The 46,947-nt window shown below is 64.0% G+C and carries 41 protein-coding genes; 38 read left to right on the top strand and 3 right to left on the bottom strand.

What is annotated here, in order from left to right; genetic code table 11:
* The 17 genes from VFA60_15320 to VFA60_15240 all read left to right on the top strand — a co-directional run.
* The coding region (locus VFA60_15320; protein HZQ93161.1) for a capsule assembly Wzi family protein at positions 1 to 1,750 on the top strand (1,750 nt) is incomplete at its 5' end.
* On the top strand, positions 1,723 to 2,172 hold the full coding sequence (locus VFA60_15315; protein HZQ93160.1) for a glycosyltransferase family 4 protein: 450 nt from the start codon (positions 1,723 to 1,725) through the stop codon (positions 2,170 to 2,172). The genes VFA60_15320 and VFA60_15315, both read left to right, overlap by 28 nt.
* A gap of 67 nt (positions 2,173 to 2,239) precedes the next feature.
* A complete protein-coding gene (locus tag VFA60_15310; protein HZQ93159.1) occupies positions 2,240 to 3,739 on the top strand; it encodes a sugar transferase in 1,500 nt (499 codons plus the stop codon).
* Between the two features lie 124 nt (positions 3,740 to 3,863).
* Positions 3,864 to 5,225, top strand: coding sequence for a GNVR domain-containing protein (locus VFA60_15305; GenBank protein ID HZQ93158.1), 1,362 nt, complete (start codon positions 3,864 to 3,866; stop codon positions 5,223 to 5,225).
* A gap of 20 nt (positions 5,226 to 5,245) precedes the next feature.
* The gene (locus VFA60_15300; protein ID HZQ93157.1) at positions 5,246 to 6,757 is read left to right on the top strand and encodes an O-antigen ligase family protein; all 1,512 of its coding nucleotides are present in this window, start codon (positions 5,246 to 5,248) and stop codon (positions 6,755 to 6,757) included.
* A 306-nt stretch (positions 6,758 to 7,063) separates the two neighbouring features.
* The gene (locus VFA60_15295) at positions 7,064 to 8,317 is read left to right on the top strand and encodes a hypothetical protein (GenBank protein ID HZQ93156.1); all 1,254 of its coding nucleotides are present in this window, start codon (positions 7,064 to 7,066) and stop codon (positions 8,315 to 8,317) included.
* A 62-nt stretch (positions 8,318 to 8,379) separates the two neighbouring features.
* The gene (locus VFA60_15290; GenBank protein HZQ93155.1) at positions 8,380 to 9,234 is read left to right on the top strand and encodes a class I SAM-dependent methyltransferase; all 855 of its coding nucleotides are present in this window, start codon (positions 8,380 to 8,382) and stop codon (positions 9,232 to 9,234) included.
* A gap of 5 nt (positions 9,235 to 9,239) precedes the next feature.
* Positions 9,240 to 10,088: a class I SAM-dependent methyltransferase gene (locus VFA60_15285; GenBank protein ID HZQ93154.1), complete on the top strand. Its 849-nt coding sequence runs from the start codon at positions 9,240 to 9,242 to the stop codon at positions 10,086 to 10,088.
* A gap of 30 nt (positions 10,089 to 10,118) precedes the next feature.
* Positions 10,119 to 11,291, top strand: coding sequence for a glycosyltransferase (locus VFA60_15280; protein HZQ93153.1), 1,173 nt, complete (start codon positions 10,119 to 10,121; stop codon positions 11,289 to 11,291).
* A complete protein-coding gene (locus VFA60_15275) occupies positions 11,269 to 12,795 on the top strand; it encodes a flippase (protein HZQ93152.1) in 1,527 nt (508 codons plus the stop codon). The genes VFA60_15280 and VFA60_15275 overlap by 23 nt, the downstream gene beginning before the upstream one ends.
* 64 nt (positions 12,796 to 12,859) lie before the next feature.
* Positions 12,860 to 13,801, top strand: a complete 942-nt coding sequence (locus VFA60_15270; protein HZQ93151.1) for an NAD-dependent epimerase/dehydratase family protein — start codon at positions 12,860 to 12,862, stop codon at positions 13,799 to 13,801.
* The gene (locus VFA60_15265; GenBank protein ID HZQ93150.1) at positions 13,779 to 15,020 is read left to right on the top strand and encodes a glycosyltransferase family 4 protein; all 1,242 of its coding nucleotides are present in this window, start codon (positions 13,779 to 13,781) and stop codon (positions 15,018 to 15,020) included. The genes VFA60_15270 and VFA60_15265 overlap by 23 nt, the downstream gene beginning before the upstream one ends.
* A complete protein-coding gene (locus VFA60_15260) occupies positions 15,017 to 16,504 on the top strand; it encodes a flippase (protein HZQ93149.1) in 1,488 nt (495 codons plus the stop codon). The genes VFA60_15265 and VFA60_15260 overlap by 4 nt, the downstream gene beginning before the upstream one ends.
* A gap of 47 nt (positions 16,505 to 16,551) precedes the next feature.
* Entirely contained in the window at positions 16,552 to 17,355 is an 804-nt protein-coding gene (locus VFA60_15255) for a class I SAM-dependent methyltransferase (GenBank protein ID HZQ93148.1), read from the top strand.
* A 203-nt stretch (positions 17,356 to 17,558) separates the two neighbouring features.
* Complete coding sequence (locus tag VFA60_15250) at positions 17,559 to 18,932, top strand: nucleotide sugar dehydrogenase (protein HZQ93147.1); 1,374 nt, start codon at positions 17,559 to 17,561, stop codon at positions 18,930 to 18,932.
* A 9-nt stretch (positions 18,933 to 18,941) separates the two neighbouring features.
* Positions 18,942 to 19,757 carry a WecB/TagA/CpsF family glycosyltransferase gene (locus VFA60_15245; GenBank protein ID HZQ93146.1) on the top strand — a complete coding sequence of 272 codons (816 nt, stop codon included), beginning with the start codon at positions 18,942 to 18,944 and terminating at the stop codon, positions 19,755 to 19,757.
* A 74-nt stretch (positions 19,758 to 19,831) separates the two neighbouring features.
* Positions 19,832 to 21,223: a glycosyltransferase family 39 protein gene (locus tag VFA60_15240; GenBank protein HZQ93145.1), complete on the top strand. Its 1,392-nt coding sequence runs from the start codon at positions 19,832 to 19,834 to the stop codon at positions 21,221 to 21,223.
* Between the two features lie 18 nt (positions 21,224 to 21,241).
* Here VFA60_15240 and VFA60_15235 read toward each other — a convergent pair whose 3' ends face one another.
* Positions 21,242 to 22,393 carry an acyltransferase gene (locus tag VFA60_15235; GenBank protein HZQ93144.1) on the bottom strand — a complete coding sequence of 384 codons (1,152 nt, stop codon included), beginning with the start codon at positions 22,391 to 22,393 and terminating at the stop codon, positions 21,242 to 21,244.
* Between the two features lie 253 nt (positions 22,394 to 22,646).
* Between VFA60_15235 and VFA60_15230 the strand changes: the two genes are divergently transcribed.
* From VFA60_15230 to VFA60_15155, 16 genes are all read left to right on the top strand, one after another.
* Positions 22,647 to 23,390, top strand: a complete 744-nt coding sequence (locus tag VFA60_15230; protein HZQ93143.1) for a class I SAM-dependent methyltransferase — start codon at positions 22,647 to 22,649, stop codon at positions 23,388 to 23,390.
* A 157-nt stretch (positions 23,391 to 23,547) separates the two neighbouring features.
* Positions 23,548 to 24,111 (top strand): sigma-70 family RNA polymerase sigma factor, encoded by a 564-nt coding sequence (locus VFA60_15225; GenBank protein HZQ93142.1) that lies wholly within the window; start codon positions 23,548 to 23,550, stop codon positions 24,109 to 24,111.
* A gap of 67 nt (positions 24,112 to 24,178) precedes the next feature.
* Complete coding sequence (locus VFA60_15220; protein HZQ93141.1) at positions 24,179 to 24,817, top strand: hypothetical protein; 639 nt, start codon at positions 24,179 to 24,181, stop codon at positions 24,815 to 24,817.
* 110 nt (positions 24,818 to 24,927) lie between these two features.
* Positions 24,928 to 25,500, top strand: a complete 573-nt coding sequence (locus VFA60_15215) for a hypothetical protein (GenBank protein ID HZQ93140.1) — start codon at positions 24,928 to 24,930, stop codon at positions 25,498 to 25,500.
* Positions 25,500 to 27,251: a type II secretion system ATPase GspE gene (gene gspE / locus VFA60_15210; GenBank protein ID HZQ93139.1), complete on the top strand. Its 1,752-nt coding sequence runs from the start codon at positions 25,500 to 25,502 to the stop codon at positions 27,249 to 27,251. The genes VFA60_15215 and gspE overlap by 1 nt, the downstream gene beginning before the upstream one ends.
* Positions 27,251 to 28,471 carry a type II secretion system F family protein gene (locus VFA60_15205; protein HZQ93138.1) on the top strand — a complete coding sequence of 407 codons (1,221 nt, stop codon included), beginning with the start codon at positions 27,251 to 27,253 and terminating at the stop codon, positions 28,469 to 28,471. The genes gspE and VFA60_15205 overlap by 1 nt, the downstream gene beginning before the upstream one ends.
* Positions 28,472 to 28,479: 8 nt before the next feature.
* Positions 28,480 to 28,908: a type II secretion system major pseudopilin GspG gene (gene gspG, locus VFA60_15200; protein ID HZQ93137.1), complete on the top strand. Its 429-nt coding sequence runs from the start codon at positions 28,480 to 28,482 to the stop codon at positions 28,906 to 28,908.
* Positions 28,905 to 29,408, top strand: coding sequence for a prepilin-type N-terminal cleavage/methylation domain-containing protein (locus tag VFA60_15195; protein ID HZQ93136.1), 504 nt, complete (start codon positions 28,905 to 28,907; stop codon positions 29,406 to 29,408). Before gspG ends, VFA60_15195 begins: the two co-directional genes overlap by 4 nt.
* 59 nt (positions 29,409 to 29,467) lie before the next feature.
* Positions 29,468 to 29,872 (top strand): prepilin-type N-terminal cleavage/methylation domain-containing protein, encoded by a 405-nt coding sequence (locus VFA60_15190; protein ID HZQ93135.1) that lies wholly within the window; start codon positions 29,468 to 29,470, stop codon positions 29,870 to 29,872.
* Positions 29,869 to 30,567 carry a prepilin-type N-terminal cleavage/methylation domain-containing protein gene (locus VFA60_15185; protein HZQ93134.1) on the top strand — a complete coding sequence of 233 codons (699 nt, stop codon included), beginning with the start codon at positions 29,869 to 29,871 and terminating at the stop codon, positions 30,565 to 30,567. The genes VFA60_15190 and VFA60_15185 overlap by 4 nt, the downstream gene beginning before the upstream one ends.
* Complete coding sequence (locus VFA60_15180) at positions 30,564 to 31,607, top strand: type II secretion system protein GspK (GenBank protein HZQ93133.1); 1,044 nt, start codon at positions 30,564 to 30,566, stop codon at positions 31,605 to 31,607. Before VFA60_15185 ends, VFA60_15180 begins: the two co-directional genes overlap by 4 nt.
* Positions 31,597 to 33,084 (top strand): PilN domain-containing protein, encoded by a 1,488-nt coding sequence (locus tag VFA60_15175; protein HZQ93132.1) that lies wholly within the window; start codon positions 31,597 to 31,599, stop codon positions 33,082 to 33,084. Before VFA60_15180 ends, VFA60_15175 begins: the two co-directional genes overlap by 11 nt.
* The gene (gene gspM, locus VFA60_15170) at positions 33,081 to 33,638 is read left to right on the top strand and encodes a type II secretion system protein GspM (GenBank protein ID HZQ93131.1); all 558 of its coding nucleotides are present in this window, start codon (positions 33,081 to 33,083) and stop codon (positions 33,636 to 33,638) included. Before VFA60_15175 ends, gspM begins: the two co-directional genes overlap by 4 nt.
* A 6-nt stretch (positions 33,639 to 33,644) precedes the next feature.
* Positions 33,645 to 34,331 carry a hypothetical protein gene (locus tag VFA60_15165; GenBank protein ID HZQ93130.1) on the top strand — a complete coding sequence of 229 codons (687 nt, stop codon included), beginning with the start codon at positions 33,645 to 33,647 and terminating at the stop codon, positions 34,329 to 34,331.
* A gap of 69 nt (positions 34,332 to 34,400) precedes the next feature.
* Complete coding sequence (gene gspD, locus VFA60_15160; GenBank protein ID HZQ93129.1) at positions 34,401 to 36,638, top strand: type II secretion system secretin GspD; 2,238 nt, start codon at positions 34,401 to 34,403, stop codon at positions 36,636 to 36,638.
* A gap of 49 nt (positions 36,639 to 36,687) precedes the next feature.
* The gene (locus VFA60_15155; GenBank protein HZQ93128.1) at positions 36,688 to 38,253 is read left to right on the top strand and encodes an amidohydrolase family protein; all 1,566 of its coding nucleotides are present in this window, start codon (positions 36,688 to 36,690) and stop codon (positions 38,251 to 38,253) included.
* Positions 38,254 to 38,391: 138 nt separating this feature from the next.
* On the opposite strand, the gene lysS is transcribed toward VFA60_15155, so the two are convergent.
* The gene (gene lysS, locus VFA60_15150; GenBank protein ID HZQ93127.1) at positions 38,392 to 39,954 is read right to left on the bottom strand and encodes a lysine--tRNA ligase; all 1,563 of its coding nucleotides are present in this window, start codon (positions 39,952 to 39,954) and stop codon (positions 38,392 to 38,394) included.
* A gap of 670 nt (positions 39,955 to 40,624) precedes the next feature.
* Between lysS and VFA60_15145 the strand changes: the two genes are divergently transcribed.
* Positions 40,625 to 41,752: a DUF4234 domain-containing protein gene (locus VFA60_15145; protein HZQ93126.1), complete on the top strand. Its 1,128-nt coding sequence runs from the start codon at positions 40,625 to 40,627 to the stop codon at positions 41,750 to 41,752.
* A 268-nt stretch (positions 41,753 to 42,020) separates the two neighbouring features.
* Here VFA60_15145 and VFA60_15140 read toward each other — a convergent pair whose 3' ends face one another.
* Positions 42,021 to 43,193: a multicopper oxidase domain-containing protein gene (locus VFA60_15140; protein HZQ93125.1), complete on the bottom strand. Its 1,173-nt coding sequence runs from the start codon at positions 43,191 to 43,193 to the stop codon at positions 42,021 to 42,023.
* A 272-nt stretch (positions 43,194 to 43,465) separates the two neighbouring features.
* Here VFA60_15140 and ndhC point away from each other — a divergent pair, with 272 nt between their 5' ends.
* The 4 genes from ndhC to VFA60_15120 form a co-directional block, all read left to right on the top strand.
* Positions 43,466 to 43,822, top strand: coding sequence for an NADH-quinone oxidoreductase subunit A (gene ndhC / locus VFA60_15135; GenBank protein HZQ93124.1), 357 nt, complete (start codon positions 43,466 to 43,468; stop codon positions 43,820 to 43,822).
* A gap of 283 nt (positions 43,823 to 44,105) precedes the next feature.
* Positions 44,106 to 44,687 (top strand): NADH-quinone oxidoreductase subunit C, encoded by a 582-nt coding sequence (locus VFA60_15130; protein ID HZQ93123.1) that lies wholly within the window; start codon positions 44,106 to 44,108, stop codon positions 44,685 to 44,687.
* 34 nt (positions 44,688 to 44,721) lie between these two features.
* Positions 44,722 to 45,921 (top strand): NADH-quinone oxidoreductase subunit D, encoded by a 1,200-nt coding sequence (locus tag VFA60_15125; protein ID HZQ93122.1) that lies wholly within the window; start codon positions 44,722 to 44,724, stop codon positions 45,919 to 45,921.
* Between the two features lie 89 nt (positions 45,922 to 46,010).
* On the top strand, positions 46,011 to 46,947 hold a 937-nt coding region (locus VFA60_15120), incomplete at its 3' end, for a complex I subunit 1 family protein (protein ID HZQ93121.1).

Genomic DNA, 46,947 nt, shown 5'->3' with positions numbered 1-46,947 from the left:
CAGTGACGTCGTGGTGGGCAGCGCTTTGGGCTGGTACGTGGGCCGGCAGGTGGTGCGCGCGCATCGCGAGGAGGAGTCGGGCGACGGCGCGCAGTATGGGCAGTTCATCCGCGACGAGCGCGAGCGCTCGCCGCTGGAGATGGCATCGCCCTATGTCCCGCTCGACAGCTGGGTGTACGACGCCTTCGACCGGCTTGCCGCGATGGGTCATCTACGCACGGCATTTGCCGGCCTGAAGCCGTGGACGCGCATGGAGTGCGCGCGCCTGGCCGCCGAAGCCGGCGACCAGCTCGGGCCTGACGACGACGGCGGCGCCGTCCAGGCACGCGCTCTGCAACACGCGCTTGCCGACGAGTTCGCTCCCGAAGTCGCCCGGCTGGCCGGCGGCGACAACTTCGGCGCGCAGGTCGATAGCGTTTACGTGCGCTTTACCGGAATCTCAGGAACGCCGCTGCGCGACAGCTACCACTTTGGCCAGACGATCGTGAACGATTACGGCCGGCCGTATGGAGAAGGCTTCAACTCCGTGACCGGCTTCAGCAGTCACGCGGTCGCCGGGCCGCTGGCCATCTACCTGAGCGGGGAATACCAGTATTCGCCCGGTCCAAAGCCGTATTCGGACGCGGTCAAAAACGCGATTGGGGCGTTCCACGCCGACGACACATTTTCTCCGCTGGGAATCAGCCAGCCGGGCGGCCCGGCAAATCGGTTTGAGACCCTCGACGCGTACGCGGTGCTGAATGTCCGCGGCTACCAGCTCTCGTTCGGCAAGCAGAGCGGATGGTGGAGTCCCGACCACAGCGGCTCGTTCCTGCTGAGCACGAACGCCGAGCCGATGTACATGCTGCGCCTGAATCGCACCACGCCGGCGCGGCTGCCGTGGATCTTCTCGGCGCTCGGGCCCATGCGCACCGAGTTCTTCCTGGCGCGCCAGAGCGGCGTGCATCGCGGGAACTCGGAGACGGGAGTGATCATCAGTCCCGACGCTTCCTTCGATCCGCAGCCATTCATCCACGGGCAGAAAATCAGCTTCAAGCCCACGCCAAACTTCGAGTTCAGCATTTCGCGCACCACGCTGATGGGCGGGCCAAAGTTTCCCTTCACCACCCGCCGCTTCATTAACAGCCTGTTCTCGACGGCGAACTCCTTCGGTCCGGACGATCCCGGCGACCGGCGATCCGCCGTGGACTTCACCTGGCGCGTCCCGAAGCTGCGCAAGTGGCTGGTCTTCTATAACGACGCGTTCGCTGAAGATGAAATCTCGCCCATCGCGTACCCGCGCCGCTCGGCGATGAACCCTGGCATCTACATGCCACAAATCCCGAAGCTGCCCAAGCTCGACTTCCGCGCCGAAGGCGTGTTCACCGACTTGCCGGCGGGCCTGCTGGCGCCAGGTTTCAGCTACAAGAGCGCCCGCTATCCTGACGGCTACACCAATGCGGGCCAGCTGCTGGGACACTGGGTCGGACGCCAGGGCTCGGGCATGCAGTTCTGGAGCACTTATTGGCTGGCGCCGCGCAACAAAGTTCAGATCGGATACCGTCAGCAGTGGGTGGACAAAGACTTCCTGCAAGGCGGGTCGCTGCAGGACTTCTCCGCGCGTGGGGAGTTCATGCTTCGCCCCGATCTCGGCCTCACCACGAATGTACAGTATGAGAACTGGAAGTTCCCGCTGCTGGCTCCGGGGAAGCAGTCGAACTTCAGTACCTCGGTGCAGTTCACGTGGTTTCCGAAGTGGGGAAAGAAATAAGCGCTCAACGTTTTCTCGGGCATGTCGCGTGGCAGCGCATGTTCGAGCTTTATCGGCAGAGCGACATCTTTCTTTTCACCAGCCTGCGCGACTCCTTCGGCATGCAGGTGCTGGAAGCGTGCTCGCAGGCCCTGCCGGTAGTCACGCTCGACCACCAGGGCGTGGGAACGTTCGTTCCGGCTGGCGCCAGCATCAAGGTGCCCATTACGACCGTGGCGGGCACGATTCAGGGGCTTGCCAGCGCGATGGACCTGCTGGCCGCCTCTCCCGATTTGCGTTGTCGCATGGGCACGGTGGGGTGGAATTTCGCCCGCACGGAAACGTGGGACGCACGCGCCCAGCGCATGCCTGCTCTCTACGAACAGTTGCACGGTTGCGGAAGCGAGAGGTTACAAGACAGCGCGCCGCGTTTTTCCGCTTGAAATTTCCGCTCTGAAGCCGCAATCTCAACCGCAACGTTTTTGCGCCACTCCGTTCCAAGGGACAAACGTGAGCGCGACTGCACAGGAACCCGCCCGTATCCCCTCACCGGAAAGCTCCATTGACCTGCTCCCGCACCTGATTGGGCAGGACGTGGCGCGCCAGCGCGACGAGTTTTTCGTACGCACGCCGCGCGTAGCACGGCTGCTGGCTTTCCTGCTCGACCTGGTCATCATCGGCGGGGCTGCGGCGGGCACGCTCGCATGGTTCAGCCTCGCGCCGGGCGGCCTTCACACCCATGAATTGCCGGCGCCGCAGACGGCGGCTGTGCTGCTGCTGTTCTCGGCGCTGCTGGTGCTTTCCTTGCGCGGGCTGCACCTGTACATCCGGCCGCGGCGCTCGGGAATGTTCGGCGATCTGGCGGCCATCTTCTATGCGACCGCGATTGCGATGGGCGTGGTCCTGCTCTTCTTCTATCTGAGTCAGCAGACCTTCCTGTTGGCGCCGGTGTTCACCGCGGCCGGAATCGATCTGGGATCGCTGATGGGGTGGCGCGCCATTCGCATGAAGATCGGCCAGCGCCGGGTCGCCTCCGGACGCGGCACGCGCAACGTGATCATCGTCGGCGCAGGGCGCGTCGGGATGTCTCTGGCCGCGCACCTGGAGCAGAACAAGCCGCTCGGATACGTCGTGAAGGGCTTCCTCGACCAGGACCACCATCAGGACCCGCGCCTGCTGGGCAAGATTGAAGACTTTTCAAAGATCGTGCGCGCGCACTTTGTCGACGAAGTGCTGGTGACGATTCCCTCCGAGCGCCAGATCGTCCGCAACCTGGTGAATGAAGCGCAGGAGCACGGCGTAGCCGTGAAGGTGATTCCGGAGTTGTTCGACGGCCTGGGGCTGCAGGCGCCCATCGACTACATCGGGAAGTTTCCCACGATGGAGCTGCACCGCGAGCCCATCCCGCGGGCGGGGCTGGCAGCCAAGCGCGCCATGGACATCGCGGTCGCTGCCTTCGGCCTGGTTGTGACCGCGCCGCTGATGGCGCTCATTGCTTTGCTCATCAAACTCGATTCACGCGGGCCGGTGCTGTATTGCTCCGAGCGCGTGGGCAAGAAGGGCCGCCGCTTCGTCTGCTACAAGTTCCGCTCCATGGTGAACAACGCCGACGCCCTGAAGGCCGAGCTTCGCCAGAACAACAACTACCGCCGCGGACCGACGTTCAAGGTCGTGGATGACCCGCGCGTCACGCGCCTCGGCGGGTTCCTGCGCCGATACAGCCTGGACGAGCTGCCGCAGCTGTGGAACATTTTGCTGGGCGACATGAGCCTGGTGGGGCCGCGGCCGCATCCGCTTGATGACTTCGAGCATTACGACCTGGAGCACATGGTCCGCCTGCACGTGAAGCCCGGCCTGACCGGCTTGTGGCAGGTGATGGCGCGCAGCGATCCCTCGTTCGAAAAAAACATGGCGCTGGACCTGGAATACATCGAGAACTGGACACTGGCCCTCGACATGAAGATCCTTCTGCGCACGCTGCCCGCGGTGTTGCACGGCAACGGGCAGTAGCGATGGCCTGCAGTCCAACGCAAATTGGCCTATAGTATTGATGCTCACCTGAGCTGCCGGCCGGACCTGGATTCGCGCCTGTCTGCCTCGCGGTGAGGCCCCGCAACAAGGAGAAACACACCGAGTGGAAAGTCCCAGTCAGCGCTATGGCTCGGCGGTGGAGACGCCGCCAGAACGGCGGTTGCGCCACGCCGACCCGACCGACGAGCTGGTAGGAATTCAGCTCGATGACGCCGTTTATCGAAGCCTGCGGCTGCTGTGGCGCGAGCGTCAAATCGTAAAGAAGGCGCTGGCGGTTGGCGTCGTCGTGAGCATCATTCTGGCGTTCGTCATTCCCAAGCGCTACCAGGCGGTCACGCGCCTGATGCCGCCTGACAATTCCAGCATGCTGAACACGCTGATCGGATTTGGCGGCGGGGGCAACAGCGCCGGTGCTTCGGCTGGACTCGGTCTTGCGGCCAGTCTGTTGGGGATGAAGACCACGGGTGCGTTGTTCATCGCGGCGCTCCAAAGCCGCGTTCTGGAAGATCGCATGGTGGACCGCTTCGACCTGAAGAAGGTCTACGGCCGCACCTTTTACGAGGACGCGCGCCGCGACCTGGAAAACGCAACCGATATCGGGGAAGATCGGAAGACCGGCGTCATCACCATCAAGTACGTCGACCGCGACCCCGGTCGCGCCCGCGATATCACGAACGCCTATGCGGAGGAGCTCGGCAAGCTCATGGCCGAGGTTTCTACTTCTTCGGCGCGCCGTGAGCGCATCTTCCTGGAAGAACGCTTGAAGGTCGTGAAGAAAGAACTCGACCAATCCGCTGTCGAGTTCAGCAAGTTCGCCTCGGCCAATACGGCGCTCAACATTCCCGAACAGGCGAAGGCCGCGTTCACGGCCGCCGCACGCGTGCAGGGCGAGCTGGCCGCCGCCGAGTCGCAACTCCAGGGAATGGAGCAGATCTACACCGACAGCAACGTGCGCGTGAAGTCATTGCGGGCGCGCATCGAGGAACTCCGCCGCCAGGTGCAGTCGTCGGGCGCCGCCGACAGCACCACGAACCCCTCGAACCAGTCGCTCGGGCAAATCATCCGCGAGCTGCCGCGCCTGGGTGTGACCTACGCCGATCTCTACCGCAAGACGATGATCAACGAGGCCGTCTTCGAGGCGCTGACGAAGCAGTACGAGCTGGCGCGCGTGCAGGAGGCCAAGGAAGTGCCGCCGGTGAACGTGCTCGATCCCGCCGTCTATCCTGAGCGCAAGTACAGCCCGAAACGCTGGCTGGTCGTCCTGATCGGGACCATGTTCTCGTTCCTTCTGTCCGCCTCCTGGATCCTCGGGCGCGATTACTGGGAACGGATCGATCCGGCCGATGAGAGGAAGCGGATCGTTCAGGAAATCTGGGCGCGTTCGGCAGGGCGGATGAAATTCGTGCGCAACGGCCGCGTTCGCGCCGCTACGGCCGGCTCGCAGGACGGCGATTCCTCCAGCTAGTTCATCCCGCTGCCGACGAAATGGACCACGCCCACAGCTTCGGCTTTTCTCCATCGGTTCCGTTTCCGCGAGAGGGAGCACGTTCCTTCTTCGGTGACGGCCGGCTGATCAACTTCTGGCTGCTGGTCGTCCTGACTGCCGGCTTGCTGATCGTCACCGCGGATGGTCTGACCAAGCCGTTCGACAATGACTGGGAGTTCACCGCGGAAGTGGTCCTGAGCCACAAGGTGACCCCGGCGGCGGGCGCGTTCGCCGCCATTATGCTGCCTCTGGTCCTGCTGTACGCACGCCGAGCGCGGGCGTCTACACAGGAGGGAGTCCTGCTCTGGTTTCTGCTGTGCACCATGACCTACAGCAAGGACTTCGCTTACCTCCAGATTCCCGGCTTGCCGCTTTACATCTCCGATTACGTGCTCGGCTGGCTGCTGCTGCGCCAGTTCGTGTGGCCGCGACTGCGATGGTTTCGCCTGCGCTCCACCCCGGTTTTTTCCATCCTGGTGCTGATCGGTATTGGCTGCGTAGCGGCTCTGCGCGGGCTGGCGGGCGGAGCCCAGGTAGTTCTGGTGTTTCGCGACCTGGCCATGGTGGTGTACGGCCTTTTCCTGATCGTTGGGATCGTCATGATCCGCGACTGGAAGAGCATCGGGCGCGTGCTGTGCGTGCTGGTGACAGGTGCGATCTTCATGAGCGTGAATGCGCTGGCTTGGCTGCTCAATACGCCTGGCCAACGGCGCTACATCGTGCAAAACGGCGCCGGCCAGTTGGTGCTGATGTGCCTGGTGCTCGTGCTCGTCGCCACGCTGAACCGGCTCGTACCTCGCCTTGTGGGATGGTCGGCGTGTCTCGCCTTGACGCTCGGAGTGCTGCTCGCAAACTCGCGGGCCCTCGATGTCTCGCTGGCGGGAATCATCGCTATCCTCGTCTTGTTCGGCCCTTCTACCGGTCACACCACGCTGCGGGCGCGTTTCAAGGCCGTCGCTGCTTCGGTTGTGACCGGCGTGCTGGTCCTGGCCGCCCTGGTGCAGACCGCACCCGGGGCCGCCCTGGTGGGCCGCGCCGCCGAAGAGCTGGTGAGCGGCGTCGTGTATTCGCAAGACGACCCACAGGCGCAATTTCGCCTGCTCGCGTGGGCCGAAGCGATGGCACGCTTTGCCAAGAATCCGATCATAGGGGAGGGCTACGGGCTCCCATTCACGTTCGAGAACTTCGAGGAAGATCCACGACCGCACAATACCTACCTGACGTTTCTTTACAAGACTGGAGTCACAGGTTTTGTGGCCTTGATTGTCGTGCTGGCGCGCTTTTTCCTGCGGGGCTGGACCGCAGTGCGCACCTTCCGCGACATGCGGGAGGCGGGATTGCTTTATGCGCTTTTGCTCGGATTGCTCGCGGTCTTCATCGCGGGGAACTTCAGCTTTGTCTTCGAGAGCCCGTACCTGGCGAGTGTAGTATGGCTGACGATGGCGATTGGCTATCGCATGGGCTGGCTGTTGGCGGTCCCAGGCAGGCTGATCGTTAGCGGCCAAGTGTGAAGCATCGCAGAGAGCTATTTTGTAAACCAACAAAACCCGGCGTATCGTTCTCTGGCCTGATCTACTGCAAAAGCCCTGGAGGGCGATATGTCACGCTGGTTTCTAGTTGCCGCTGTCGTCGCACTGTGTTCACTTCCAGCTGTCGGTCAGATTTCAGACTGCTCCACTGGGACTTCAAGTGCAAACTGTACCGTAAGTATTTCGTCCGGGGCTACAATATCTCAGTCGATCACGATCGAGCATTCCTATGTAACATTGCAGTGTACGGACCAGTCGGTCATCCTCACTAGGTCGAGCAATTTCACGATGGTTGTCGCCCATGGTGAGAGTCCTGGGAACAGTTTGAAGGGAATCAAGATTGCGAATTGCACGTTCGACGGAAACGCCTTCGAGAGCCCCGTGATAGACATGCAAAACGTCACCAATCCAATAGTCCAGGACAACGTCATCGTTCGAGTCAGCGATACGACTCAGGGTCAAAATGATAGAGGAGCAGTCGTATTTCGCGGCGCCTCAGGTGCGCAGGTCACCAGCAACTACATCGGCGCCGTCCCGAGTTGGGTCCCCTTGACAGGGGACCTCGTCATCCACAGCAATGGCATACTTGCGAGGGCCACGCCCGACAATGACTTTGTGAGCGCACACTTCTCCGGGAATGCCATTTCCGTGACGCGGACTCAGCAATGCGCGCAGAATCCCTCCAGTGCATGTAATGACGGAATCTCAGTTGCACCCGGCGTGGCCGGCAGGGCCATCAGCGATATCTGGGTGACTAACAACTCCTACATCTACAACGCAGGAGCAGGAGCTTGCGTTGAAGCGGGTGCCATCGGGCAGATTGGTTCTGCGGACGGGATCCATGTTGACGGAAACTTCTGCGGCCTGCTTCCAAGCGACACGCTGGCCTTTGGTGGTTATTCAATCGTGTTGGCTAATAATGTAGACGTGTCGAACAACGTATTTCAGGCATGCTATCCCGGGCCATGTGCGGCGGTTTCATATAGCGGAATTGAGGTAACGTTGAGTTCCACTGGAAGTATCAATGGCAACCAGGTAGTGCTGGCTCCAGATTCGACGCATGGTCAAATTGGCATTGCATGCTCATGGTGTAACCACATCAACGTGAGCGGTAATCGAGTTGACGGATTTGGGCTATCGCCGTCCAGTGTTGGGTACCTTCTGTACCTTGGTAATGGGGAATTGGCGGAATCGACGATAACGACAGCCTCGAACAATGTGTTTGATAGCAATATCTCTAACAATCACTCCGGGGCGACCGGTATCAATTTTTGGCTGCAATGCAATCAGTCCAATGGCGGTGGTGGTACGTGCGCCGACAACACATTTACAAACAACACGGTCTGGGCTTATCCGCCTCCTGGTCAAAATGCGATAGGAATCAAGATCGAGGGTGACTATGGCTCGACGACAGGAACTACGATTCAGCAGTATGGCCTCCAGAGTGCCAACCCGTGTATTTACCTTAGTGGCCATGTTTCTGGCACCAACATTGCGCCCAATCCGAATTGCGTAATCCTTACGGATGGAGGCGCAAACTAGGTTGGTCGGTGAGACTTAAGGGCCCGCCACAAGACGAGCACGCCGCCGGGACCGAGGTTGCCGTGGCCCCGGCGGCGATTTGCCTTCCGCCGCAAAAGGACAGGTCCGGCTTTCTCAGGGTCCTGCGCGCGCACATTCGCTCAGGCAAGCTTGCAACGGTTGGCAATGTCCTTGCCGTTGGCGCCAGTAATGAGGACGCAGCGGTACTTCGCGCGGCCGGCTTCGACCATATCACGCTGTCGAACTTTGGTGGCGGCATCGAATGGGAGCGCATGGCCGTCGTGGCGGCTGAGTACCCGACACTTCGCCTCGACGCGGAGCAGATGGAGCTGCCGGATGGCTCGTTTGACGTCGTCTTCGCGCATGAGATGATCCACCACTGCCGTTCGCCGCATCGGGCGGTGTGCGAGATGCTGCGGGTGAGCCGACGGTATGTGGTTTTCATGGAACCGAACGACTGCTTGCTCATGCGACTCCTGACGCGACTCAAGCTTTCGTACCCGTTCGAGATTGCCGTGGTTATTGACCAAGGTTACGCTACCGGTGGCGTGCGCAATTCGAACATCCCCAACTTCATCTTCCGATGGGACGCCCATGAGGTCTGGAAAACAGTGTCGGCGTTTCTCCCGGAAGAAAGCGTACGTGTGCACGCTTATCCATATTGGGAGCTGAATGCCAGCGAGCGTGACTTGGACTTACGCAAGGGAACACGGCTGAAGCTGGTGGCGGCCTGCCTAGGTGGCATGCGTAACTTCGTGCGCCTGTTGCACCTGGGTCCTGCGCTGCTGAACACACTTCCATTCGTTCGCCGGCAAGGGAACAAATTCTTCTGCGTGCTGGAAAAGACGGGCGAGCTGCGCGAGTGGCTATTGCGCGAGCCCGATACCGGCAACATCGTCTTCAACCGCCAGTATTGATGGCCATGAGTAAGCACGTCGCGGCCGTTTTATCACTGGATCAGAGACCGCCATGTCCGCTGTGTTTTGCCGCGAGTCGCCCGCGCTTTCGGCTCGCTCATGGCCAGACGTTCAAGTGCGCCTCAGACGGATGTGGACTCGAATTCGTCTGGCCCCAAATGAGCGACGCTGAGCTGAGCGCCGCGTACACCGATCTTTACTACCCGCAAAGCGGGCACTCTCCCCATCTGGAAAACACGCCCGACGAGGATGCGGTGATTTTTGTAGAACACATTGCGAGACACTGTCGCACGCTCAAGGGGACGCACGTCCTCGATTACGGCTGCGGACGCGGTACGCTGCTCAAAGCGTGCCACGGACAGGGCGCCAGCGTGGCGGGCATTGAGATGGACGACGTGGCCCGTCAGCAGGCACAGCAGCTCGGTGCGCCAGTGTTTTCGAACCTTGCCGAGCTGCGCGAAGCCCAGGTGCCGTTGTTCGATTGCGTCATCCTCAGTACCGTGGTGGAGCACCTGCGACAGCCTTGGGAGGAGCTGGCAGACATCCGAACAGTCATGAAGATGGACGGCGTGATCGTGGTGACAGCGCCGAACACCGACTGCCTCAAGTCGCGCTTGCGTCGGGCGCGATGGGACCAGCGCACAAACCCGACGCACTTGTTTCACTTCAACGATCGCTCGCTGACTGCCGTGCTCGTGCGGGCCGGTTTTCATTCGGTGTGTCCCCTCCCACCAATCCTCACCTACAGCACTCATGGGTTCTGGCGACGCAGCCTGCAGCGCGCGCTGGGCGCGTTCGGTTTGCAGGGAGGGCTGCTGCACGCGGCCTCCCCAATCCCGATTCCGCCAAAATAGACGCCGCCCGGCGGCTGCGATCGACTCCTCGTGCACATTCTCCTCGTCCACAACACCTATATTTATCCCGGCGGCGAAGACGACGTCTTTGCCGGCGAGAAGGCGCTGCTCGAAAAGCACGGCCACACCACCAGCACGTTCGTCCGCGACAATCGCGAGATCGAAACCTACTCTCCGCTGCAGCGGGCGGTCCTGGGCCTGCGCGCGACCTGGTCGCCGGCCGCGGGGCGCAGCATTGCTCAGCTCCTGCGCGACAATCGTGCCGACGTGGCGCACTTCCACAACACCTTTCCCCTGATCTCGCCTTCCGCTTACTACGCCTGCCGCGACGCCGGCGTGCGTGTGGTCCAGTCTCTGCACAACCCGCGGCTCTTGTGCCCGGGTAACACGATGTTCAGAGAAGGAAAGCTCTGCCTGGATTGCTTCGGGAAATCGGCGCCGTGGCCGAGCGTGGTCCACGGTTGCTATCACAAGTCGCGCGCACAGAGCGCGGCCATCAGCCTGATGATCGCGGCCCACCACGCGATCGGCACGTGGAACGACGCGATCGACGCTTACATTGTCTCGACCGCGTTCTATCGCGGCCAGTTCATCGCCGCGGGTCTGCCGGAGGAGAAGATTCACGTCAAACCGCACTTCGTCTTCGAAGATCCTGGAGTAGGGACCGGCACGGGCACGTACGCCTTGTTCGCCGGCAGGCTTGCCGAAGAGAAGGGGATTGCTACGCTCGCCAGCGCCTGGAAGCAACTGCGCAACATCCCGCTGAAGGTCCGTGGTGAAGGGCCGTTGAGCGACGAGATGGAGCGCGCCGCAGCCGAGAATTCCTGTATCGAGATGTTGCCGCGCCTCGGGCGCGCCGACTACTACAACCTGGTGCGCGGCGCGCGTTTCTTGGTGTGGCCGTCCATCGGCTACTATGAAACCTTCGGTCGCGTTGTCATCGAAGCGTTCGCGTGCGGTGTGCCGGTGATTGCTTCCGATCTGGGCGCTTGCGCCGAACTGGTTACCGACGGCGAAACCGGACTGCACGTCAAGGCCGGCGATGCGGCCGATCTGGCGAAGAAAGTCCAGTGGGCCTGGGAGCATCCCCGCGAAATGCAAGCCATGGGAAAGCAGGCACGCGAGCGCTACCAGCAGCGATACACGCCTGAACAGAACTACCGCGAACTGATCGCCATCTATGAGCACACACAGCGTGGCTGAGGGGGTGAGCGTCGCGCCAGCGTCTGCCGCGGCTTCCTCGGCAACGGCCACGCGAAGGGCGCTGGGCAACTCCGTTTTTCTCGCCGCCTACTACATCGGCGACGCGGCCATGCTGTTCGGGATCAACGTGCTGCTGGCCCGGCACCTCGGCGTGATCGAGTACGGACGCGTCGCTCTTGCTCTCAGCTATGGGCTGCTGATTTCGGCCCTCGACCCGGGCTTCGGTTTTGCCGTTACGAAGTTTGTCGCCCGCGATCCGCGCGGCGAAAACCCGTGGGTCCGCCAGAGCATCTCTCTGCGACTTACCTTGACGGCTGGGTTGCTGCTGCTTGGGTTGGTGCCGCTGCCGTTCAGCGCCTACCTGCGGCAGAACGCGTTCTTCATCATGATCGTGGGCGGCTCGGAGGTGCTGCGCAGCATCACCACGGCCTGTTGCGCGGTGTTCCGCGGTTTTCAATCGATGGGCTGGGAAGCCCTGGTCGTCGCGACAGAACGAACCACATTGCTCGGCGGAGCGGCATGGCTGCTTCACACCGGCCATGGCACGAGGGCGATCGGGTTCATGTTTCTGGCGGCGCGTCTGGTCTCGCTCCTGCTTGCGCTGGCGATCGTCGGCTGGAAGAGTGGCTCCTCCATCCGGTTCGAGCCCTGGCCTCCGCTGGCCGGCACGCTTCTGTGGGAAGCCTATCCGCTCTCGCTGATGTCGCTCAGCGCGCGCATCAATCTCTACTTACCGCCATTCCTGCTGGGGCTGCTGTCCGGCGAGGCGGCTGCGGGAACGTTCCAGGCTGCCGGCAAGATCATCATGCTGCCGTACCTGATCTGCGACGTCATAGGGGGCGGCATGTTTCCCGCCATGAGCGCGGCGTATCGTGATTCGGCGCAGATCCGCAAGCTATATCGTTACGGCGTCCGGCTGTTGTGGCACTGCCTGCTGCCGTGTTCGCTGATGACGTTGCTGTTCCCGCAAGCCATCGTCCGTGTTGTTTTCGGCGAGCAGTACATGGGCGCGGCCAGGCTGCTGCAACTGATGACGCCGTTCTATGTTTTCCAGGCAGTCGTCACCATGAGCTACAACCTGCTCACCGCGATCAATCACCAGAAAACAGCCATGCGGCTTTGGATGACCAGTGTGCTGCTGAATGCCACTCTGGCGCCGCTCTTGGTGAAATTGTACGGCGTAGACGGCGCGGCGCTCAGCCTCAGCGTCACCAACGCGGTGATCGCCGCCGGCTACTGGTGGTCCACAGCGAAGCGCGATTTGCTGTTCTTCACGAGCCGGCGCGACTTGTGGCAGTGGCCCGGATTTCTGGTCACGCTCGTGCCGCTGTACTGGATCAGCCTGCGCTGGCCGGTCCATGGATGGATGCAGCTCCTGGTGGCGGCAACCGCTTGTGTGGTGCTGTACTCTGCCGTGCTCGCGTTGACGGGCGGCCTGCTTCCCGAGGAGATGCGGCTCCTTTCGAGCCTGCCGTCGCGATGGTCGCGGCGGCGTACCTTATGACGATCCGTGTGGCCGGCCGGTAGCGGCCGCACCCATCGCTGCGGGCTGTGATCGGAGACACTGCATGAAGATTCTCGTTACCGGGGGCGCCGGGTTTATCGCGTCGCATGTGGCCGAAGCACTGATGCGCGCCGGCCACAGCATCGTCATCGTTGACGACCTTTCCACCGGGCGCAGGGAAAACCTCCCGAGCGGCGCAACGTTCTACGAACTCGACATCTGCGATCAACCGGCCCTGGACGCTGTCATCGCCGCTGAAAGGCCGGAGCTCATCGACCATCACGCCGCGCAGATGGACGTCCGCCGTTCGGTGCGCGAGCCGCTCTTCGACGCGCGCGTCAACATCGTGGCGCCCCTCGCGATGCTGGAGATGGCGGTGAAACACGGCGTGAAGAAAATCGTCTATGCCTCGACCGGCGGCGCGACCTATGGCGACGTGAAGCAGGTTCCGGTGGACGAAAGCCATCCCGCCGAGCCCATCTGCCACTACGGCGTAAGCAAGCTCACGCTGGAGCGCTATCTCTTTCTGTATCGCCACCTTTACGGCCTCGACTACACCGTGTTGCGCTATCCGAATGTGTATGGACCGCGGCAGAATCCGCGCGGCGAAGCCGGCGTGGTGTCCATCTTTGCGCTGCAGATGCTGGAAGGCGAGCAGCCGACCATCTACGGCGACGGCAGCAAGACCCGCGACTACGTTTACGTGGACGACGTGGTGGGCGCGAACCTGGCGGCGCTCGACAAGGGCAGCGGCGAAATCATCAACCTGGGATGGGGCAAGCCGGTGTCGGACTTCGACATCTTCGCGGCCGTACGGCGCGCCACCGGCTACAAAGGTGAACCGCGCTACGCGCCCGTACGCCCCGGAGAAGTGGAGCACATCGCCCTCGACGCGTCCAAGGCAAAGCGCATTCTCGGCTGGGAACCGACCATGCCGCTGCAGGAAGGCATTGACCTCAGCGTGAACTTCATCCGGGCGGGCTATGCGCGTTCTGCAAATCAATAAGTTCTTCCACAGCCGCGGCGGCGCCGACCAAGTCTTCTTCAGGACTTGTGCCCTGCTGGAGGACCAAGGTCACGAGGTTGGACATTTCGCCACGGCGCACCCGAACAATGTTGAGTCAAAGTATGCGCAATTCTTTGTCAAAGGTGGTTTCACGGAAGCGGATCTCGGAACGCTTTCATTGCGGCGCAAAGCGGACGCGTTCTTTGAGGGGGTTTACAATCGGCAGGCCTACCGCGATCTGCAGGCGATGGTGCGCGAGTTTCGCCCCGACATCGCGCACGCCCACAACATCAACTACCAGCTGTCGCCCTCCATCTTCGACGCGCTGGCCGAGGAAGGTGTCCCGGCGGTGATGACTTTGCACGACTACAGCATGGTGTGCACGGCCGGCACCTTGTTCGTCCACGATCAAGTGTGCGAGCGGTGCCATGGCGGCCGCCATTACAATGCCGTGCTCCACCGCTGTTTCCACGAGAGCATTCCAGCCAGCGCCATGGGGATGTTGAACAAGTACGTTCACGCCGCGCGGCGCACCTGGGAAAAAGTCTCGCAGCTGATTTCGCCCAGCCGGTTCCTGCGCCAAAAAATGATCGAGTTCGGCGTGCCGCCGGAACGTATCACGTATTTGCCAGTTTTTCTCGAGACGCTCCCCAACGCGCCCCGGAAAGAACCAGGCGACTACGTCCTTTATTTCGGACGGCTTTCGGCAAACAAGGGTGTCCGGACCTTGCCCGACGCCGCACAAAGGATCAGCAAGCCGATCCTGATCGTCGGTGACGGCCCGCTGCGTGACGAACTGGCCGGCCACGCCGCGCGGTCGAATGGCAAATTGCAATTGCTGCCCTTCGTGCGTTCGCGCCAGGAAATGGGGGCTCTGATCGAAGGCTGTGCCGTGGCCGTGGTGCCCTCCATCTGGTACGAGAACCAGCCACTCGCCATCCTGGAGACATATGCCCTCGGCAAGCCGGTGGTGGCATCGCGCCTGGGCGGGATTCCCGAGCTGGTGGACGAAGGAAGCACCGGGTTGCTGTTCAGGCCCGGCGACGCGGCCGACCTTGCGGACAAGCTTGAGTTTCTGCTGACGAACCCGGAGTTAAGTCGCGCGTGGGGCGAAGCGGGACGCCAGAAAGTGGAGCGCCAGTTTTCGCGCGAAACTCACTACCAGGGACTGATGCAGGTCTATCGAATGCTTTGCGCGGAAAGAGCGATGACGGCATGAGCGCGGCCACTGCTCAGCTCCGCCCACGCACCGGCCTGATGGCCAACACGGCCGTGCTCGTGAGTTACTCGGTGTTCGAAACGGTGGTCGTTTTCCTGTTCACCGTTTTCCTCGCGCGCTATTTGGGGACCGGCGATTTCGGCCGGCTGGGGTTCGCGCTTTCGTATTCGCTGCTGTTCTCCGTCCTCGCCGACCCGGGCATCAGCGTGGCCATGACCAAGCTGGTCGCCACCAGCGACGCCGAACGGCAGAAGCAATTTATCGCCACGGGACTGGCCCTGCGCGCCCTGCTCTCTGTCGCCGTGCTCGCGATCTCCATGCTGCCGTTTGGGTTCAGTGCCTACATGCGGCGGAACGCGGTCTTCCTCACCATCATCCTCGTTTCCGAGCATCTGCGGAGCATGACACTGTATCTCTGCTCGGTGTTTCGCGGACATCAGCGCAATTCTTACGAAGCCTTTTCGCTCGGAGTGGAGCGCATGGCGGCACTGGCTGCCGGCTGGTGGCTGCTCCGCCAGGGCTACGGACTTCAGGCGATTGGCTGGCTCTATCTGGGCGCGCGATTGGCTTCGCTTCTGTTTGCGCTCGTTTTGCTGGTCCGGCGCATTGGCTGGTTTCCGCTCGGGCTCGACCGGTTGTTCATCGCCGACATCTGGCGACAGGCGCTTCCGCTGGCGGTGCTTTTGGTGTGCGAGCGCGCCAACATGTACGTGCCGCCCGTCATTGTGACGTTCTTCGCGGGCGAGCACGCCACCGGCATCTTCCAGGCGGCGTTCAAGACGGTGATGCCCGCCGTGCTCCTGTGCACGGCAGTCTCAGCGAGCCTGTACGCGCCGATGGCCTCGCGCTTCAAAGTGGACCCGCTGGAGAGTGCCCGGCTTTATCGCCTTGGCGTGCGCGGGCTGCTGCACATCGCGCTCCCGGGCGCAGCCGTTTGCCTGGTCTTCGGACGCCCGCTCATGCTTCTGCTCTACGGCGGGCCGTATGCCGAGAGCGTTGCCGTGCTGCGCTGCCTGGCCCCGTACTTTGTGAGCATCGTCATCATCGCGATGAGCCATTTGTTCATGCCCGCGATTGACCGGCAGAGGAAGGTCGCCGCCGTCTCCATCATCAGCGTCCTGCTGAACGTTGGCAGCGGGCTCGTGCTGGCGCCGCGCTGGGGTCCGGTCGGCGCCGGAGCCAGCCTGGCGGTGGCGCAGATCGTGGTCGCCGTGATCTACGGCCGGCTCGCTTCCCGCTACGGTGGCGCACGGCTCGCGCTTGCCGAGTGGAGGACGATGGCTGTTGCTTTCGCCGCCTCGCTCGGCGCGCTGGCGCTGCTGGAGCGCAACTTCGCCGCGTCGCCGCTCGTGGTTTTGCTGACCGCGGGCCTCCTCAGCGCGGCGATCTACGTTCTGGTACTGTTTGCGCAAGGCGGTGTTTGCCTGGAAGAGCGCCACGCGCTTCGCAGCGCGGGAAGAAGACTGCTGCCGCGACTGGCATGAGTTCCGAGACAAATTCCCAAGCCGCTTTCGAAAAAGACCCAGGAGCAATGGGCGGGCGGGAAGTCTCCACCCCGGCGCGCGCCGTGACCAGCATGCTCAATCAGGAGGTGCGCCAGTACTGGGAAAAGTCGCCCTGTGGCGTTCCTGCCTCCGCGATAAACAGCGCGACAGAACGCACACGCGAGTGGTTCGAAGCGACCGAGCGCGCCCGCTACGCCAAAGAACCGTTCATTCACCAGGTGGCGCGGTTTCCCGAAGCCAGGGGCAAGCGGCTGCTTGAAGTGGGAGTGGGCGCGGGCGTGGACCATCTTCAATGGGCGCGCGCCGGGGCCGATTGCTATGGCGTGGACCTCACCGACACCGCCATTGAGCTCACTCGCCAGCGCCTCGCGCTTTACGGCCTCTCATCGCGATTGCAGCGCGCCGACGCCGAGTCGCTGCCGTTCGACGACAATTTCTTCGACGTGGTCTACTCCTGGGGCGTCATCCATCACTCCGAGCATCCCGAGAAAATCGTGGACGAGATACACCGAATTCTCAAGCCGGGAGGCGCCTTCATCGGCATGATGTACCACCGGCGCTCGCTCAAGGTCCTCACCGCCTGGGCCTATTACGCGCTGCTGCGCGGACGCCCGTGGCGCACCTTCCGGCAGGTGGTTTGGCAGCACGTTGAGAGCAAGGGAACGAAGGCCTATACGTTCAATGAGCTGAAAAAGATGTTTGCGGCCTACAGCGAGTTTTCCGGCAAGGCCATCAAAACACCGTACGACACGCGGGCCTTCGCGCGCTGGCTGCATCCGCTTCTCCCTGACCGCTGGGGCTGGTTCTTCGTTTTGCGCGCCAGCAAGTAAAATCGGGCGCTGCGGCTTCCAGCGGTTCAGCGACCCGAGTTTCGACCAGGACAACTTTGCACTTGCCAATCGACACTGGTTACGATTTATAAGATTCAAGGACGTATCAACCCACACCCGGCGCCAGGGTGGCGGGTCATGTCCTGCGCGGCTTTCCCGGCAGGACGGAAGCAGAGAAGGAGACGACGGTTCCGGGAGAAAGCATGATCGATCGCGTTTCTGTTGTGGGTTTGGGAAAGCTGGGAGCTTGCATGGCGGCGGCCATGGCGAGCCGCGGCATGCAGGTAACTGGCGTGGACGTCAACTCGAGCACGGTGGACGCCATCAACAGCAACCGTGCTCCGGTGGTCGAACCCGAACTGGCCGAATACATCGCGGCGAACCATGGCCGCCTCCGCGCCACCACCGACTTTCAGGAAGCGGTGCGCGCCTCCGGCCTCACCTTCATCATCGTTCCAACCCCGTCGGATGAAGCCGGCGGCTTTTCCATCCGCTACGCGGCGCAAGCAGCGCGTGAAATCGGCCGCGCCCTGCGCGCCAAGAAGGACTACCACCTGGTGGCGCTCACCAGCACGGTGCTGCCGGGCGCCACCGAGTTTGGCATCCTGCCGCTGATCGAAGAAGAATCCGGCAAGAAGTGCGGGCGCGATTTCGGCGTCTGCTACAACCCGGAGTTTATCGCGCTCGGCAGCGTGATCCACGACCTGCTCCATCCCGACTTCGTCCTTATCGGCGAGCACGATGAGCGCGCGGGCACCGAACTGGAGTCGTGGTACAAGAGCTTCACCCTGAACAGTGCGACTGTCATGCGCATGAACCTGGTGAACGCCGAGCTGGTGAAGATCTCCATCAATACTTTTGTCACGATGAAGATCACGTTCGCCAACATGCTGGCGGCGGTGTGCGAAGAACTGCCCGGCGCCGACGTGGACGCTGTCAGCAAGGCCATCGGCCACGATTCACGCATCGGACGCAAGTACCTCACCGGCGGACTCGGGTACGGCGGTCCCTGTTTCCCGCGCGACAACAAGGCCCTCAGCTCGATGGCCACGGCGCTGGGCGCGCCCGCGGCGCTGGCCGAGGCCACCGATCGCATGAACCACCTGCTGCTGAACCGGCAGGCGCAGCGCATTGAAGAACTGCTGAAGCCGGGCATGACGGTGGGTCTGCTCGGGCTCGCCTACAAGCCGAACACCAACGTGGTCGAAGAGTCCCAGGGCTTGATGCTCGCCCAGAAACTGGCGGACGCCGGCCACGTGGTCGCGGTTTACGATCCGCTCGCGATGGAAAACGCGCACGTCGTGCTGAAAGACAGCGTGCAGTACATGAACTCCGCGCTGGAGTGCCTGCGCAGCGCCGACGTGGTTGTCATCGCGCAGCCTTGCGAAGAATTCCGCAGCCTGCGCGCCGCCGACTTCCCGGTGCACAAGCAGCGCGTGCTCGTCTTCGATTGCTGGCGGGTACTCGCTTCGGAGTTGCGCGATTGCAGTTGGGTGCAGTACGTCGCTGTGGGCGTCGGACGCGATGACCAGGCGCGCGCGCGCCGCGTCGAAGCGCAGCGCGCCGGAGCGCTGTAGAATCAGACGTTGGTTTCTTCGGTCACAACTGCTCCCGGGCGACAGGTAAACACGCGCCCGTTCGTGCGCAAGCGCGCCAACATCCTCGGCGTCGGCGTCAGCCCCATCAACATGGAGACCGCCCTGCGCGCGATAGAGCAGTGGATCACCGCCGGTGATCCTCACTACATCTGCGTGGCCAACACGCACCTGGTGATGATGTGCCAGCATGACGAGGAGCTGCGCCGCATCCACAACCAGGCGGGCCTGGTGACGCCGGATGGGGTGCCGCTGCTCTGGCTGACGCGCCTGAAGGGTTTCAAGCACGTGGAGCGCGTCTGCGGCCCCGACCTGATGCTGGCGGCGTGTGAGTACGGCCTTCCGCGCGGCTGGAAGCATTACTTCTACGGCGCCATGCCCGGCGTCGCTGATCGCCTCGCTGAGAACTTGAGTGAACGCTTCCCGGGATTGCAGGTGGCCGGAACTTACTGCCCGCCGTTCCGTCCGCTCACCCCCGAAGAAGACGCCGAGGTTGTCGAACGCGTGAACGCCTCCGGCGCTGACATCTTCTGGATGGCTGTGGGTCCCGGCGCCATGGAACGATTCATGGCCGAGCACGTCGGTCGCATGCGCTGCGGCGTGATGGCGGGCGTCGGCGCCGCCTTCGACTTCCTGAGCGGCAACAAGCCGATGGCGCCGCGCTGGATGCAGCGCATCGGCATGGAATGGTTTTTCCGCGTGTGCACCGAGCCGCGGCGACTCTTCATGCGCTACCTGGTCAACAATCCCGCCTTCGTTGGGCGTGTGATTTTGCAGGCGCTCGGTAAACGCCCGAAGGACATCTAGGAAACAGCACTTGGCAATTAGCACTTGGCACTTGGCCAGCGCACGGTCTTTCAAGGCCAGATGCCAACTGCTAAGTGCCAACTGCCGCGCCAACGCGAAAACAACTGAGCAGCACCTCAGCTCCCCGCGCCGCCGCCCTTCTCGCGGTTTTCCTCTTCCTCGCTTACCTCGCTAACCTCCGCTACATCTCTACGGGCGACACCGACGCCGTCCGCTACGTCCCGTTCAGCATCCTGCTCGACGCCCGCCTCGACGTAGACCGCTTCATCGCTCCACACCTGGAAATCTACAAGCGGAGAGGCATGCCCTACGGCGTGTACTTCGCCACGCAGAGCCGCGGCCACTGGATGTCGAGCTATCCGGTGCTCACGCCGCTCGTGGTGACGCCGCTGTACGTCCCCGCCGCCGTATGGGTCTCGCAACGCCAGCCTTCGCCGCGCGCCATGTTGTTCGTCGCCGAGGCGATGGAAAAACTCAGCGCCGCGCTCATCGCCGCGCTCTCGGCGGGAATTCTTTACCTCGCGCTGCGCCGGCTGCTGCCCACGGGCGGCGCGCTGGCACTCACGCTCATCTACGCCCTCGCTTCGCCGACGTGGAGCACCGCCAGCCAGGTGCTGTGGCTGCACGGCTTCACCGAGCTGTGCCTGGCGCTGCTGATCTGGGCGCTCGTCCGCGACGACGGTTCTCCGCGGTCCGCGCTCCTGACCGGGCTCGCGATCGCTCTCGCGGCCGCCAACAAGCCGACCAACGTGGTCACGGTCGCGCCCGTTTTCCTGTGGATGCTGTGGAAGAGCCGCGCCCGCGCTCTACCATTGCTCGCGCCCATCGTCATGATCGGCGCGCTCGTTTTCGGTTATAACCTCTATTACTTCGGCAATCTGCTCGGCGCCTACACGCAGGCGCTGGAATCGATGGGCTACGCGCGGGCGGCCAGCGGCTTCCGCGGTAACTTTTTCGAAGGCTTGGCGGGATTGCTGGCCAGCCCCAATCGCGGACTGTTCATCTTCGTTCCCTGGACGCTGTTCGCCGCGTGGGGCGCGATCCGGCTGTGGCGCAACCATCAGCACGGATGGTCGCGCGCGCTGGTGATCGGCGCGGTGCTGCACCTGTTTCTGTATGCCAAGCTCGAGCGCTGGTATGCCGGATACTGCTTCGGCCCGCGCTACATGTGCGACATTCTTCCGCTGCTCACATTTTTCCTGGTTCCACTCTGGCCGGCGCTGACCTCGTCGCGCCTGCTCAAGCCGGCGTTCGCGCTGGCGGTCGCGCTCTCCTTCGGCGTGCAGGTGATCGGCGCTTACTTCCATCCGAATGGAGACTGGAGCAGCGCACCGGTCAGCATTGACGTTGCGCCGCAACGCGCCTGGGACTGGCACGATCTCCAGATCGTGCGCACACTGCGCGCCGGTCCGGCGTCCACGCGGCTGCTAGATCACCTGCGGGGAAAGCACGAGCAGCAGCGGTAAGGTGTGTGAAGGTGAGAACTAGCTGGCGCTGGTAATTACGCGCGCTTTGAGTTCGGCCGCGGGCGTGAATCGGCGCTTGAGCCGCAGAAAAGGTCTTTCGATCAGGTAGAACGACGCGATGGCGCACCCAAACGCCGCCGCGAATTGCAGCAGGACGACGTAGCGGGTCCGCAACGGCACGTCGCGCAGCGCATGAAATGCGGGAACATGCCACAGATAAAGCCCGTAGGAGATCCGTCCAATTCCCACCAGCGGCTTCCACTCCAGGGCCGCCGCTACCGGCCTCCACGGCGCGACGACCAGCGCCATGATGATCGCCGCGAATCCCACCGCCACCACCGACATCCCGCCCAGGTAGAGCAGCGCGCCCATGTAGGTCGCCCGGGCGCCGACCGCTAGCACTCCCACCAGAGACATCAGAGCTGCTGCTCTCAGCGCCGTGACCGCTCGTCCTGCGGCGTTGAACATCCCGCCCGCGACGATCACTCCCACCAGGCAGCCGGTCAGAAGGCAGTCCGCCCGCGTGTCGAGGCCATTGTAGAGCCGATACCACGGGCGTCCCGCGCCGAAAAGCGCCGCGCGATACACGCCGACCCCCACCACTGCTGTGGCCAAGGCCAAGACGACGTGTGCCGTCTTCACCCTGCCGCGCAGCAGCCAGGCCAGCAGCGGCGGCCAGAGCATGTAGAACTGCTCCTCGATCGAAAGCGACCAGGTGTGCGCCAGCCAGTCGGCTGCCGGCTCAATGCGAAACGCCCGCACCCAGTTGGCCGCGTAGAGCACTGCCGCCAGCGCGCTATGGCGCGTGGCGGCCGCGTCTTCGGGAGGTGTTCGCATGGCGGTAAAGAGGGTGACCACCGCAACGCAGACGAACAGGGCAGGCAGGAGCCGCAGCGCGCGCCGGGCGTAGAACATTCGCAGGCTGATGCCGCCTCGCTTCTCCCACTCCTCCATCAGAAGCGCGGTGATCAGAAATCCACTGAGCACGAAGAAGGCTTCCACGCCAAGAAACCCGCCGCGCATCCCCGGCAGGTTGGCATGTACCGACATCACCGCCAGGACGGCTAGGGCGCGCACTCCGTCGAGCGTGCGCGCATAACCCAGGTGGAAGCGCGCGCCGGCTGGCGATGCAACGCTGACCGGCTGCGGAGCAGTGGCGGTGGAGATCACGGTTCGCAGTATAACCTCGCAATTCGTGGGCACTGCGGGCGCCGTATTTCTGGCGCAGCCGAAAGGTTCGCGGGCATGTGCCGGCGGCGGCCAGGCGGCGGACACGAACTAAGGATCACTAAGAAGTAAACAGCGGCCGAATACGGCGTTTTCCGCACACGCCGCGCCACCCAAGTGCCTTAGCCTGCAACTGCCGCTCTTACGTGCTCTGGTATAGTTTTCGGCAACGGGGACCACTCTGTACTCATTCGTTATGACCTCGGGCAGGTACGTCATGAAGGACCATGCCGGCAGCAGCCACCAGGTCATCCTGCGGCTGCTGGAGGACGTGCCTCGCGACGCGCGTGTGCTCGACGTGGGTGTCGCCACCGGTTACCTCGATCGCGAGATGAAGGCCCGTGGCCTGCACGTCACCGGCATTGAGCGCGACGTTGGCAGCGCGGAGCAGGCCCGGCCGTTCTGTGACGAGCTTCTCATCGGCGACGTGGAGGCGCTCGACCTCAGCGCCTGGGCAGGGAACCACGACGTTATCGTCCTGGCCGACGTGCTTGAGCACCTGAAAGATCCGGCCGCCGCGCTCGCCAAGGTGCTCGCCACCGCGCGCCCCGGCGCCCGGGTGATCGCCTGCGTGCCCAACGTGGCCAACGTTTACGTGCGGCTGAACCTGCTCGCCGGACGCTTTCAGTACGCGCCGCGCGGCATCCTCGATGCCACGCACCTGCGCTTCTTCACACGGCGTACGTTCATTGGGCTGATCGAAGCCGCCGGCCTCAGGATCACCGAGCTGCGTGCTACACCCATCCCGCTGCCCGAAGCTTTTCCGCGCTCGGCCGGGAGCTGGTGGATACGCCTGGGCATGTGGCTGCTTAGGGCGGTCACTCCCATGTGCAAAGGCCTGCTGGCCTACCAGTTTGTGATCGCCGCCGAAAAGCCGAACGCGGTAACAAGCCCAAGCTCGGCCGGGAAGCAGCGTGAAATAGTCGGCGTAAGTCATTGAGGGATTTATTGGTTGTGGCTTGCTGATGCCGGCTTGCAGCCGTCGGCGCAGTCGGGCCGGGGACCGGGAGTCACAAGTCACAAGCGCAAATAACAAATATTTTTCAGCCACTCGTCTTTTTTCAGAGTAGCTGCGTCTGCACAGGAGAGAAGCAGGTTTGGCCGATCAGGAACTCGACAGGGAACTCGTTGAACAGGTCCTGGCCGGCCGCACGGAGGCCTTCAATCTCCTGGTGTGGCGATGGCAGCGTTCGCTCTACAACTTCCTGTATCGCATGACCGGCGACCGCGAGCAGGCGCGCGATCTCTCGCAGGACGCCTTCCTGCGCGCCTACACCCGGCTCAAGGACCTGCGCGAGCGCGGCAAGTTCGCCTCGTGGCTGTTCCGGATCGCCGTCAACCAATATCGTTCACAGTTCCGCAGCCGCCAGCAGGACATGGCGTGGTCGGCGCAGATCGAAGCCGCGGCGCTGGACGAAACCGCCGGCCCGCTCGATCCCATCACGCGCGAGTTGCGCATCACAGTGCGCTCGCTGCTTGCGCGCCTCTCGCCCGAGCAGCGCGAAGTGGTGGTGCTCAAGATCTACGAGGGATTTCGCTTCGAAGAGATTGCCGCCATCGTGGACGCGCCCGTCAGCACGGTGAAGTCGCGCCTCTATGCCGCCTTCGACCAGTTGCGCGCGGGACTGGAAGCGCAGCCGGCAGCCGCCGCACGCCAGTAGTTCTCGATCCAGTTTTCCGTTTCCCCCGCTGCTCCCCAATCCATTGCACCAAGGACGAGGTGTAACCATGGTCTGCAACGAATATCGCGGCCTGATGTTTGAGCGCTTGTCGGGCGAGCTTTCCGCCGAGCAGGAGCGCGCCGCCGCGCAGCACGAGCAGTCGTGCGCCGTGTGCCGCGCCGAGCTGGCGCAGTTCAAGTCGCTCTCTGCGCGCCTGCGCGCCGGCTGGCCCGCGGAAGACGCGCCGCCGCTCGGCGTGGTGGTGCCGCAGCACGCCGCGCGCAACTGGTTAGACGTTGCCGGCCTGTGGTTCTCGCGCGCCAGCGCCGCTGTCGTGATGGCGGCTCTGGTCGCGCTCGTGCTCGTGCGTCCCGCGATCAGCCGTGACTCTGCTGGCGTGCACATCGCCTTCGGCGGCGCCAGGCCTGCGCCTGTCGCACAGAACGCAGCGAACGCGCCCGCCATCACGCCGGAGCAGCTCCAGGCCATGGTTGACGCGGCCGTTGCCCAGCGCATGGCGCAGGCGCAGCCTGCTGTTGCCCCCGCGCCCAAGCCCGCAGCCTCGCCGGACAGCGTACAAGTCGCCTACACGGTCCGCCAGCTTCAGCAGTCGCAGGCGGTGCTGGCGCAGGAAGTCCAGAGCCAGCACCTGGTGCTGGAAAGCCTGTGGCGCGACAACGTGCGGCCCGCGAGCCTGAGCCGTTGAGTTGCGTTGAAGGGGGCGGCCTTCAAGGCCGTTCGCGAAAGGCCGTGAATGAAAGCGGCTTCAGCCGCTGAAAGACTTACCGCGGGAAATACGAAGTCGAGAGAAGGAACATGAAACCGAACCCGATGAAGTTGATCGCCTGCCTCGTCGCCCTGTGCGCCCTGTCGTTCGCCGGCCCACAAGACGCGGCCAAGGCTTCCGGCCCGCAGAACATCACCCGTCTGCGCGACGAAATCCGCGTGCTCGAATCGGTGCTCAACCAGAACCTGACGCAGGCGTTTCCCGCGCCGTTCGCCTACCTCAACGCCGCGCACGGCGCCTACTTGCCCGGCTACGGGGTCATCTTCACCTTCGAGATCAACCTGTCGCGTCCCTCGATGGGGCCGTTCGAAGGCACGCCGACCGCGGCCACCGAGCGCGCCAAGCGCGAGGAAGCGCGCCGCAAGTTCGACCAGGCGAAGGACCTTGCGCAGCGCGTGCTTGCCGACTTCAGCCACACGCTCGACCAGCTCGGGCCGGATGAATCCGTGGCCGTGATCGTTTATGGCTCGGCTGCGACCGCGCAGGGCGTGGAGAAGAGCACCGCGGTGCTGCGCGTCGCCAAGAAGGACGTGGACCAATACCGCGCCAACGCGCTCGACCGCGCCGGTTTCATGAGCAAAGTCCAGACGCTGGAATACTGATGGCCGCTTCCGCTCCCATCCACGTGCGCGCCGGGCGCAAGTTTCTCGGCGAGATCCTGAGCGAGTCGGGCAAGGTCACGGCGGCTGATCTTGAGCGCGCGCTCGAACTCCAGCAGGGAAGCCGCGACCGCCTCGGCAAGCTGCTGGTTGATCTCGGCGTCCTGGCCGAGCGCGACCTGCTGGCCGCGCTGAGCGAGCAGCTCGACCTGCCCGTCATCGAGGCCGCCCAGTTTCCCTCGCTGCCGCCGGAAATCAAAGGTCTCTCGCCGCGCTTCATGCGCGCCGCGAAGTTCTTCCCGTTCGATCTGCAGGACGGGGTGCTGCACATCGCCGTTGCCGATCCGCTCGACTACGAGACGCTCGACTCCATCCGGCTGGCCACCGCCTGCGAGCCCAAGCCGTACCTGGCGCTGGAATCCGAGGTCCTCGACGCCATCGAGAAGTTCTTCGGCGCGGGCGCGCAGCCCGGCCAGTTTGACCGACTCCTCGGCGCGCTCGGTGACGGCGAACTCGCCCTTGAAGCCGCCGCGGAAGATGTGGAGCACCTGCGCGACCTGGCGCTGGAAGCGCCGGTCATCCGCTATGTCAACATGCTCATTGCGCGAGCCGTCGAGAGCCGCGCCAGCGACATCCACATCGAGCCGATGGAAGACGACCTGCGCGTCCGCTTCCGCATTGACGGCGTGCTTTATCCGATCGAGTCGCCGGCCAAAGCGATGGCGCCGGCCATCATCTCGCGCATCAAGCTTACGGCGAAGCTCAACATCGCCGAACGCCGCCTGCCGCAGGATGGCCGCATCCGCCTGCGCGTGATGGGACGCGACATCGATCTGCGCGTCTCCTCGCTGCCCACGCTCTACGGTGAGAGCGTAGTCATGCGCATCCTGGAGCGCAACGAATCGAAAAAGATCACGCTCAGCTCGCTCGGCTTCAACGATCTCGACTTCGAGCGCATGAAGCAGGTCACCGCGCGCCCGCACGGAATTTTTCTGGTCACCGGCCCGACGGGCAGCGGGAAAACCACTACGCTGTACGCCGCGCTGAGCAACATCAATCAGTCCGACAAGAAGATCATCACGCTGGAAGACCCGGTTGAGTACCAGATGAGCGGCGTCAACCAGATGCACGTGAACACGCAGATCGGGCTGACGTTTGCCTCGGGGCTGCGCAGCATCCTGCGCCAGGACCCCGACGTCATCATGGTCGGCGAAATCCGCGACCTGGAAACCGCCGAGATCGCGATTCGCGCCGCGCTGACCGGCCACCTGGTGTTCTCCACGCTCCACACCAACGACGCGCCGAGCGCCATCACGCGCCTGGTGGATATGGGGGTGCCCGCTTACCTGATTTCTTCGTCTGTGCTTGCTGTGCTCGCTCAACGCCTGGTCCGGGTGCTTTGCAGTGAATGCAAACACCCGGAGCAGGTGTCTCTTTCGGCGCTGCCCAGCGACTGCGTTCCGGCCGGGGCCGGCCGCACGCTGACCGTCTATCGCGCGGTTGGCTGCGCCGCCTGCCGCAACACCGGCTTCCGCGGGCGTCTCGGGATTTTCGAATTCATGATCGTCGACGAGCCCATGCAGTCGCTCGTCGCCCGCACCAGCGAGTCCAACGTGCTGCGCGAGCATGCACGGAAAGCCGGCATGCGCACGCTGCGCCAGTCTGGATACGAACTGGTCCTCAGCGGGGCGACCACGATCGATGAAGTCCTGCGCGTTACCCAGGAAGAGGCGGCCCTGGAGGGCGCAAGCTGATGCCGAGCTTCGCATACCAGGCCGCTACCGCAGACGGAAAGCTGGTGAACGGCGCCATTGATGCCGCCGATCGCCTCGTCGCCGTCGGACGCCTGCAGGAACGCGGCCTGATCCCGATCAACGTCGCCGACGCGACCGCCGCGAGCCGCCTCGGCACGCAGAAAATCAAGGCGCTGTTCGCCCGCCAGGGCCTGGCACAGCATCGCCAGGTCTTCGCGCGAACATTGGCTTCGCTGCTCGCTGCCGGCGTTCCGCTCGATCGCTCGCTGGCGGTCAGCGCCGAGCTGAGCGAATCGCCGCTGCTGCGTTCCGCGCTCGAGCAGACGCTGCGCGCGGTGAAGGGCGGCAAGAGCCTGAGCGCCGCGCTCGAAGCCCACGAAGACCTGTTCCCGTCGTTTTACATCAGCATGGTTCGGGCCGGCGAAGCCAGCGGCAACACCGCCGCCGTCTTCGCCCAGCTCGCCGACTACCAGGAATCTGTGAACGAACTTCGCGGACAGGTCACCTCGGCGCTCATCTATCCCGCGCTGCTGACCATCGTTGGCGGCACGTCGGTGTTCGCGCTGCTGGAATTCGTTGTGCCCAAGTTCGCCGTGGTCTTTGAGCAGACCGGCGCCGCGCTGCCGCTGCCCACGCAGATCCTGATGAACGTGAGCAACTTCATCCGCGCGACATGGTGGGCGTGGCTCATCGGGATTCCGTTCGCCGCGTGGCTCTTCTACCGCTGGCTGCAGACGAAGGAAGGCCGCAGCCGCTGGGACCACTTCATCCTGCGCGTGCCCAGGCTCGGCGCCGTGATCGAGCGCGTGCTGGTGACGCGCTTCGCGCGCAGCCTCGGCACGCTGCTCCAGGGCGGCGTCCCGATGATTCGCTCGCTGCAGATCGCCGGACAGGTCGCGGCCAACACGCGAATCGCCGCCGCCGTCGAAAGCGCCGCGCAAGGCGTGAAGCAGGGCAAAGGCCTGAGCCGCCCGCTGGCCGAGACCGGCGCGTTCCCGCCGCTCTCGATTCACCTGCTCGGCGTCGGGGAGGAAACCGGGCGGGTGGACGCGATGCTGCTCCACGTCGCCGACGTCTACGAGCGCGAGACGCGCCAGGCCATCAAGAACATGGTCGCGCTGTTCGAGCCGGCCATGATCCTGGTGATGGGCCTCGTGGTCGGCACGATTGTGATTTCGATTCTGCTGGCGATTTTCAGCATCAACGACATTCCGCTATGAGGAAGAGCATGCGCTTCACTCGGACGCAAAAACGTCAACGCGGCTTCACCCTGATCGAGCTGGTGGTGGTCCTCACCATCCTGGCGATGCTCGCCGCGCTCGTGGTCCCGCGCCTGTTCAAGAACGTGGACAAGTCCAAGGTCAACGCCGCCAAAGCGCAGATCTCGGCTCTGGAAACCGCGCTCGACGCCTATCGCCTCGATGTCGGCTCGTATCCGACGACCGAGCAGGGGCTCCAGGCGCTGCGCACCAAGCCGAGCGGCGTGGACAAGTGGGACGGTCCCTACATCCCCAAGGAAGTCCCGATGGATCCGTGGGGCAATCCGTACCACTACAAGCAGCCCAGTGATCACGGTGATTACGAAATCGTTTGCTACGGCGCCGACGGACGCGAAGGCGGCGACGGCATCAACGCAGACGTTGTTTCCTGGAAATGACGCGCGCTCACCAATCCGGCCAACGCGGCTACACGCTCATGGAGCTTGTGGTCGTGCTGGCGCTTGTGGCAGTCGCCGCCGCGCTGGTCATGCCCAGCGTCACGCGCTCGTTCGCCAACCTGGAGCTGCGCCTCGCCGCCGGCTCGCTGTCGAACTTCTACGCGCAGGCGCGCACCCACGCCATTTACGAGGCGCGCAGCTACTCGGTTTTGCGCAGCCCCGAGCCGGAGGCGCCACAAACGCTTCTGCTCGTTCGCGACGACGGTAAAACCATCCAGAGCCTCACGTTACCGGCGCAGGTTCAACTCAAACTTGAACAGTCGCGCGACGCGTGGACGCGCGACCTGCCGCCGCTGCATTTCTTCCCCAACGGCACCAGCCAGCGCGCCCGCCTGGAGCTGACCAACCAGCGCGGCAGCCGGGTGGACATCACGCTCGACCCGCTCACCGCTCGCGCCCGCGTCAGCCCGCTGTATCTGCGCGATGAGGTGGTCGAATGAAGAGGCGTGCCCAACTTATGAGGGTGTCCCGCGTTCGCGGCCGTCTTTTGGCCGCTAACGTGGGGAAGCGCGTAGCCCAGCGCGGCTTTACGCTCATGGAAGTCCTGGTCGCCTCGGTGGTGATGGCGACCGCTTTTGTCGCTGTCGTGTCGCTCATGTCGCAGTCGCTGCGCAATCTCGACCGCATGCGGCCGCACGAGACGGCCCTGCTGCACGCGCGCGAGAAGATGAGCGAACAGCTCCTCAACGAGCAGCTCGCTGCCGGCACAACGTCGGGCCGCTGGGACGACGGTTACCGCTGGCGGGTGCAGATCGATCCAGCGCCGGGTCCGGCGCCGCAGCTCGCCGGCTACGGGCTGTTCCGCATCCGCGTCGAAGTCGCCTGGGGCGAGGCCCGGGAGGCGCGCACTTACGCGCTCGAAACCACACAATGGGCGCAGCAAGCGCCGGAGGCGCAGCGATGACCCGCCAGCGCCCGCGTTCCGCCGGCTTCACCCTGATGGAGGTGGTCATCGCCATCAGCATGACGTCCGCCATCATCCTCATCCTCTTCATGGGCCTGCGCCTGGGCGCGAACGCATGGCGCCGCGGCGAACAGCGCCTTGCCGATCGCGCCCGCGTCGTGGCCGGGGTCGAGCTGCTCGCGCGCCAGGTTGCGGCTGCCTCGCCGCGCGTCCTGCAAATCAAACGCGATGAAAAACCCATTTCGATCGTTGACTTCAGCGGCTCGTCCACGGAACTGCGCTTTGTGAGCGGTGAGTCCTGGCAGGCCGACCGCTCGCGGCCCGCGTTTCTCGCGCGCTACCGCGTGGCCGAAGCGCCCGAAGGCAAGCGCCAACTGTTCGTCAGCGAATCTGCGCTCACCGACAACGACTCCATCGTCCGCGAGCTGTATCGCGACTACGGCCTGCGCTTCGGCGGATGGGTTGAGCCGGCCAGCGAGCCGGTGGGCGATCCCGCCGATCGCATCCGCCTTGCCTACCTGCTGACCGCAACGCCGCAGCAGCCGGCGCAGTGGATCGCCGAGTGGGACCCCGAGCAGCACGATCGCCTGCCGTGCGGCGTGCGCATCGAGTGGACGCGTGGCAGCCAGATCGAAACCGTGACGCTTCCGGTCACACTCACTCGCGATCCGGCGCAGGCAGGGAGGCAGCAGTGAGGCGCGCCCACAAAACCCGGCAGCGCGGCGTGGTGCTCATCGCCGTAATGTGGGGCGTGTTCCTGCTAACGGCGCTCGCCTTCGCGCTCTCCACCACCGTACGCGGCGGCGGTGAAGAACTGCGCGCGCGCAAAGAAGGCCTGCAGGCGCACTACCTCGCCCGCGGCGCCGTATACAAGGCAATCCCGATGCTGACGGCCGTGAGCAGCGATCCGGCCAAGCCGGCGCCTTTCGTACCCGGCCAGCGCGAACTCACGTGGACGGAAGGCGACACGCGCATCAACATCGACGTTCAGGACGAATCGGGCAAATTCGACGTCAACGCAACGCCGCCTGAAGTCCTCGAGCGCCTGTTCATGAATCTCGGACTGCAATTCCAGCAGGCGCATGACCTGGCTGCCGCGATCGAAGATTGGCGCGATGCCGACTCCGACACGCGCCCCGGCGGCGCCGAAGACGGCTACTACAGCAATCTTGGCGAGCCTTATCACCCGGCCAACGCCGATTTCCGTTCGGTCGAAGAGCTGCTCCTGGCGCGCGGCGTAACGCCTGAGCTTTTCTATGGAGGCTACGCGGTCAGTGACCAAGGCGAAGTCACTCGCCGGCCCGGCCTGGTGGATTGCCTGACCGTGCACTCGCACGCCGCGGCGGTGAACATCAATTACGCGCCGTATGCGGTGCTGATGGCGATTCCCGCGATGGATCCCGCCACCGCGCGGCTCATCATCGCGGGACGCGAGCGGAAGCCTTACGCCGCGGTCAGCGACTTCGTGCACGACAATCCGGTGCTGCTCTCGACCGACACGATGAACTATCTGAGCACTTCCAGCAGCGGCCGCTACTCGCTGATTGCTGCCGGTGTGACGCCCAGCGGCATCACGTCGCGCGTCCGCGCCGTCGTGCAGGTGGGCGGTTTTCAGCCGGCGACGCACCGCGACCAGTTCGGACGGCTGGTGAACGCGAGCGGGCAGCCGGTCTCGAGCGAAGCGCCGGCGGTCCCGTTCGCCATTCTCAGTTGGGATGACTCTTATGTTCGCTGACCGCTACGCCTTCGCGTCGCTGAAGAAGCTGGCGCCAGTTGCGCGCACGCCGCGCCTGGCTCGGACCACGCGCCACTCCGGATGGAGCGTGCGGCGCGCCGCGCTCGGCCTCGAAGTGCGGGGCGCGTCGCTGTTTCTGGCGTGCGTGCGCCCGGGATACAAGCGCCGCTGGCTGACATCGACGGGCGTGATCCACGACTTCGCCCAGCTCAGCGCCGAGCAGTTGCGGCAGCGCATTGCCGACGTGCTTGGATCGAGCGCCGCCGAAGAGCCCGCCGTGGTGCTTGGCCTGCCGCGCCGTGAAGTGATCGTGCGCCATCTGCAGTTGCCAGCCGCGGCACAGAAATCACTCGACAGCGTTCTGGACCTGCAACTTGGGCTCTACAAGCCCAGCGACGACGAAGAATTCTGCTGGGACGCGGCCGTCGGCGCTCCCTCGGGCGCGAACGACGCGCAGCTTGCCGTCAGCCTTGCCTTCGCGCCCCGGACGCGCGTTCAGGAACTGGCCGCGCTGCTGCGCGAGGCCGGCTACGCGCCGGCGCGGCTCACCACCGCGCAATTTTCCACGCTCGACTGGGTCCTGCGGGGCCGCGACCTGAAGACCTCGCCTCGCCTCATCGTTCTGCAAGCACGCGGCGCCGAGGTCGAACTCGCCGTTGTCGAAGATGGGCGCTGCCTGCTGTCGCGCAGTTTCGTCGCCGCGAACGCCGATGCTGTTGCCGCACAGGTCCAACAGTCGCTGGCCACGCTTCGCACCACGCGCGCCGAGCCATTCACGATCCTGGTCGCCGGCCCGGGCTCGGAAGACTGGCGCGAACCGCTGGCGTCGCTCGGAACGGTCGAGCGCCTCAGCTATTTCTGCCAGGCGGAAGAAGTCAGCGAGACGGTCGAAGCGCGCGACTCTGGCAGCGAAGAATTCTGGGGCGCGATCGCCCTGGCGCTCGACGGCCTGAGCTGGGCCGGCGACTATCGGCTCAACCTGCTGCCGCGCGAACTGCGCGCCGCGCGCCGGCGCTGGCGCAACGCGCCGCTCATCGCGCTGCTGGTGCTCGACGCGCTTCTGCTGGGCGCGCTGGTGGCCCGCAAGCCGGTCCAGCAACGGCTGCTCCTTCGCCGCTACGGCCACGAAATCGAGCAGGTACAGCGCAGCGCGGAGAAGATCGCGCTGCAGAAGGCGAAGTCGGAAAAGATCGAGCAGCGGCTCGCCACGCTGCGCGACTTCCAGCAGAAAGGCCGCAGGCCGCTCGACGCCCTCAGCGACGTGGCGCAAAAGCTCCCGCCTGACGCATGGGTGAGCAACTTCACCTGCCACCAGGGCACGGTCGAACTGGTCGGCATCGCCAAGTCCGCTTCCGTTCTGCTGCCTGCGCTGAAGGCCAGCAACGAGCTCGATGACGTTCAGTTCGCCGGCGCGCTCACTCGCGATCCTGCGGGCGAGCGCTTCCGCATGCAGATGAAGCTGAGGGCCAGCCGATGACGCTCGCCGCGCGTGAAAAGAAATTCGTGATGCTCGCCGCCGCTTCGGCCGTGGTTTTCGCGCTGCTGAACTGGGTGGTGCTCCCGTGGACGGACCAGCTCATGGACTCGGGCGAGCAACTCCGCCTCGCCGAGAAAAAGCTGCGCCAGGAAAAGGAACTGCTCGCCGCCGCCCCGCAGATCGCCGCGCAGACCCAGGCGCTTCAATTGCGCCTCGACGCCGAAGAGAAGCGCCTGCTGCCCACCGCCGACGCAGCCCAATCCGGCGCGCAGTTGCAGTCGTGGCTCGTGCAGCGCGCCGGTGAACTCCAGCTCGAGGTGCAGCGCAGCGACTTCCTCGCGCCTGCGCCCGTCTCGGAGAAATATGTGCGCGTTCCCGTGCGCTTGGATTTGAACGGGCCTATCACGCAGGTGGCGCAGTTCATGAACGCGGTCACGCACGCCGATCGTCTCGTGTCGGTGGACGAGCTTCAGGTCACCAGTTTCGGCGTGGAGAAGGAAAAGCGGGTGCGTTGCACGCTGGTGATTTCCGGCCTCATGGCCAAAGGTGCTTAGAGGGATATGCGAAAGACTCGCTGGTTGGTTCTCGTGCTGCTCGCCGCCACCGCCGGCGGCCTGGGATACCGCGTCCGCGCCGACTGGCGTGGCTACGACGCGCAGAACAATCCGGCCGCCATCAGGCCGCGGCCGCAGCTGCCCACGGTCATGCCCCCGGCCGAGCCTGCCCGCGACTACGCCGTGGTGGCGCAGCAGAACCCGTTTCATCCCGAGCGCAACGACGCCACGCCGCCGCCGCCGGCCCGCGTCTCCGGGCCGCCGCCGCTGGTGTACGGCTCCATGATGCTGGGCAAGGAAAAGTTTGCGCTGCTCGGCGCCGAAGGCGATCCCAAGCCGCGCAAAGTGCTCGAAGGCGAAAACTTCAACGGATACAAGCTGGCGGAAGTCCGCGCGCAATCGGTGGTCTTTGAAGCGGATGGTTCGCGCAACGAAGTGATGCTCTACAACGCCGCCACCCGCCTCCGTCGCGAGCACGTGCGCACACAGGCTTCCAGCGCGCCACCGCCGCCGGCCGTCGCCACCGCGGCCAGTGCTCCGGCCGCCACGACCGTGGCCAGCGCGCCGCCGCAACAGCAGCCGGCCGCGCCCCAGAGCCCGTTCGTTCCGGCAGGCCTGCCGCCGGCGCCCGCGGGCAAGAGATACGTAGAAACGCCGTTTGGGCCGATCCTGGCAGACGCAAATTCGAAGTAGAGCAGAGTGAACCGAATGATGAGCCCCAAATCCGCCAAGCTTGTTCGAAACGCGCGATTGCCCCGGACGATGATGGTTGTGCTGGCGCTGGTTTCATTCGCCGGCGTCGCCTCGGCACGCGCGCCCCGCTCCGGCGCCGCGCAGCAGGGCGGCCAGCCGGCGAATCCGCCACAACAGCAGCAGACTTCGTTGTGCCCCAACGGCGCGCCCAAGCAGAAGATGGAAACGCCGTTTGGTCCCATCGAGAGCTGCCCTGACGCCGGAAATCCGCCGGCAGCGCCGGCCGTAGCCGCGCCGCAAGCTGCGCCCGCGCAGCCGCCCGCTCCGGCGCCTGCCGCGCCCACGGCGCAGGAAAAGCCTGGCGAGCCGGCCACGGCCGAAAGCAAGCCGGCGGACATCAAGCCCTCTGACCTGAAGCCCGCCGAAGGTTCCGGTCCCGAGGCCGCCGTGTCTCTGAACCTGGAAAATGCTGATCTCTACCAGGTGCTGCGCATTGTGGGCAGCGAGTTGAAGATCAATTACGTGGTCGATCCGGCCGTGAAGGGCTCGGTGACCATCAACACTTCGACCAGCGTCTCGCGCAAGGACTTGTTCAGCGTCCTGGAAATGATCCTGGAGCTGAACGGCGCCGCCGCGGTGAAGGCGAACGGCTACTACAGCATCGTGCCGCTGGCCAACGCGCGCCAGCAGGCAATGAATTTCCACTATGCGAAGAAGGCCGAAGGGCCGCCGCCCGAGGAGGCGTTTTCGCTGATGGTCGTCCCGATGAAGTTCATGTCGGCGTCGGAAATGAGCAAGATCCTCACGCCGTTCATGTCCTCTGCCGGGCAGATCGTTGTCCAGGAAAAGGGCAACATCATGCTGATCAGCGAGAGCTCGGCCAAGCTGAAGCAACTGCAGCAGATCGTTGACGTCTTCGACGATCCCGTCCTCGGCCGCCAGCGCGTGCATCTGTTCCCGGTCACGAACAATCTGGCTGCCAACCTGATCGTCGAGTTGCGCAGCGTCTTCGCCGGATACGGCCTGACCACCGGCAGCAGCGGCATCCAGTTCGTTCCCATGGACCGGCTGAATTCGATTCTCGCCATCAGCCCGTCGCCGGAAGTTTTTCCGGAAGTCGAATCCTGGATCCAGAAGCTCGATCAGCCTTCGCGCGATGTCGGCATCCGCAACTTCGTCTACAAGGTGCAGAACGCCAAGGCGACCGAGTTGCGCGACATCCTCAACGAGCTGTACGGCGGACAGCCGGCCAAGGCGCCGCCGGCGGCCGCGAACCCTTCGGCCGAGAATCCTGCGCTTCTTCTCGGCCCGCCGCAGGGATATGCCGCGCCGCAGAACCCGCAGGCAGGCGCAGCCGCGCCCAAGGCGGCTGAAAGCGGACAGGGGCGCGTACAGGGCGAGCTGCGCATCATGGCCGACGAGCGTAACAATGCGCTCATCATCCAGTGCACGCCGCACGACTACGACGTCATCCAGCGCACACTCCAGGAACTCGATGTGCTCCCGCGCCAGGTGCTCATTGACGCGCGCGTGTACGAGGTTGCGCTCACCGGCGACCTCTCGCTCGGAATCTCCGCGTTTCTCGACCAGAAGAGCAATCTCAACCCGCTGGTGACAACGGCGTCGTTTTCCGCCGGGCAGTCCCCGGCGCTTCAGGCGTCCACCTTTGCGGTGCTCAGCAATACGCGCGCTCTCCAGCTCTTCCTCACCGCGCAGGAGAACCGGTCACGCGTGAAGACGCTCTCGGCGCCCTCGATTCTGGTGACCGACAACACCAGCGCGCGGGTCCAGGTGGGGAGCGAAGTCCCGGTGCCCATCGGTTCGGCGCTGACGCCGGTTACGAACGGCGGCACCAGCCTTTTCGCGCAGAGCGTGCAGTATCGCGACACCGGCGTCATCCTGACCGTGACGCCACGCGTGAACGCCGGCGGCATCGTCACCTTGACGGTGGCACAGGAAGTCAGCACTCCGGGCGCGAACACGTTGCAGGCCAACAGCGGTCCGGTGATCAACAAGTCTCAGTTCCAGACCACGGTGGTGCTGAAGGACGGCCAGACGATGGCGCTCGGCGGCATCATTCGCGACACCAATACGCTGCTTCGCAACCGCGTGCCGCTGCTCGGCGACATTCCCGGTGTCGGCATGCTCTTCGGCTCCACGGCCCGCACCACGACGCGGTCTGAACTGGTGCTGCTCATCACGCCGCACGTCGCCGAAGACCTCTCCCAGGGCGCGGCGATCACCGACGACTTTGTCTCGCGCATGAAGAACATGAAGAAGGACCTCCAGAAGGCTGTCACGCGCTGACAGCAGGTATATTGGACGTAGAACGCCCATCCTCAGGAGATGTACGAAGGTGCAATCAAGCCGAACCCTGTTCCGCATCGCCCTCACGCTGTTGCTGTTCTCGCTTCCGCTGGCGGCGCAGCTTCCGCCGCCGGCCGTGCTCATCAAGAACGTCACGCTGTTCGACGGCACGGGAAAGCCGCCCCAGACGGGCGTTTCCATCCTGGTCGACAACGGCCGCATCAAGGCGATCGGCGCTGCCGTCGATGCTCCCGCTCGCGCGCAGGTGATTGACGGCACGGGCAAGTACGTTGTGCCTGGCTTGTTCGACGCGCGCGTGCAGCTCAGCAGCAGCCCCGCGAACCGCATTCTGCGCGCCGAGGTTGGTGAAGAGCAGCGCGTCGCCTGGATGCACTCGCTGGTCGCCGCCGGTGTTACCTCGGCGCGCCTGATTCAGGGCGATCTGGTCGAGCAGCGCTACTTCCAGCATTGGACCACGCTCGATCTGCTCAACGCGCCGCACCTGATCGCTGCCGGGCCGACCTTCACCGCAGTCGATGGAATTCCTGCCGATCAATATCCCGTGCTCGCGCGCATGGTGAAGGAGCGCGAGGTGTACGAGATCAAGGACGTGGACCAGGCGCGCGAGAAGGCGCGCGTGGTCGCGCACAACGGCGGGGAAGCCTTCGAGATTGTCTACGACTCGGGCCCAGCGGCTCGGCCTGCGCCGCGCTTGAGCGACGACGTGTTGAAGCTGATCATCACCGAAGCTCACGGCCACGACCTGAAGGTCTTCGTCTGGGTCAGCTACAACGAAGAAGCGCTGACGGCGATTGCAGCCGGCGCCGACGTGATCGAGGGCATTTCGGAGGAAGTGGTCAGCGATGCCGTTCTCGCCGAAATGGCGGCCAAGAAGGTCGCGTTCCTGCCGTCGCTCGCGTCGCAGGGCGATCTGGTGACGCTGATCCAGCCGGAAGCCATGAAGACCTATCTTGCTGATCCGCTCGTCGCGCGCAGCCTTTCGCCCGTAATGAAGAAGAGCCTTGCCAGCGAGAAAGGCGCGCTGCCGCAGATGCGGCTTGTCTTGGACGAGCGCATGATCACGCGCGCCGACATGGAAGCCGCGCAGGCTGACGCGAAGAAGGCCGAAGAAGCAGCGAAGAAGGCCGCCGAAACCAGGCAAAAATCCAAAGGCGGAGACGGCAAGAAGGAAGCCGTTGCGCCCGCGCCTCCCGCTCCGCGCGAACCTACCGGCGAAAGAATCGGCACGCTGCTGGAGAAGCAGCAGGAGCGCGCCGAGCAGAACGTGAAGCGGGCGCTCGCGGCCGGCATTCCCATCGTCACCGGCAGCGGAGCAGGGAACCCGCTCATCTTCGCCGGCCCGGGACTTCATCGAGAGCTGGCGCTGCTGGTGAAGGCAGGCATGACGCCGATACAGGCCATCACCGCCGCCACGCGCAACACCGCAGCCAGCATGGGCAAAGACGCCGACAGCGGCACGATCGAAACCGGCAAACTCGGCGACCTGGTGCTGCTCGACGCCGATCCGCTGGCCGACATCGGCAACCTGGCGAAGATCAATACCGTGCTGCGCGGCGGACGGAAGATTACGCCGGACGAACCGGACATTTACTAGCTGTCATCCCGAGCGGGGCTGAGTGTCAGCGAAGCGCGGCCGAAGGATCCCGATGGCAACTTCACGGGCCAGGTAGGGATCCTTCGACTCGCGCTTCGCGCTCGCTCAGGATGACTGCCTGTGCAGAGACGCAGCTTGCTACGTCTCTTTTTTTGTTTCGGCAGTTTCGCTCGCGGTCTCCTGTGGCCTCTCCGGGCGCAGGAGCGGGAACAGGATCACGTCGCGGATGGAGCGCGAGCCGGTGAGCAGCATCGTGAGGCGGTCGATGCCGACGCCTTCGCCCGCGGTCGGCGGCATACCGTAGCTGAGCGCGCGGACGTAGTCGTGGTCCACCTCGGCCATGGCCTCTTCGTCACCGCGCTTGCGCTGCTCGACTTGTTCCTGGAAGCGGCGCAGCTGCTCCTCGGGATCGTTCAATTCGCTGAAGGCGTTGCCGATCTCCAGCCCGCCGATGAAGATCTCGAAGCGCTCCACCCAATCGGGCTCGTCGGGCTTGCGCTTGGAGAGCGGAGAGATGGCCAGCGGGAAGTCGTAGAGGATCGTCGGCTGGATCAGGTGCTCTTCGGCCGCGGCCTCGAAGAGCGCCGCGATCGTTTTTCCGGGCGGATCGGTGGGATCGAACGGCATGTGCGGCGTGTGCGCCGCGTTGAAGCGCTTCACCAGCGTGGCGACTGAGCCGGCGGTGGCGAAATCGCTCATTTGCGGCTTTGGCGCGGCCTTCTCCGGCCAGTACTTGATGATGGCCTCGCGCATGGAGAGGCGCTGCCAGCCGGCGAAATCGAACTCTTTGTCGCCGAACCGAGCTTTGGTGGCGCCGTTCACCTGGCGCGCGACTTCGGCCAGCATCTGCTCGGTCAGGTCCATCAGGTCGCGATAGCCGGCGTACGCCTGGTAGAACTCCAGCATGGTGAACTCGGGATTGTGCTGCGTGCTGATGCCCTCGTTGCGGAAGTTGCGATTGATTTCGTACACGCGATCCAGCCCGCCCACGATGAGCCGCTTCAGGTAAAGCTCGGGCGCGATGCGCAGGTACAGGTCCATGTCGAGCGTGTTGTGGTGGGTGATGAATGGCTTGGCCGTGGCGCCCCCGGCGATCGGCTGAAGCATGGGCGTCTCGACTTCGATGTAGCCGCGCGATTCCAGGAACGCGCGGATCGCCTGCACGACCTTGCTGCGCTTCACGAATACGTCGCGGACTTCGGGGTTCATCACCAGGTCCACGTAGCGCTGGCGATAGCGCAGTTCGACGTCGGTGAGGCCGTGCCATTTTTCCGGCAGCGGCAGCAGGTCTTTTGACAGGAACGTGATCTCGGCGACGTGGACGGTGAGCTCGCCCGTCCGCGTGCGGAACAGGTAGCCGCGCACGCCGATGTGGTCGCCGATATCGAGCAGCTTCCAGAGCTCGAAGCCTTTCTCGCCGACGTCGTCCTTCTTGATGTAGGCCTGAAGCCGCCCGCCGCCTTGCTGGATATGCGCGAAGCCGGCCTTGCCCATGAGACGGATGGCGCGGATGCGGCCGGCGACGGTGACGTTGACGCGCTCGTGTTCGAGTTGCTCGCCGGTCTTGCCGGAGTAGGCGCTCAGAATTTGCGAAACCGAGTGCGACGCTTCGAAGCGGCGCGGATAGGCTTCCTGCCCCAGCGCCTCGATCTGCTTCAGCTTCTCGCGGCGCTGCTCGTAGATTTTTTCGTCAAGAGACAATCAGTTCACCTGGGTTGCGCAGAACGTAGCGACAAAGCAAGGAATTATAAATGGCACGCCGCGTGCGCAGCCCCCCGGTGGGTTTTGGCGCGGTCTTTGGGAATCGATGAGTTGGCGAAACCCTGTTTCCGGGTCTTTGAGTTCAGATGGCTTAGAGGCAAAGTATTGGGAACAAAGAACAATGTCTTATAGCTATAGGCCGCGTGCGTGAGTTTTCCCGAGGTTGACATGTCCAGGCTGTGGATTGCAAGCGACAAGGTGCGACAGGGAACCGCTGCTGGCTGCGCCGCGGGCCCCGGGGCTATAGCCCCGATTGGTGAGCGCTTGTATTCAACGGGCTAAAGCCCGGTGCTCCCACCGAGATGCCGTCCCTACGGGACGGCATTCTCTGGTGGCGCCGTACCCGGCGCTGGAAGCGCCGGGCTATTTTCCAAGCGCGCCTGCGGCGCGCCGACGGGCGAGGGCGCCCGTCGCTACAACGTGAAGTGCCTCGTTTGGACGGTTGTCCCCACGTTAGCGCAGCAAAGAACGCGGCGCGAACGTGGGCGCCTTCTGCGCGGCCATCCTTTCGTGGGTCCGCGTTGCAGATTTCCCTTGCGTCTGGCGGGCGGATGGCCATAATGGCGCGCAATTCGCGATAGGCCCCGGGCCCGCTCGACCGGAGGCAAACATGTCTGCTGCGGCATCGGCCGCTGTTGCGGCTCCCCTGGGAAAGCCACGCAATCTGCCGGCGATGGCCGGCTTGCTGCTGATCACCGCCAACATCTACTGGGTCTACTGGCTGTACCAGATCTACAAGGAGATGCGCGCGCATTCGCCCGGCGTCACGACGGTGCAGCCCGGGCAGGCGGCGGGGTTCCTGCTGATTCCGTTCTTCAACATCTACTGGTTCTTCCGCGTGCTGATCGACTTTACGGGGACGATCCACGGCATGCAGCGTAAGGAAGGACTGGGTGATCCGCTGCTCAACACCGGGCTGGCGCGCGGACTGCTCATCGGCGGCATCGCTGGCAACTGCGTTGTGGGTTTCATTCACCCGGCGCTGGCGTTGATTACCGAGGCGATGGTGTTGGCCGGCTTCCTCACCTGCCAGAGCAGCCTGAACGCGCACTGGCAGCGGCATGTGGTGGGCGCTCGGCCGGGCAGTGTGACTTACGCGCCCGCGGCGGAAGACGCCGGCGAAGGCCTGCGAAAGCTCCTGGGGCTGGCGGGCGCGCGCATCCGATGGATGCCGATCGTGGCCTTCACGGTGGCGTTGCTGCTCTCTACCGCGTTCACCTTTTTCATCGGACCGATGGTCATGCGGCAGGCGGCAGTCCCGATATGGTTCGCGGTGATGGCCTTCATCGGCGACCTGCTGCTGGCGGCGTGCGTGCTGCTGTTGCTTCGTCCCATTCGCAACGAGTGGGGCGGGATTTTTGCGGCGGCAGGCGCGTACTCGGTCCTGCGGCTGATCGAGCGCGCCATCGTGAGCGCGATCATGGCCGGACACACGGACTGGCGTCCGATATCGATGCTACTCGCCTTCATGGCTGCGTCGTTCACGCTGGGCGGGCTGGCGCTGGCGTTGCGCATGACCCGCTCGCCGCTGTGGCTGGCGATCTGGGTGGGCGCGGCCGCGGGCCAGCTCGGCGACATGCTGGTGGGCGGCGTGGTGAACTTCCTATACATCCGCACGAAGTTCCACGGCGCAACCCTGAGCGGCTTCTTTCAGCCCAAAGACATTCTGTTCGAGTTCCTGGCGGCGACGGTGTTTGCGTTTGCGTTCTGGGGAGGGTTGCAGATCGAGAAGGAATGAGGCTCCGCATGATGCGAGCGCGGGCGGGGTCCTCACCCCGCCTCGCCAAAAGCAGGCGCGCCGGGGGCCCCGATTCGCCCGCGGCCACACGGTCCGTGCTCGCCGCAAACACGGCGCGGACGTGGGAACACTCTTTCGTTCCGGGGCTAAAGCCCCGAGCTGTTCCGCGTTTGTTCACCGGGCTAAAGCCCGGTGCTTCCACCGAGAATCAAAAGCAGATCCCTCGTCGCTCCGCTCCTCGGGATGACAATTCCGAAGGATTTGCCCGCTACTCCGTCACTTCGTAATTCGTCATCATGCCGGCTTCCATGTGTTCGCTGATGTGGCAGTGGAACATCCAGGTGCCGGGGTTGTCGGGCGTCATGTCGGCGATGACGAACTGTGCCGGCGAGAGTGCCACGATGTCGGCATTGTGGTGGTCCACGGTGACGACGTTGCCGTGCCAGTGCGGCGTGTGGAAGTTGAAGGCGTCGCCCATGGTCATCAGGTACCAGCGCACGTGCTGGCCCCGCTTCATCCTGATGGGGGGATTGTTGCCGTAGAGGAATCCGTTGATGGCGTACTTGTGGTTCACGGCGGCGAAGCCGGAGCCGAGCAGGATGTTGGGGTCGCCGTTGGCGTCGAAGGGCAAGAACTCGGAGCGGTCCTTGATCGTGCTGGGATCGCCGGCGTAGGTGTTGATGTTGTGGTCGATGTAGTGCGAGCGGATCTCGTCGAAGACCATGAAAAAGGCGAAGACTTCGCGATCCACATCTTTGGGGCTGCCGTCGGGCCGCGCCATGCCGCGGCGGGTGATGATGAGCGGACCGACGAGGCCGGCGTTCACGTCTTTGGGTTCGTAGTTGTGCGAGTGGTAGAGCCAGAGCGCGGAGCTTTCGTCGCCATTCGCGGGGCCGGCACGCTCGGGCACCTCCCAGGTGTAGATGTGCGTCTGACCGGGCGGCACCAGGCCGGTGGCGGCCATGGACATGTTGGCGTAGGGCGAGCCCTCCGAGTCCTTCTTATAAGAGACGCCGTGCGGATGCATGCTGTAGGGCTGGGTGGCGTTGTTCTTGAAGGTGATCCTGATGGTGTCGCCGACCTCGGCGCGGATCACGGGGCCGAGGATGCCCATGTGCTGCTCGGCTTCGGGGCGCGGCTTGAGGTGCTGGAATGTGGCGTCGGTGTACTCGCGATAGACGGCCTTGCGATAGATGTGGCCGATGCGGTTGGGCGCTTTGTCCACAAAGGCGCTAGCGAGCTTGTCGAAGGGCTTGCCGGTCATGTGGTCCATGCCGAGCGGGGCGTAGTCCCACTCGACCTCGTCGGCGGCGATGAAGTAGTTGCGGACTTTGCCGGCCGGGGACTTGGCGGCTGGTTTTTTCGGCGACGGCGGAGCTTGGGCGAGAAGGAACGTGGAACAACAGAGCAAAACCGCAGTAGTGCGCAGTGCTTTGAGCATTGGGGCCTCTCCAGGCGGTGGACATTGTGCGCGCGGACGGCGAAAAGGCGCAAGCTCACCGCGGATGGACAGAAATTCGAAACAGGTCTCACTCGGTGTTCACGAGAATCCGTGGGAGAGCGGATTCCGAGAGGACCACCTCAACGGCAAGAGGCGGTCATGTAGCGCGGCCCTGACGGCGCCCGGCCGCAGGCGGCGGGTCCATCTCGTCCAGGTCCGTGTTCATGCGTGAGAATCCGTGGTAAGTCAAGATTTGGTATGATGTGCGGCGGATGCCGCAGAACTACATTCCCGCGTTCCTGTTCATCCTGGTGGCGCTGGCGATTCCGGTGGTGACGCTCGTCATCGCCAAGCTGGTGCGTCCGGAGAACCCGTTCAAGACGAAGCTCATGCCGTACGAATGCGGCATTGATCCGGTGGACGGCGCGCGCGGGCGCTACACGGTGCGCTTCTACATTGTCGCCATCCTGTTCGTCGTCTTCGACGTGGAAACCATCTTCCTGTTCCCCTGGGCGGTGCAGTTCAAGGCGCTGGCCTGGTTCGGCTTCATGGAGATGATGGTGTTCCTGGCGATCCTGGTCGTCGGGTACATCTGGATATGGAAAAAGGGCGCGCTGGAGTGGGTGTAGCGCAATTGCCGAATTGCCGAACTGCGGAACTGCCGAATGGAAGCCGGTCGCTGCCAGACCGGCGTTGTCGAAGCATCGCAAGATCACCCAGCCAAGCAGCTCACGCCTGAGCAGAACGCGGCCGTCCCTCAGGCGCGTTGACACTCGTTGCTGCAAGCTGTTACAAGTAAGTTTCTTCAGGATTCTCGCTCCTTTTGGCACGTAAGTAGCTGTTGACAGAGCCTTTGGGCCGGTGCGCGCTTCGGGCAGAGTGGGCGCGCCCGCGGTTGTGTGCAGGACGCGAATGGCCGACGAAGCCAAGTCCCAACCCGCAAAGCCTTCTGAAGGCGGCCACGCCGCCCCCGCTAAACCATCTGGACCCGCGGCGCAGCCGTGGGAGTCGGAGATGGTGGCGCGCCTGCGCCAGCGCTTTGGATCGGGCATCAGCGAGGCGAGCACATATCTCGGCCAGAATTATTTGATCGTCGATCGTTCGGTCGCTTACGACGTGCTGGCGCTGATGCGTGACGATGAAGAGTTCGACTACCTGGTGGACGTGACCTGCGTGCACTATCCGGAGCGCGCCAAGCAGTTCGAGGTGGTGTGGATCGTGTACAGCTTTGCGCGCAACGAGCGCATTCGGGTGAAGACCGGCGTGGCCGAAGGCGAAGCCGCGCCCAGCGTAGTGGCGCTGTGGGGAACGGCGAACTGGCTGGAGCGCGAGGCATTCGACATGTTCGGCGTGCAGTTCGACGGGCATCCGGACATGCGCCGCATCCTGCTGCCTGACGACTGGAAGGGACATCCGCTGCGCAAGGACTACGGGATCATCCAGCAGGACAATGAGTGGGTGAGGATCAACCTGGGGATTGAATCGGGGCAGTGAGTTTTGCCGCCGGCGGACGGCGGCGCGCGAGCCAATGAAAGACGAGCACAATCCGGGCACGGCGCATCTGGATCTCGACACGCCCGAGGCGCAGCTCCGGCTGACGCAACAGGAACGCGCGCGGCGCGATGAGACGTTCCTCGACGCCAACGAGCTGGTGCTCAACATGGGCCCGCAGCATCCTTCGACGCACGGCGTGCTGCGCGTCATCCTGAAGCTGGACGGCGAAAAGGTGCTGGGCACCGAGTGCGTGATCGGATATCTGCACCGCGGCGTGGAGAAGATTGCCGAGCACCGCACCTACACGATGTTCAATCCGTACGTGGACCGCATGGACTACGTGGCGGCGGTCTCGAACGGACTCGGCTACTGCGAAGCGGTGGAAAAAATCCTCAACGTGGAGGCGCCGCCGCGGGCGCAGTACATCCGGGTGATCCTGGCGGAGCTGAACCGGCTGGCGAGCCACATGCTGTGGCTGGGCACGCACGCGCTCGATATCGGCGCCATCACGCCGCTGTTCTACACCTTCCGCGACCGCGAAGAGATCCTGAAGATCTTCGAGAAGTACTGCGGGGCGCGGCTCACGACGCATGCGTTTCGCATCGGCGGCTGCCTGTACGAGACCTACGACGGGTTCGAGGAAGACGTCCGCAAGTTCAGCAAGTTCGTGGCGCCCAAGATTGACGAGTACGAGACGCTGCTGACGACGAACCGCATCTGGGTGGAGCGGACCAAGGGCGTGGGATTCATCAGCGCGAAAGACGCGATTGACCTGGGCGTGACCGGGCCGGTGCTGCGCGCTTCCGGCGTGAAGTGGGACCTGCGCAAGGCGCAGCCCTACGCGGCGTACAAGGACTTCGACTTCGAGATTCCGATTGGGTCCAACGGCGACACCTACGACCGGTACCTGGTGCGCATCGCCGAGATGCGGCAGTCGCTGCGCATCATCCAGCAGGCGGTGGACGGGCTGCCGGAAGGGCCGATCATGGCCAAGATTCCCAAGGTCATCAAGCCGGCCGTGGGCGAGATTTATCACTCGATCGAGGCGCCCAAGGGCGAGCTGGGATACTTCATCGTGAGCGACGGGTCCACGCAGCCGTATCGGGTGCGCGTGAGGCCGCCGTCGTTCGTGAATCTTCAGGCGCTCGACAAAATGGTGCGCGGGGCGCTGGTGGCCGACGTGGTGGCGGTGATTGGGACGATTGATATCGTGCTGGGGGAAGTGGATCGGTAGGGCGGCACTTAGCAGTTCGCACCTGGCATTTAGCCGTGAAGCGCAGGGGCCAAATGCGAATTGCTAAGCGCTAACTGCCAGCTTCTGAAATGCAAAGCTTCCTGGACTACCTGAAATCGAGCGGCACGCCGGGTCAGTATGGCGATCCGATGTGGGGAGCGGTGTGGGCGCTGATCTACATCCTCCTGATCTTCACCGGGATTTCGGTTGCGGTGATCGCCATGAACTGGCTGGAGCGCAAGATCCTGGCGCACATGCAGGTGCGGCTGGGGCCGATGCGCGTGGGGCCGCATGGGCTGCTGCAGCCGATTGCCGACGCCCTCAAGCTGCTTATTAAAGAAGACATCGTGCCCGACGAGGCCGACCGCGTGGTTTTCTGGCTGGCGCCGGTGGCGGTGGTGATTGCGGCGTTCACCGTCTTTATTGTGGTGCCGTTCGGGCCGACGCATGCCGTGACCGACATGAACATCGGGCTGCTGTTCATGCTGGGGGTGTCGTCGCTGGGCGTGCTCGGGATCATCATGGCGGGATGGGCGTCGAACTCGCACTATCCGCTGATGGGATCGCTGCGGTCGAGGGCGCAGATGGTCTCGTACGAAGTGGCTATGGGATTGGCGATCGTGTCCGCAATCATGATGACCAGCTTCACCGCGGGCTGGAACGGCGCCGGCACGTTGAGCATGGTCAAGATTGTCGAAGCCCAGAAGCTGCAGGGCACCTGGTTCATCTTCAAGTTCTTCCCGCTCGGCTTCATCGCATTCGGAATCTTCGCCATCGCGATGATCGCCGAAACCAACCGCGCGCCGTTTGATCTGCCCGAAGCCGAGTCGGAACTCGTCGCCGGCTTCCACACCGAATACAGCGGATTGCGCTGGTCACTGTTCATGCTCGCCGAGTACGCGGGCATGTTCGCCGTCTCGTCCATAGCCGCGACGCTGTGGCTGGGCGGTTGGCTCCGTCCGTTCCCGAACTGGCTGGCTGGTCCTACATGGGACTTGGCGTTCGCGGTTTTCCCTGGCGTGCTGG

This window comes from Terriglobales bacterium (assembly GCA_035651995.1).
Classification (GTDB): domain Bacteria; phylum Acidobacteriota; class Terriglobia; order Terriglobales; family Acidobacteriaceae; genus DASRER01.
Note: the sequence above shows the minus strand (reverse complement) of the source record. Positions and strands in the feature narration are given on the sequence as shown.

What these genes read in the sequence shown, in the direction of transcription:
- VFA60_15250 (HZQ93147.1), top strand. Translation starts at nt 17,559, where the DNA reads ATGATCGATCGCGTTTCTGTTGTGGGTTTGGGAAAGCTGGGAGCTTGC.
- VFA60_15230 (HZQ93143.1), top strand. Translation starts at nt 22,647, where the DNA reads ATGACCTCGGGCAGGTACGTCATGAAGGACCATGCCGGCAGCAGCCAC.
- VFA60_15260 (HZQ93149.1), top strand. Translation starts at nt 15,017, where the DNA reads ATGAGCGCGGCCACTGCTCAGCTCCGCCCACGCACCGGCCTGATGGCC.
- VFA60_15275 (HZQ93152.1), top strand. Translation starts at nt 11,269, where the DNA reads ATGAGCACACACAGCGTGGCTGAGGGGGTGAGCGTCGCGCCAGCGTCT.
- VFA60_15165 (HZQ93130.1), top strand. Translation starts at nt 33,645, where the DNA reads ATGCGAAAGACTCGCTGGTTGGTTCTCGTGCTGCTCGCCGCCACCGCC.
- gspD (HZQ93129.1), top strand. Translation starts at nt 34,401, where the DNA reads ATGATGGTTGTGCTGGCGCTGGTTTCATTCGCCGGCGTCGCCTCGGCA.
- VFA60_15220 (HZQ93141.1), top strand. Translation starts at nt 24,179, where the DNA reads ATGGTCTGCAACGAATATCGCGGCCTGATGTTTGAGCGCTTGTCGGGC.
- VFA60_15130 (HZQ93123.1), top strand. Translation starts at nt 44,106, where the DNA reads ATGGCCGACGAAGCCAAGTCCCAACCCGCAAAGCCTTCTGAAGGCGGC.
- VFA60_15185 (HZQ93134.1), top strand. Translation starts at nt 29,869, where the DNA reads ATGACCCGCCAGCGCCCGCGTTCCGCCGGCTTCACCCTGATGGAGGTG.
- VFA60_15265 (HZQ93150.1), top strand. Translation starts at nt 13,779, where the DNA reads ATGCGCGTTCTGCAAATCAATAAGTTCTTCCACAGCCGCGGCGGCGCC.
- gspM (HZQ93131.1), top strand. Translation starts at nt 33,081, where the DNA reads ATGACGCTCGCCGCGCGTGAAAAGAAATTCGTGATGCTCGCCGCCGCT.
- VFA60_15295 (HZQ93156.1), top strand. Translation starts at nt 7,064, where the DNA reads ATGGTTGTCGCCCATGGTGAGAGTCCTGGGAACAGTTTGAAGGGAATC.
- VFA60_15195 (HZQ93136.1), top strand. Translation starts at nt 28,905, where the DNA reads ATGACGCGCGCTCACCAATCCGGCCAACGCGGCTACACGCTCATGGAG.
- VFA60_15140 (HZQ93125.1), bottom strand. Translation starts at nt 43,193, where the DNA reads ATGCTCAAAGCACTGCGCACTACTGCGGTTTTGCTCTGTTGTTCCACG.
- VFA60_15145 (HZQ93126.1), top strand. Translation starts at nt 40,625, where the DNA reads ATGTCTGCTGCGGCATCGGCCGCTGTTGCGGCTCCCCTGGGAAAGCCA.
- ndhC (HZQ93124.1), top strand. Translation starts at nt 43,466, where the DNA reads ATGCCGCAGAACTACATTCCCGCGTTCCTGTTCATCCTGGTGGCGCTG.
- VFA60_15175 (HZQ93132.1), top strand. Translation starts at nt 31,597, where the DNA reads ATGTTCGCTGACCGCTACGCCTTCGCGTCGCTGAAGAAGCTGGCGCCA.
- VFA60_15270 (HZQ93151.1), top strand. Translation starts at nt 12,860, where the DNA reads ATGAAGATTCTCGTTACCGGGGGCGCCGGGTTTATCGCGTCGCATGTG.
- VFA60_15125 (HZQ93122.1), top strand. Translation starts at nt 44,722, where the DNA reads ATGAAAGACGAGCACAATCCGGGCACGGCGCATCTGGATCTCGACACG.
- VFA60_15300 (HZQ93157.1), top strand. Translation starts at nt 5,246, where the DNA reads ATGGACCACGCCCACAGCTTCGGCTTTTCTCCATCGGTTCCGTTTCCG.
- gspG (HZQ93137.1), top strand. Translation starts at nt 28,480, where the DNA reads ATGCGCTTCACTCGGACGCAAAAACGTCAACGCGGCTTCACCCTGATC.
- VFA60_15205 (HZQ93138.1), top strand. Translation starts at nt 27,251, where the DNA reads ATGCCGAGCTTCGCATACCAGGCCGCTACCGCAGACGGAAAGCTGGTG.
- VFA60_15215 (HZQ93140.1), top strand. Translation starts at nt 24,928, where the DNA reads ATGAAACCGAACCCGATGAAGTTGATCGCCTGCCTCGTCGCCCTGTGC.
- VFA60_15255 (HZQ93148.1), top strand. Translation starts at nt 16,552, where the DNA reads ATGGGCGGGCGGGAAGTCTCCACCCCGGCGCGCGCCGTGACCAGCATG.
- VFA60_15285 (HZQ93154.1), top strand. Translation starts at nt 9,240, where the DNA reads ATGAGTAAGCACGTCGCGGCCGTTTTATCACTGGATCAGAGACCGCCA.
- gspE (HZQ93139.1), top strand. Translation starts at nt 25,500, where the DNA reads ATGGCCGCTTCCGCTCCCATCCACGTGCGCGCCGGGCGCAAGTTTCTC.